At 74.7% G+C, this 55348-nt stretch carries 60 protein-coding genes, 1 tRNA gene, 1 pseudogene and 1 riboswitch (2 of these 63 running past the window's edge); of the genes and pseudogenes, 17 read left to right on the top strand and 45 right to left on the bottom strand.

Annotated features, from left to right (window positions below; all coding sequences use genetic code 11):
• The 3 genes from ppdK to dusB all read right to left on the bottom strand — a co-directional run.
• A protein-coding gene (gene ppdK / locus ACI79H_RS04995; RefSeq protein WP_456553272.1) for a pyruvate, phosphate dikinase crosses the window boundary here: on the bottom strand, nucleotides 1–1212 show its start. 1491 nt of this gene lie to the left of the window's left edge; the window shows 1212 of its 2703 coding nt (coding positions 1–1212); the start codon lies at nucleotides 1210–1212; its stop codon lies off the left edge, out of view.
• 77 nt (nucleotides 1213–1289) lie between these two features.
• Nucleotides 1290–1736 carry a hypothetical protein gene (locus ACI79H_RS04990; protein WP_456553271.1) on the bottom strand — a complete coding sequence of 149 codons (447 nt, stop codon included), beginning with the start codon at nucleotides 1734–1736 and terminating at the stop codon, nucleotides 1290–1292.
• Nucleotides 1733–2893 (bottom strand): tRNA dihydrouridine synthase DusB, encoded by a 1161-nt coding sequence (gene dusB, locus ACI79H_RS04985; RefSeq protein WP_456553270.1) that lies wholly within the window; start codon nucleotides 2891–2893, stop codon nucleotides 1733–1735. Before dusB ends, ACI79H_RS04990 begins: the two co-directional genes overlap by 4 nt.
• A 207-nt stretch (nucleotides 2894–3100) precedes the next feature.
• On the opposite strand from dusB, the pseudogene ACI79H_RS04980 reads away from it, so the two are divergent.
• The 3 genes and pseudogenes from ACI79H_RS04980 to ACI79H_RS04970 form a co-directional block, all read left to right on the top strand.
• Nucleotides 3101–3253 (top strand): annotated as a pseudogene (locus ACI79H_RS04980) (type IV toxin-antitoxin system AbiEi family antitoxin domain-containing protein); the annotation flags it as partial.
• Between the two features lie 33 nt (nucleotides 3254–3286).
• Entirely contained in the window at nucleotides 3287–4183 is an 897-nt protein-coding gene (locus ACI79H_RS04975) for a type IV toxin-antitoxin system AbiEi family antitoxin domain-containing protein (RefSeq protein WP_456553570.1), read from the top strand.
• A 109-nt stretch (nucleotides 4184–4292) separates the two neighbouring features.
• Entirely contained in the window at nucleotides 4293–4922 is a 630-nt protein-coding gene (locus tag ACI79H_RS04970) for a class I SAM-dependent methyltransferase (RefSeq protein WP_456553269.1), read from the top strand.
• Here the strand turns inward: ACI79H_RS04970 and ACI79H_RS04965 are convergent.
• The 8 genes from ACI79H_RS04965 to ACI79H_RS04930 form a co-directional block, all read right to left on the bottom strand.
• Nucleotides 4892–5461 carry an N-acetyltransferase family protein gene (locus tag ACI79H_RS04965; RefSeq protein WP_456553268.1) on the bottom strand — a complete coding sequence of 190 codons (570 nt, stop codon included), beginning with the start codon at nucleotides 5459–5461 and terminating at the stop codon, nucleotides 4892–4894. The genes ACI79H_RS04970 and ACI79H_RS04965 overlap by 31 nt on opposite strands.
• An 8-nt stretch (nucleotides 5462–5469) precedes the next feature.
• The gene (locus tag ACI79H_RS04960; protein ID WP_456553267.1) at nucleotides 5470–6888 is read right to left on the bottom strand and encodes a glycine--tRNA ligase; all 1419 of its coding nucleotides are present in this window, start codon (nucleotides 6886–6888) and stop codon (nucleotides 5470–5472) included.
• Nucleotides 6889–6978: 90 nt separating this feature from the next.
• Nucleotides 6979–7416: a hypothetical protein gene (locus ACI79H_RS04955; protein WP_456553266.1), complete on the bottom strand. Its 438-nt coding sequence runs from the start codon at nucleotides 7414–7416 to the stop codon at nucleotides 6979–6981.
• Between the two features lie 72 nt (nucleotides 7417–7488).
• Nucleotides 7489–7860: an HNH endonuclease gene (locus tag ACI79H_RS04950; RefSeq protein ID WP_456553265.1), complete on the bottom strand. Its 372-nt coding sequence runs from the start codon at nucleotides 7858–7860 to the stop codon at nucleotides 7489–7491.
• 49 nt (nucleotides 7861–7909) lie between these two features.
• A complete protein-coding gene (locus tag ACI79H_RS04945) occupies nucleotides 7910–8308 on the bottom strand; it encodes a rhodanese-like domain-containing protein (RefSeq protein ID WP_456553264.1) in 399 nt (132 codons plus the stop codon).
• Nucleotides 8305–8580, bottom strand: a complete 276-nt coding sequence (locus ACI79H_RS04940; RefSeq protein ID WP_456553263.1) for an antibiotic biosynthesis monooxygenase family protein — start codon at nucleotides 8578–8580, stop codon at nucleotides 8305–8307. The genes ACI79H_RS04945 and ACI79H_RS04940 overlap by 4 nt, the downstream gene beginning before the upstream one ends.
• Before the next feature lie 23 nt (nucleotides 8581–8603).
• Nucleotides 8604–9368 carry an SDR family NAD(P)-dependent oxidoreductase gene (locus tag ACI79H_RS04935; RefSeq protein ID WP_456553262.1) on the bottom strand — a complete coding sequence of 255 codons (765 nt, stop codon included), beginning with the start codon at nucleotides 9366–9368 and terminating at the stop codon, nucleotides 8604–8606.
• Nucleotides 9369–9371: 3 nt separating this feature from the next.
• Nucleotides 9372–10535, bottom strand: a complete 1164-nt coding sequence (locus ACI79H_RS04930; RefSeq protein ID WP_456553261.1) for an acyl-CoA dehydrogenase family protein — start codon at nucleotides 10533–10535, stop codon at nucleotides 9372–9374.
• 25 nt (nucleotides 10536–10560) lie between these two features.
• Here ACI79H_RS04930 and ACI79H_RS04925 point away from each other — a divergent pair, with 25 nt between their 5' ends.
• Nucleotides 10561–11775, top strand: coding sequence for a CaiB/BaiF CoA transferase family protein (locus ACI79H_RS04925; protein WP_456553260.1), 1215 nt, complete (start codon nucleotides 10561–10563; stop codon nucleotides 11773–11775).
• Here the strand turns inward: ACI79H_RS04925 and ACI79H_RS04920 are convergent.
• The 9 genes from ACI79H_RS04920 to ACI79H_RS04880 all read right to left on the bottom strand — a co-directional run bounded on the left by ACI79H_RS04920 (nucleotide 11767) and on the right by ACI79H_RS04880 (nucleotide 18894).
• Nucleotides 11767–12531, bottom strand: coding sequence for an isoprenyl transferase (locus ACI79H_RS04920; protein ID WP_456553259.1), 765 nt, complete (start codon nucleotides 12529–12531; stop codon nucleotides 11767–11769). The two genes, ACI79H_RS04925 and ACI79H_RS04920, sit on opposite strands and share 9 nt — an antisense overlap.
• Nucleotides 12528–13331, bottom strand: coding sequence for a DNA repair protein RecO (gene recO / locus ACI79H_RS04915; protein WP_456553258.1), 804 nt, complete (start codon nucleotides 13329–13331; stop codon nucleotides 12528–12530). Before recO ends, ACI79H_RS04920 begins: the two co-directional genes overlap by 4 nt.
• Nucleotides 13328–14230 carry a GTPase Era gene (gene era, locus ACI79H_RS04910; protein ID WP_456553257.1) on the bottom strand — a complete coding sequence of 301 codons (903 nt, stop codon included), beginning with the start codon at nucleotides 14228–14230 and terminating at the stop codon, nucleotides 13328–13330. The genes recO and era overlap by 4 nt, the downstream gene beginning before the upstream one ends.
• A 28-nt stretch (nucleotides 14231–14258) precedes the next feature.
• Nucleotides 14259–14591 (bottom strand): cytidine deaminase, encoded by a 333-nt coding sequence (locus ACI79H_RS04905; protein WP_456553256.1) that lies wholly within the window; start codon nucleotides 14589–14591, stop codon nucleotides 14259–14261.
• 6 nt (nucleotides 14592–14597) lie between these two features.
• Nucleotides 14598–15953: a hemolysin family protein gene (locus ACI79H_RS04900; protein ID WP_456553255.1), complete on the bottom strand. Its 1356-nt coding sequence runs from the start codon at nucleotides 15951–15953 to the stop codon at nucleotides 14598–14600.
• On the bottom strand, nucleotides 15950–16447 hold the full coding sequence (gene ybeY / locus ACI79H_RS04895) for an rRNA maturation RNase YbeY (RefSeq protein WP_456553254.1): 498 nt from the start codon (nucleotides 16445–16447) through the stop codon (nucleotides 15950–15952). The genes ACI79H_RS04900 and ybeY overlap by 4 nt, the downstream gene beginning before the upstream one ends.
• A 5-nt stretch (nucleotides 16448–16452) precedes the next feature.
• Nucleotides 16453–17595: a PhoH family protein gene (locus tag ACI79H_RS04890; protein WP_456553253.1), complete on the bottom strand. Its 1143-nt coding sequence runs from the start codon at nucleotides 17593–17595 to the stop codon at nucleotides 16453–16455.
• A gap of 89 nt (nucleotides 17596–17684) precedes the next feature.
• Nucleotides 17685–18509 carry an enoyl-CoA hydratase/isomerase family protein gene (locus ACI79H_RS04885; RefSeq protein ID WP_456553252.1) on the bottom strand — a complete coding sequence of 275 codons (825 nt, stop codon included), beginning with the start codon at nucleotides 18507–18509 and terminating at the stop codon, nucleotides 17685–17687.
• Between the two features lie 25 nt (nucleotides 18510–18534).
• Nucleotides 18535–18894 (bottom strand): histidine triad nucleotide-binding protein, encoded by a 360-nt coding sequence (locus ACI79H_RS04880; RefSeq protein WP_456553251.1) that lies wholly within the window; start codon nucleotides 18892–18894, stop codon nucleotides 18535–18537.
• A 124-nt stretch (nucleotides 18895–19018) separates the two neighbouring features.
• On the opposite strand from ACI79H_RS04880, the gene ACI79H_RS04875 reads away from it, so the two are divergent.
• Both ACI79H_RS04875 and ACI79H_RS04870 read left to right on the top strand, forming a co-directional pair.
• A complete protein-coding gene (locus tag ACI79H_RS04875; RefSeq protein ID WP_456553250.1) occupies nucleotides 19019–21238 on the top strand; it encodes a carbon starvation CstA family protein in 2220 nt (739 codons plus the stop codon).
• Complete coding sequence (locus ACI79H_RS04870) at nucleotides 21235–21423, top strand: YbdD/YjiX family protein (RefSeq protein ID WP_456553249.1); 189 nt, start codon at nucleotides 21235–21237, stop codon at nucleotides 21421–21423. Before ACI79H_RS04875 ends, ACI79H_RS04870 begins: the two co-directional genes overlap by 4 nt.
• Here the strand turns inward: ACI79H_RS04870 and ACI79H_RS04865 are convergent, their stop codons facing one another.
• From ACI79H_RS04865 to hrcA, 3 genes are read right to left on the bottom strand one after another with little or no spacing between them, the layout of a single operon-like run.
• Nucleotides 21424–22182, bottom strand: a complete 759-nt coding sequence (locus ACI79H_RS04865; protein ID WP_456553248.1) for a 16S rRNA (uracil(1498)-N(3))-methyltransferase — start codon at nucleotides 22180–22182, stop codon at nucleotides 21424–21426.
• 7 nt (nucleotides 22183–22189) lie between these two features.
• Entirely contained in the window at nucleotides 22190–23323 is a 1134-nt protein-coding gene (dnaJ, locus tag ACI79H_RS04860) for a molecular chaperone DnaJ (RefSeq protein ID WP_456553247.1), read from the bottom strand.
• Between the two features lie 14 nt (nucleotides 23324–23337).
• Entirely contained in the window at nucleotides 23338–24360 is a 1023-nt protein-coding gene (gene hrcA / locus ACI79H_RS04855) for a heat-inducible transcriptional repressor HrcA (RefSeq protein ID WP_456553246.1), read from the bottom strand.
• Between hrcA and ACI79H_RS04850 the strand changes: the two genes are divergently transcribed.
• Nucleotides 24259–24945, top strand: a complete 687-nt coding sequence (locus ACI79H_RS04850) for a type II toxin-antitoxin system VapB family antitoxin (RefSeq protein ID WP_456553245.1) — start codon at nucleotides 24259–24261, stop codon at nucleotides 24943–24945. The two genes, hrcA and ACI79H_RS04850, sit on opposite strands and share 102 nt — an antisense overlap.
• A gap of 16 nt (nucleotides 24946–24961) precedes the next feature.
• On the opposite strand, the gene ACI79H_RS04845 is transcribed toward ACI79H_RS04850, so the two are convergent.
• The 3 genes from ACI79H_RS04845 to hemW all read right to left on the bottom strand — a co-directional run bounded on the left by ACI79H_RS04845 (nucleotide 24962) and on the right by hemW (nucleotide 26877).
• Nucleotides 24962–25288, bottom strand: a complete 327-nt coding sequence (locus ACI79H_RS04845; protein ID WP_456553244.1) for a TraR/DksA family transcriptional regulator — start codon at nucleotides 25286–25288, stop codon at nucleotides 24962–24964.
• Nucleotides 25289–25370: 82 nt separating this feature from the next.
• A complete protein-coding gene (locus tag ACI79H_RS04840) occupies nucleotides 25371–25550 on the bottom strand; it encodes a hypothetical protein (protein WP_456553243.1) in 180 nt (59 codons plus the stop codon).
• A gap of 106 nt (nucleotides 25551–25656) precedes the next feature.
• Nucleotides 25657–26877: a radical SAM family heme chaperone HemW gene (gene hemW, locus ACI79H_RS04835; protein WP_456553242.1), complete on the bottom strand. Its 1221-nt coding sequence runs from the start codon at nucleotides 26875–26877 to the stop codon at nucleotides 25657–25659.
• Nucleotides 26878–26925: 48 nt separating this feature from the next.
• Between hemW and ACI79H_RS04830 the strand changes: the two genes are divergently transcribed.
• Entirely contained in the window at nucleotides 26926–27696 is a 771-nt protein-coding gene (locus tag ACI79H_RS04830) for an enoyl-CoA hydratase-related protein (protein ID WP_456553241.1), read from the top strand.
• Here ACI79H_RS04830 and ACI79H_RS04825 read toward each other — a convergent pair.
• A complete protein-coding gene (locus tag ACI79H_RS04825; RefSeq protein ID WP_456553240.1) occupies nucleotides 27693–28349 on the bottom strand; it encodes a maleylpyruvate isomerase family mycothiol-dependent enzyme in 657 nt (218 codons plus the stop codon). The two genes, ACI79H_RS04830 and ACI79H_RS04825, sit on opposite strands and share 4 nt — an antisense overlap.
• Before the next feature lie 78 nt (nucleotides 28350–28427).
• Here ACI79H_RS04825 and ACI79H_RS04820 point away from each other — a divergent pair, with 78 nt between their 5' ends.
• Nucleotides 28428–28880, top strand: coding sequence for a MarR family winged helix-turn-helix transcriptional regulator (locus tag ACI79H_RS04820; RefSeq protein WP_456553239.1), 453 nt, complete (start codon nucleotides 28428–28430; stop codon nucleotides 28878–28880).
• A 7-nt stretch (nucleotides 28881–28887) separates the two neighbouring features.
• Here ACI79H_RS04820 and selB read toward each other — a convergent pair whose 3' ends face one another.
• The 3 genes from selB to ACI79H_RS04805 form a co-directional block, all read right to left on the bottom strand.
• Nucleotides 28888–30633 carry a selenocysteine-specific translation elongation factor gene (gene selB / locus ACI79H_RS04815; protein ID WP_456553238.1) on the bottom strand — a complete coding sequence of 582 codons (1746 nt, stop codon included), beginning with the start codon at nucleotides 30631–30633 and terminating at the stop codon, nucleotides 28888–28890.
• Nucleotides 30624–31955: an L-seryl-tRNA(Sec) selenium transferase gene (selA, locus tag ACI79H_RS04810; protein ID WP_456553237.1), complete on the bottom strand. Its 1332-nt coding sequence runs from the start codon at nucleotides 31953–31955 to the stop codon at nucleotides 30624–30626. Before selA ends, selB begins: the two co-directional genes overlap by 10 nt.
• Nucleotides 31956–31983: 28 nt before the next feature.
• Nucleotides 31984–32079: transfer RNA gene (locus ACI79H_RS04805), tRNA-OTHER, on the bottom strand.
• 62 nt (nucleotides 32080–32141) lie between these two features.
• On the opposite strand from ACI79H_RS04805, the gene ACI79H_RS04800 reads away from it, so the two are divergent.
• Complete coding sequence (locus ACI79H_RS04800; RefSeq protein WP_456553236.1) at nucleotides 32142–32480, top strand: hypothetical protein; 339 nt, start codon at nucleotides 32142–32144, stop codon at nucleotides 32478–32480.
• Here ACI79H_RS04800 and ACI79H_RS04795 read toward each other — a convergent pair.
• Entirely contained in the window at nucleotides 32477–33835 is a 1359-nt protein-coding gene (locus ACI79H_RS04795) for a flavin monoamine oxidase family protein (protein WP_456553235.1), read from the bottom strand. The two genes, ACI79H_RS04800 and ACI79H_RS04795, sit on opposite strands and share 4 nt — an antisense overlap.
• Before the next feature lie 112 nt (nucleotides 33836–33947).
• Between ACI79H_RS04795 and selD the strand changes: the two genes are divergently transcribed.
• Entirely contained in the window at nucleotides 33948–34955 is a 1008-nt protein-coding gene (gene selD / locus ACI79H_RS04790; protein WP_456553234.1) for a selenide, water dikinase SelD, read from the top strand.
• Between the two features lie 3 nt (nucleotides 34956–34958).
• Here selD and ACI79H_RS04785 read toward each other — a convergent pair whose 3' ends face one another.
• Entirely contained in the window at nucleotides 34959–35807 is an 849-nt protein-coding gene (locus ACI79H_RS04785; RefSeq protein ID WP_456553233.1) for a patatin-like phospholipase family protein, read from the bottom strand.
• Nucleotides 35808–35908: 101 nt separating this feature from the next.
• On the opposite strand from ACI79H_RS04785, the gene ACI79H_RS04780 reads away from it, so the two are divergent.
• Nucleotides 35909–36877 (top strand): zinc-binding dehydrogenase, encoded by a 969-nt coding sequence (locus ACI79H_RS04780; RefSeq protein WP_456553232.1) that lies wholly within the window; start codon nucleotides 35909–35911, stop codon nucleotides 36875–36877.
• A 10-nt stretch (nucleotides 36878–36887) separates the two neighbouring features.
• Here the strand turns inward: ACI79H_RS04780 and ACI79H_RS04775 are convergent, their stop codons facing one another.
• From ACI79H_RS04775 to lepA, 3 genes are all read right to left on the bottom strand, one after another.
• Nucleotides 36888–37202 (bottom strand): DMT family transporter, encoded by a 315-nt coding sequence (locus tag ACI79H_RS04775; protein ID WP_456553231.1) that lies wholly within the window; start codon nucleotides 37200–37202, stop codon nucleotides 36888–36890.
• Nucleotides 37203–37214: 12 nt separating this feature from the next.
• Nucleotides 37215–37281: riboswitch (guanidine-III (ykkC-III) riboswitch) on the bottom strand.
• Nucleotides 37282–37350: 69 nt separating this feature from the next.
• Nucleotides 37351–38007, bottom strand: a complete 657-nt coding sequence (locus ACI79H_RS04770) for an MOSC domain-containing protein (RefSeq protein WP_456553230.1) — start codon at nucleotides 38005–38007, stop codon at nucleotides 37351–37353.
• Nucleotides 38004–39833, bottom strand: coding sequence for a translation elongation factor 4 (lepA, locus tag ACI79H_RS04765; RefSeq protein ID WP_456553229.1), 1830 nt, complete (start codon nucleotides 39831–39833; stop codon nucleotides 38004–38006). The genes ACI79H_RS04770 and lepA overlap by 4 nt, the downstream gene beginning before the upstream one ends.
• Before the next feature lie 76 nt (nucleotides 39834–39909).
• Here lepA and ACI79H_RS04760 point away from each other — a divergent pair, with 76 nt between their 5' ends.
• Both ACI79H_RS04760 and rpsT read left to right on the top strand, forming a co-directional pair.
• On the top strand, nucleotides 39910–40875 hold the full coding sequence (locus ACI79H_RS04760) for a phosphotransferase family protein (RefSeq protein WP_456553228.1): 966 nt from the start codon (nucleotides 39910–39912) through the stop codon (nucleotides 40873–40875).
• A gap of 118 nt (nucleotides 40876–40993) precedes the next feature.
• A complete protein-coding gene (rpsT, locus tag ACI79H_RS04755) occupies nucleotides 40994–41254 on the top strand; it encodes a 30S ribosomal protein S20 (protein WP_456553227.1) in 261 nt (86 codons plus the stop codon).
• A gap of 90 nt (nucleotides 41255–41344) precedes the next feature.
• Here the strand turns inward: rpsT and holA are convergent, their stop codons facing one another.
• The 10 genes from holA to ACI79H_RS04705 all read right to left on the bottom strand — a co-directional run bounded on the left by holA (nucleotide 41345) and on the right by ACI79H_RS04705 (nucleotide 52570).
• On the bottom strand, nucleotides 41345–42346 hold the full coding sequence (gene holA / locus ACI79H_RS04750; protein WP_456553226.1) for a DNA polymerase III subunit delta: 1002 nt from the start codon (nucleotides 42344–42346) through the stop codon (nucleotides 41345–41347).
• Nucleotides 42347–42399: 53 nt separating this feature from the next.
• On the bottom strand, nucleotides 42400–44748 hold the full coding sequence (locus ACI79H_RS04745) for a ComEC/Rec2 family competence protein (RefSeq protein ID WP_456553225.1): 2349 nt from the start codon (nucleotides 44746–44748) through the stop codon (nucleotides 42400–42402).
• Nucleotides 44745–45584, bottom strand: coding sequence for a helix-hairpin-helix domain-containing protein (locus ACI79H_RS04740; protein ID WP_456553224.1), 840 nt, complete (start codon nucleotides 45582–45584; stop codon nucleotides 44745–44747). Before ACI79H_RS04740 ends, ACI79H_RS04745 begins: the two co-directional genes overlap by 4 nt.
• 162 nt (nucleotides 45585–45746) lie before the next feature.
• Nucleotides 45747–46649: a DegV family protein gene (locus tag ACI79H_RS04735; RefSeq protein ID WP_456553223.1), complete on the bottom strand. Its 903-nt coding sequence runs from the start codon at nucleotides 46647–46649 to the stop codon at nucleotides 45747–45749.
• Between the two features lie 89 nt (nucleotides 46650–46738).
• Entirely contained in the window at nucleotides 46739–47491 is a 753-nt protein-coding gene (locus ACI79H_RS04730) for a histidine phosphatase family protein (protein WP_456553222.1), read from the bottom strand.
• Nucleotides 47488–47958, bottom strand: coding sequence for a ribosome silencing factor (gene rsfS, locus ACI79H_RS04725; protein ID WP_456553221.1), 471 nt, complete (start codon nucleotides 47956–47958; stop codon nucleotides 47488–47490). The genes ACI79H_RS04730 and rsfS overlap by 4 nt, the downstream gene beginning before the upstream one ends.
• Nucleotides 47955–48650, bottom strand: coding sequence for a nicotinate-nucleotide adenylyltransferase (nadD, locus tag ACI79H_RS04720; protein ID WP_456553220.1), 696 nt, complete (start codon nucleotides 48648–48650; stop codon nucleotides 47955–47957). Before nadD ends, rsfS begins: the two co-directional genes overlap by 4 nt.
• A 272-nt stretch (nucleotides 48651–48922) precedes the next feature.
• Complete coding sequence (locus ACI79H_RS04715) at nucleotides 48923–50359, bottom strand: vWA domain-containing protein (RefSeq protein ID WP_456553219.1); 1437 nt, start codon at nucleotides 50357–50359, stop codon at nucleotides 48923–48925.
• Nucleotides 50359–51246, bottom strand: a complete 888-nt coding sequence (locus ACI79H_RS04710; protein ID WP_456553218.1) for an AAA family ATPase — start codon at nucleotides 51244–51246, stop codon at nucleotides 50359–50361. Before ACI79H_RS04710 ends, ACI79H_RS04715 begins: the two co-directional genes overlap by 1 nt.
• Before the next feature lie 58 nt (nucleotides 51247–51304).
• Nucleotides 51305–52570: a glutamate-5-semialdehyde dehydrogenase gene (locus tag ACI79H_RS04705; protein WP_456553217.1), complete on the bottom strand. Its 1266-nt coding sequence runs from the start codon at nucleotides 52568–52570 to the stop codon at nucleotides 51305–51307.
• A gap of 64 nt (nucleotides 52571–52634) precedes the next feature.
• On the opposite strand from ACI79H_RS04705, the gene ACI79H_RS04700 reads away from it, so the two are divergent.
• The 3 genes in view from ACI79H_RS04700 to ACI79H_RS04690 are tightly spaced (at most 1 nt apart) and all read left to right on the top strand, a layout consistent with a single transcriptional unit that may run on beyond the window.
• Complete coding sequence (locus ACI79H_RS04700; protein WP_456553216.1) at nucleotides 52635–53621, top strand: metal ABC transporter substrate-binding protein; 987 nt, start codon at nucleotides 52635–52637, stop codon at nucleotides 53619–53621.
• On the top strand, nucleotides 53618–54436 hold the full coding sequence (locus tag ACI79H_RS04695; RefSeq protein ID WP_456553215.1) for a metal ABC transporter ATP-binding protein: 819 nt from the start codon (nucleotides 53618–53620) through the stop codon (nucleotides 54434–54436). Before ACI79H_RS04700 ends, ACI79H_RS04695 begins: the two co-directional genes overlap by 4 nt.
• A 1-nt stretch (nucleotide 54437) precedes the next feature.
• Nucleotides 54438–55348, top strand: the 5' portion of a protein-coding gene (locus ACI79H_RS04690; RefSeq protein ID WP_456553214.1) for a metal ABC transporter permease. Its footprint extends 115 nt past the window's final position; only the first 911 of its 1026 coding nucleotides appear in the window; its start codon is at nucleotides 54438–54440; its stop codon lies beyond the right edge, outside the window.

Here is a 55348-nt window from a genome sequence, read left to right as displayed (position 1 = left end):
GCCGACGGCGGCGCCCGGTGAGGCGTTCATGCCCTGGGTGAGCTGCCGGGCGTCCCCGCCCGCGACGAACCGCGGGAACATCAGCTGCGCCAGCTGGTCACCGGTGACCCGGCGGACGGCCTCGTCCATGTCGATGAGGTCCTCGTCGACCAGCTGGGCGGCGATGACGAAGGCCGCGGCCGCGGTGCGCTTGCCGACGCGGGTTTGCAGCATCCACAGCTTCTCGCGCTCGACGGTGAACTCGATGTCGCACAGGTCGCGGTAGTGCGCCTCGAGGCGGCTCATGATCGCCATGAGCTCGCCGTAGGCGCCCGCGTCGATGTCCTGCAGCTGCGCCAGCGGCACGGTGTTGCGGATGCCGGCGACGACGTCCTCCCCCTGCGCGTTCTGCAGGTAGTCGCCGTACACGCCCTGCGCGCCGCTGCCCGGGTCCCGGGTGAAGGCGACGCCGGTGCCGGAATCCATGCCGAGGTTGCCGAAGACCATCGCGCACACGTTCACCGCGGTGCCGGCGTCGCCGGGGATCCGCTCCCGCCGCCGGTAGATGACCGCTCGGTCGGAGTTCCACGAGTCGAAGACGGCGGTGATCGCCAGGTCCATCTGCTCCCGCGGGTCCTGCGGGAAGTCCCGGCCGGTGTGCTCGCGCACGATGCCCTTGAACCGCGCCACGACGTCCTGCAGGTGTGCGGCGTCCAGGTCGAGGTCGCTCTCGGTGCCCTGCTCGGCCTTGACCGCGTCCAGGGCGTCGTCGAACAGCTCGCCGTCGATGCCGAGCACCGTCCTGCCGAACATCTGGATCAGCCGGCGGTAGGAGTCCCATGCGAAGCGCTCGCTGCCCGACTGCTGGGCCAGGCCGTGCACCGAGGCGTCGTTGAGCCCGACGTTGAGGACCGTCTCCATCATCCCGGGCATGGACGCGGCGGCCCCGGACCGCACCGAGACCAGCAGCGGGTCGGCCGGGTCGCCGAGGGTCTTGCCCATCGCCTCCTCCAGCGCCCGCAGGTGCTCGCTGACCTGGCCGGCCAGCTCCGCCGGCGTCCCCCCGTGCTCGAGGTAGTGGCGGCAGGCGTCGGTGGTGATGGTGAAGCCCGGCGGGACCGGCAGCCCCAGGTTGGTCATCTCGGCGAGGTTCGCGCCCTTCCCGCCGAGCAGGTCCTTCTGGTCCTTGCTGCCCTGGCTGAAGTCGTAGACCCACGTGGCCCCGCTGGTCATCGCCCCGCACCTCCGCGTCCGCCCACCCGTTCCGGCCTGGAGGGTGATCGTGCCGTACCGGAGCGCGCCCGGCCGGATCAGCCGATGCCGCAGATGCGCGGGCCGTCCTCGCCGATGACCGTGAACTGCGTGGTGCCGCCGTCCTCCCAGCGGACGCCGACCAGCTGCTCGCGGGCGCCCTCGACCGGGTGGTCGCGCACCTCGACGACCTCGCCGCGGCCCGCTCCCCCGTACTCGGAGGCGACCTCGCCGGGCGCCAGCCGCGCCCGCTCCTCCTCGCAGAGCAGCCCGTGCGTGGTCTCGGTGTCGCCCGCATCCAGGGCGGCCAGGAAGACGCCGGTGACCTGGGTGGCCTGCTCGTCGCCCGAGCCCTTGAACACGAAGATGCCGCCGAGCATCAGCACCGCGAGCGCGAGCACGCCGAGCATCCCGAGGACCAGCCAGACCCGCGCGGCGCGCGGCGTGCCGGTGTGCAGCGGGGCCGGCCCGTCGTCGTAGAGGAAGGGACCCTGGGGCGCTGTCATCCGCCGCTCGTCTCCAGTTCGGCGCCCACCGGCGGCCGCGGGTCGTCCCGGTCGGCCAGCCAGCCCTCGGGCAGCGCCACCGGACGGGGCGGGGTGGTGCGCCCGCGCGGCGCCCCGAGGACCGCGGTCGGGTAGGGCTGGTCGGGGATGCGCGCGAGCAGCTCGGCCAGCTCGTCGAGGCTGCTGACCATCGCCAGCGCGCGCCGGACGTCCGACCCGACCGAGAAGCCCTTGAGGTACCAGGCGACGTGCTTGCGGAAGTCGCTGCAGCCGTGCCGCTCGCCGTGGTCGACGGCCAGCAGCGTGGCGTGCCGGTGCATGACCGCAGCGACCTCGCGCATGGTGGGCAGCGCCCGGCGGGACCCCCCCGCGAACGCCGCGGCGAGGTCGCCGAACAGCCACGGGCGGCCCAGGCAGCCGCGGCCGATGACCACCCCCGCGCAGCCGGTCTCTGCGACCATGCGCAGGGCGTCGTCGGCCTCCCAGACGTCGCCGTTGCCGAGCACCGGGATGTCGACGGCCTCGACCAGGCGAGCGATGGGCGCCCAGTCGGCGGTGCCGCTGTAGAGCTGGTCGGCGGTGCGGCCGTGCAGCGTGATCGCCGCGGCGCCCTCGTCCTGGGCGATCCGGCCGGCGTCGAGGTAGGTGACGTGGTCGGGGTCGATGCCGATGCGGGTCTTGATGGTGACCGGGACGTCGCCCGCGGCGCGCACGGCCGAGCGCACGATGTCGCGCAGCAGGACGCGGCGCCACGGCAGCGCGGAGCCGCCACCCTTGCGGGTCACCTTGGGCACCGGGCAGCCGAAGTTGAGGTCGATGTGCGCCGGGCGGGTGCCGGCGACGCCCTCGTCGACCAGCATCTCCACGGCCCGGCCGACCGTCGCCGGGTCCACGCCGTAGAGCTGGACGGAGAACGCGTCCTTCTCGTCGGCGGTCGCGCGGATCATCCGCAGCGTCTTGTCGTTCCGCTCGACCAGCGCCCGCGTGGTGATCATCTCGCAGACGTAGAGGCCGGCCCCGAACTCGCGGCACAGCGTGCGGAACGCCGGGTTGGTGATGCCGGCCATCGGCGCGAGCACCACCGCGGGGTCCACGGTGAGCGCCCCGAGCCGCAGCGGCGGGAGCGCCGTCGTCGTCGGCTCGAGCGTGGCGGTCACGGCACCCAGGGTAGGCGGCGCGGTGCGACCCCCTCGTCCCTCACCCAGCTCGACGCGTCCAGCCGCCCGTGCGGACGTCCAGCCGCAGTGCGGCGCGGCTGGACGTCGACCGGACTGGCGGTACGCCGTCGTCCCCAGCCGGATGCCGCATCCACAACCTTGCTCCGGCCACCTCCCGCCGTGGCCCGTAGGGGACACCGTCGCTCGATGAGCAACGTCCCTGCCGCGCCCCTGGCCGTCACCGAACCCGCCCGACGGCGGCTCGGGATCTTCACCACCTCCGAACTCACCGCCCGAGGAGTGAGCCAGCGGGAGGTGGCCACCGCAGTGCGAGCCGGTGCGTGGGTGCGGCTGCGACCGGGTGTCTTCGTCAGCGCCACCGACCTCGCCGAGGTGGAGCGCACCGGCCGCCGCCCCGGGCTGGATGCCTTGGCGGTCACTGCGAGCCTGGACCGCACCTCGGCCGTCTTCAGCGGCGCCACCGCGGCCTGGGTCTGGGGTCTCCCCCGACCCCGGGCCGAACCCCACCTCGTGCAGCTGACGGACGCACAGCGCTGGCGTCGGGGTCGGGGCTGGTCCATGACCCACGCGGGCCTGCCCGACGACGAGGTGACCGTTCGCGGCGCCTACCGCGTGACGACCGCTGCCCGCACCGTGGTCGACCTGGCACGCGCCTGGCGCGAGGTCGATGCCGTCGCCGCCGTCGACGCGGCCCTGCTGCGCGGGCTGACCACCCGCAATGAGCTCGATCGGGTGCTGGGGCGGCAGGCGAGCGTGCCGGGGATCCCGCGCTCTGTGCGCGCGGTGGCACTCGCCGACGGCCGGGCGGAGTCGTGGCTGGAGACCTGCGGCCGGCTGACGTTCGGCGCGCTCGGTCTGCCTCCCTTCCAGCCCCAGGTCGAGCTCTGGGTCGAGGGACGGCTCGTGAAGGTCGCCGACGGCTGGTACGACGAGGCCGCTCTGGCCGTGGAGTTCGACGGGCGCGTCAATTACCGCCGGCCGGGCTTCGGCCGAACCCCGGAGCAGGAGCTCTGGCGGGAGAAACGGACCGAGGACCTCCTCCGGTCCCTGGGTGTCCGTTTCGTCAGGGTCGCCGGGGACGACCTGTCGCCGTCCGGCCGCGTCCGGCTGGAGCGGTTGCTGAGACGTCAGCTGGCGACGCCGGGGCCGGCAGCCCGGGGGTTCGCGGTGGTGCCCAGGGACACGGGCCGGTGGCAAGGGGGCGATGCCGGGGACGACGGCTGGCTGCGTCGCACCGACGACCGGGTGGGCGCAGACGACCGACGTTGAGCCGGACGGCACGACGTCCGGCCGCGTCGCACCGCGGCTGGACGTCCCACGCTGCGGCGGGACCGGCGCGGATACCCGTCCCGTCCCCCGGCTCTGGCAGCCTCGCCGCATGATCACGGACTGGGACCACAACAGCTGGTACCACCGGCTGCTCCTGCGCCAGGTGCCCGAGGGGGCCGAGCGCGTGCTGGACGTCGGCTGCGGCGCCGGCACCCTGGCCCGCCGCCTCGCGGCCACCGTCCCGCACGTCGAGGGCATCGACCGCTCGCCGGTGATGATCGACGCCGCCCGCCGGTCGGCCCCGCCGAACCTCTCGCTGCGGGTCGCCGACGCGATGGACACCGACATCCCGGACGACGCCTACGACGCCGTCCTCAGCGTGGCGGTCCTCCACCACCTGCCGCTGGCCGAGGCCCTGCCCCGGATGGCCGGGTGGCTGCGACCCGGCGGCGTCCTGGCGGCCGTGGCCCTGCCCCGGGTGGAGCTGCCCCGCGACCTGCCGGTCCAGCTCGCCTCCGCCGTCGGGCACCACGGTCTGGGCCTGGTGTTCGCCGCCGTGCGGCCGGTCACCGGCGCCCAGCTGTGGCGGCACGAGGACACCCACGACGTCATGCCCGTGCAGGACGGCGCGCTGACCACCCGCGAGGTGAGGGCGCAGGCCGGGGCGGTGCTGCCCGGCGTCCAGGTGCGGCAGCTGCTGTTCTGGCGCTACCTGCTCGTGTGGCAGAAGCCGGCCTGATCCGCTCCCGTGAGGGACCGCTCGTACAGGAGCAGCTCCGGGTGCGGCGGGAAGGTGCTCCAGGTGCGCTCGCCCGTCGGCCGCCAGCCGTGCCGCTCGTAGAAGCGCCGAGCGCGGGCGTTGCCCGCGAACACCTTGAGCCAGGTCCGCTCGACTCCCCGGCGGCGCAGGAGGCCGAGCACCGCGTCGTGCGCGGCGTCCGACACCTCCGTGCCCCAGTGCTCGACGGCGATGCCGAGGTGCAGGAGCTCGTCCCCGCGCACCGCGGCGAAGCCCACGACGTCCTCGCGCAGCAGGACCACGGCGCAGTCGATCCCCGGGTCGGGGATCTCCTCCGACCAGCGGCTCGCCACGTCCTCCCGTGGGAACGGGTGCTCGTCCTGGGGGAAGACCGCCGCCAGCGCGCGGATCGCGCCCGGCTCCTGCACGGCGAGGACCGCGGGGACGTCGCCGCTCGTCATCGACCGCAGCCGGACCGTGGCCGAAGCGTGTGCGCCCGGGCCCGGTTCCGCGTGCCGGAACCGGGCCCCGGCGCACACCGTCGGGCTCAGCAGCCGACGAGGCGTGCGGCCAGGTAGGACTCGACCTGGTCCAGGCCGACCCGCTCCTGGCTCATCGAGTCCCGCTCGCGGATGGTCACGGCCTGGTCCTCGAGGGTGTCGAAGTCGACCGTGATGCAGAACGGCGTCCCGACCTCGTCCTGGCGGCGGTACCGCCGGCCGATGGCACCGGCGTCGTCGAAGTCGACGTTCCAGTTCCGCCGCAGCGCGGTGGCCAGGTCCTTCGCCTTCGGGGAGAGGTCGGCGTTGCGCGACAGCGGCAGGACGGCGGCCTTCACCGGCGCCAGCCGGGGGTCGAGGGTGAGCACCGTGCGGGTGTCGACGCCGCCCTTGGCGTTGGGCGCCTCGTCCTCGGTGTAGGCCTCGATGAGGAAGGCCATCAGCGAGCGGGTCAGGCCGGCCGCCGGCTCGATGACGTACGGCGTCCAGCGGGTGTTGGTCGCCTGGTCGAAGTAGGACAGGTCGGTGCCCGAGTGCTCGGTGTGGGTCTTCAGGTCGAAGTCGGTGCGGTTGGCGATGCCCTCGAGCTCACCCCACTCCGAACCCTGGAAGCCGAAGCGGTACTCGATGTCGACGGTGCGCTTCGAGTAGTGCGACAGCTTCTCCTTCGCGTGCTCGTAGTGCCGCAGGTTGTCCGGGTCGATGCCGAGGTCGGTGTACCAGGCCGTCCGCTGGTCGATCCAGTACTGGTGCCACTGCTCGTCGGTGCCCGGCTCGACGAAGAACTCCATCTCCATCTGCTCGAACTCGCGGGTGCGGAAGATGAAGTTGCCGGGGGTGATCTCGTTGCGGAACGACTTGCCGATCTGGCCGATACCGAACGGCGGCTTCTTGCGCGCGGCGCCCATGACGTTGGCGAAGTTGACGAAGATGCCCTGCGCGGTCTCGGGGCGCAGGTAGTGCAGCCCGGACTCGTCCTCGACGGGGCCCAAGTAGGTCTTGAGCATCATGTTGAAGTCGCGCGGCTCGGTCCACGCGCCCTTGGTGCCGCAGTTCGGGCAGGTGATGTCGGCCAGGCCGTTCTCCGGCGCCCGCCCCTTGCGCGCCTCGAAGTCCTCCTCGAGGTGGTCGGCCCGGAAGCGCTTGTGGCAGCTCTGGCACTCGGTCAGCGGGTCGGTGAAGACGCCGACGTGGCCCGAGGCCACCCAGGTCTGGCGGGGCAGGATCACCGAGGAGTCCAGGCCGACGATGTCGTCCCGGCTCTGGACGACGGTGCGCCACCACTGCTTCTTGATGTTCTCCTTGAGCTCGACGCCCAGCGGACCGTAGTCCCAGGCGGAGCGGGTGCCGCCGTAGATCTCCCCGGACGGGAAGACGAAGCCCCGTCGCTTGCAGAGGTTGACGACCTTGTCCAGGCGCTGCGGGTCGCGCTTGCGGTCGGTCGTTTCGGGAGTGCTGGTTGCCACGAGGGGATGCTCCATCCGGCTGGCGGTCGGCGGTTGACCCCTAGACGTTAGTCGGCGCGCCGGGCCCTCCCGACCGCGGTCGGCGCGACCTCACGCGCCCCGGAGCAGCAGCAGCCAGGCCACCGCCGACCCGAGGATCACCAGGAGGGGCACGAGGGCCAGCAGCACCCACGGCCAGCGGCGCGGGGTGGCGCCCACCCGCACCGGCTCGATGGGGCGGTGCCGCATCTCCGGCGCGCTGAAGGCCAGCGTCCGCTCCCGCACCGGCCCGGGTGACCGCACGATCTCGTCGGTGCGGCGCCCCGCGGCGCGGCGTACCTCGGCGGCTGCGGGGTCGGGGGCCTCCGGAGCAGGCCGGACCGGTGGTGCGAGGGGGCCCGGGACCGCGGTGGTCGGCGCGTCCACGGCTCCGCGGAGCCCGGCCCACGCCTCGGGCAGCGCCGGCGGTGGCCGGTCGGGCAGCGGCGGGAGGGTGATGTCGCGCGTCGGCCCGTCGGCCACCCGGGGGTCGTCGGTCCGATCGGTCATGCCGGCGCCTCCGCGGTGCCTCGGCCCGCCGACGGCGGGGCTCCTGTGTCCGGTGCCCGCCGCTCCCCCGACCTACGCCTCGGCGTGCACGACCTCGTCGCAGAAGTGCTCGGCCAGCAGCATCCGCACCTCGGCGTGCCGGACCAGGAACGCCCGCTCGTCCAGCCGCTTGCGGCGCATCCAGCCGGTGACCTCGTCGTTGCACTTGCTCGCGTTGCACGAGCCGCAGGCCGGCGCGATGTTGTCCAGCGTGTAGCGCCCGCCCCGCGAGATCGGCAGCACGCAGTCACGCTGCATCGGGACGCCGGTGGCACCGCAGTACGCGCAGCCGCCCCACAGCTCCTGCAGCGCCGTCCACTGCTCGCGGGTCAGGTCGTGCTCGACGGCGTCCATGCGGCGCTTGCGGCGGCGGGCGTACCGGGCGGTGCGGGTGCGGCTGGCCACCGGCCGACCGTAGGCGCTCAGCAGCCCCGGTCGTGGGACCTCCGCGACGTCACTCCCGCACGTCGGCCGGGCCCTCGTCCACCGGCAGCCCGGCGGCGAGCCACGCCTCGACGCCGCCGTCGAGGTCGGTGGCCCGGTGCAGCCCCACCGCGCGCAGCGAGGCGGCGGCGAGGCTGGAGCTGAAGCCCTGCCGGCACACGACGACGACCTCGAGGTCGTAGCCGGTCGCCTCGGGGATCCGGGCGTCCGACGCCGGGTCCAGCCGCCACTCCAGCACGGTCCGGTCGATGACCACCGCCCCCGGCAGCTCGCCCTGGCGCCGGCGCTGGACCTCCGTGCGGGTGTCCACGACCAGCGCGCCGCGCGCCTGCGCCTCGACCACCTCGCGCGGAGCGAGCCGGCGGACCCCCGCCCGGCTCGCCGCCAGCACGGCGTCGACCCCCGTCACGCCGGGTCGTCGGGCACGTAGACGCCCGGCTCGTCGAGCGCGTGCACCCACACCGGCGCCCCGGCGATCTTCACCGCGGCCGCCGAGAGCCCCCGCCGGTAGGCGCCGACGCCGTCCCAGCGGGTGACCAGCGCCCACAGGTCGGGGTCGTCGGCGGCGCGGCCGAAGTCGCCACCGCGGAATCCGGGCATCGCGCCGAGCGCCTCCAGCAGCGGACCGACCGCCGCCAGCAGGGCCGCCTGGTCCTCGCCCGTCGCCCGGAGGCGGGTCACCGCGAACACCGGTCCGCCCCCGCTCAGCGCGGCGCCATGCGGATGGCGCCGTCGAGGCGGATGGTCTCGCCGTTCAGGTAGCCGTTCTCCAGGATCTGCGCGGCCAGCAGCCCGAACTCCGCGGTGTTCCCCAGCCGCGGCGGGTTCGGCACCGAGGCCTCCAGGGACGCGCGCACGTCCTCGCGCAGCCGCGCCAGCAGCGGCGTGTCCATGATCCCCGGCGCGATCGTGCAGACCCGGATCGCCTTCGAGGCGAGGTCGCGGGCGGCGTTGAGGGTCATGCCGACGATGGCGGCCTTGGAGGCGGTGTACGGCAGCTGGCCGATCTGGCCCTCGTAGGCGGCGACCGACGCCGTCAGCACGATCGCGCCGCGCTCGCCGTCGACCGGCTCGGTGCGCGCCATGCGCGCGGCGCCCAAACGCAGGGCGTTGAAGGAGCCGGTGACGTTGAGCTTGACCACCCACTCGAAGTCCTCGAGCGACCCGGGCTCGCCGTCCTTGTCCAGGACCCGCAGCCGCCGGCCGGCGCCGGCGCAGTGCACCAGGCCGCGCAGCGGGCCGTCCTCGCCGGCGGCGTCCAGGGCGGCGGCGAACTGCTCGCTGTCGGTGACGTCGGCCGGGGCGAACCGGGCGGCGTCCCCCAGGTCGGAGGCCACCTGCTCGCCGGCCGAGCTGGGCAGGTCGATGATCGTCACCCGGCCGCCGGCGGCGACCAGCCGCTGGGCGGTGGCCAGGCCGAGGCCGGAGGCGCCGCCGGTGACGGCGGTGGTCAGTCCGTTGAGCTGCATGGGTCAGATTCCCTCTCGGTTGCGGTCCCGGGCGACGAGCTGGGCGGCGATGACGTTGCGCTGCACCTCGTTGGTGCCCTCGCCGAGGATCATCAGCGGGGCGTCGCGGAAGTACCGCTCGACGTCGTACTCGCGGGAGTAGCCGTAGCCGCCGTGCACCCGCATCGCGTCCAGCGCGACCTGCATGGCCGTCTCGGAGGCGAACAGCTTCGCCATCCCGGCCTCGAGATCGGCGCGCTGCCCGCCGTCGAGCACCGCCGCGGCGTCCAGGGTCATGAGCCGGGCGGCGCGGGTCCTCGTCGCCATGTCGGCGAGCAGGTTGCCGACCGACTGGTGCTGCCAGATCGGCTTGCCGAAGGTTTCGCGGTCCTGGGCGTAGGTCAGCGCCGCCCGGAGCGCGGCCTGCGCCACCCCGACCGCCCGCGCCGCGACCTGGATCCGGCCGACCTCCAGCCCGCGCATCATGTGCCGCCAGCCGTGCCCGGGCTCCCCGCCGAGGACGGCGGAGGCCGGCACCCGCATCGCGTCGAAGGAGAGCTCGCACGCCTCGACGCCGCGGTAGCCCAGCTTGGGGATCTTGCCCGAGACCGTCAGGCCCTCGCCGGGCTCCACCAGGACGACGCTCATGCCCGCGTGCGCCGGGACGGCGGTGCGGTCGGTCTTGCACAGCAGCCCGATGAGGCCGGAGTGCTGGGCGTTGGAGATCCAGGTCTTGGACCCGGTGATGACCAGGTCCTCGCCGTCGGCCTGCGCGTGGGTGCGCATGCCCTGCAGGTCGCTGCCCCCGGACGGCTCGGTCAGCGCCATGGTGGCGCGCACCCGGCCCTCGGCCATCGCCGGGAGGTAGCGCTGCTGCTGCTCCGGCGTCCCGAAGCCGGCGATCAGGTAGCTGATCACCGAGTGGCCGCCGATGGCGCCGGCCAGGCTCATCCAGCCGCGGGCCAGCTCCTCGGTGACGCGGGCGAAGCAGGCCGCGCTGACTCCCGCCCCGCCGTGCTCGGTGGGCACCAGGAGACCGAAGAAGCCGAGCTCCTTCATCTCCTCGATGAACGGCTCGGGGTACTCGTCGACCGACTCGAACTCCCGCACCCGGGGCGCGACGCGCTCGTCGACGAAGCGCGCGACCAGCGCGACCATCTCCTGCTCGTCGGCTGTCAGGGCGCTCATGGGCCGGACACTATGTTGTGCCCCCATGACCGCCGTCACACCCCTCCCCCTGCCGCTGACCGGGATCACGGTGGTGGCACTGGAGCAGGCGGTGGCCGCTCCGCTGGCCACCCGGCACCTGGCCGACCTGGGCGCCCGCGTGGTCAAGATCGAGCGGGTGGGTGAGGGCGACTTCGCCCGGCACTACGACGGCGCCGTGCACGGGCTGGCCTCGCACTTCGTCTGGCTGAACCGGGGCAAGGAATCGATCGCGCTCGACCTGAAGTCCGACGACGGCCGGGCGGTGGTCCGGTCCCTCGTCGCCGGCGCCGACGTCTTCCTGCAGAACCTCGCGCCCGGGGCGGCCGAGCGGCTCGGGCTGGGTGCCGAGGCACTGCGGGCGGACCGGCCGCAGCTCGTCGTCGTCAACATGTCCGGCTACGGCACCGCCGGTCCGCGGCGGGACCGCAAGGCCTACGACATGCTCATCCAGGCCGAGACCGGCCTGGTCTCGGTCACCGGCACGCCGGAGACGGCGACCAAGACCGGGGTGCCCGCCTCCGACATCGCCGCGGGCCTGTACGCCAGCCAGTCGGTGCTCGCCGCGCTGTTCCGCCGGGAGCGCACGGGCGAGGGGGCGACGGTCGAGGTGTCGATGTTCGACGCCACCGCCGAGTGGCTGGGCCACCAGATGTACATGGCGATGTACGCCGGCCGGCAGGTGCCCCGCATGGGCCTGAGCCACGCCGCGATCGCGCCGTACGACGCCTACCCGACCACGGACGGCCAGGTGCTCATCGGGGTGCAGAACGACCGCGGGTGGCAGGACCTGGTGATCAAGGTGTTCGACCGCCCGGAGCTGGCCGAGCACCCGCGCCTGCGCACCAACGTGCTGCGCGTGACCAACCGGGAGGAGTGCGACGCGGTGGTCGCCGCGGAGACCCGCGGCTGGACGACGGCCGACCTCGATGCGCGGCTGGCCGAGGCGGGGGTGCCGGCGGCGCAGATCAACGACCTGCAGGGGCTGATCGATCACCCGCAGCTCAGCGAGCGGGACCGGTGGCGCGAGGTCGGCACCCCGGCCGGCCCGGTGCGGGCCATCCTGCCGCCGATGACGTTCACCGACGTCGAGCTGGCCATGGGCGACGTCCCGGACCTGGGCGAGCACTCGACCGCGCTGCTGGCCGAGTTCGGCTACGACGACGCGGAGATCGAGCGGCTGGTCGCGGCCGGCGTGGTGGGCCGGCCCACCTCAGGCTGAGCCGAACCGCCGCTGGCGGGAGGCGTACTCCTCGCACGCCGCCCAGAGGTGCCGGCGGTCGAAGTCGGGCCACAGCGTGTCCAGGAAGACGAACTCGGCGTAGGCCGACTGCCACAGCAGGAAGTTGCTGGTGCGGTTCTCCCCCGAGCTGCGCACGAACAGGTCGACGTCGGGCATGTCCGGTTCGTCGAGGAACCGCGCGATGGTCCTCTCGTCGATCTTGTCCGGGTTCAGCCGGCCGGCGGCGACCTCGCGGCCGATGGCCGCGGCGGCGTCGGCGATCTCGGCCCGGCCGCCGTAGTTCACGCACATGGTGAGCGTGAGGACGTCGTTGTCGCGGGTGAGCTCCTCGGCGATCTCCAGCTCCTTGATCACCGAGCGCCACAACCGTGGCCGGCGGCCCGCCCAGCGCACCCGCACACCCAGTTCGTGCATCTCGTCGCGGCGCCGGCGGATCACCTCGCGGTTGAAGCCCATGAGGAAGCGGACCTCGTCCGGGCTGCGCCGCCAGTTCTCCGTGGAGAAGGCGTAGGCGCTGATGCCCTTGATGCCGAGCTCGATGGCGCCCTCGACGCAATCGAAGAGGGAGGACTCCCCCGCCTCGTGCCCGGCGGTGCGCGGCAGCCCGCGCTCCTTGGCCCAGCGGCCGTTGCCGTCCATGACGATCGCGACGTGCCCGGGCACCTTGTCCTGCGGCAGCTCCGGCGGGCGGGCGCCCGACGGGTGCGGGTTCGGCGCCTTGACCTCGCGTCTCACGCGCCGCTCCCCACGACCAGCGGCGCGGCCGGCTGCACGACCGCGGGGCGGGCGTCGGAGCGGTCGACCAGCGGCAGCGACCGCAGCCCGCGCTCGAGGTGCCACTGCAGCATCGCGGCCACCAGCCCGCTGCTCTCCCGGCGGTTGGTGCCCTGGCTGGCATCGGCCCGCGCCCAGTCGCCGGTCAGCAGTGCCTCCATCAGCTCGAGGGTGACCGGGCTGGGCATCGCCGAGCCGGTGGGCCGGCACGGCGGGCACACCGTGCCGCCGGCCGGGACGGAGAAGTGGCGGTGCGGCCCGGCCTCGCCGCAGCGGGCGCAGTCACCGAGCGCGGGCTCCCAGCCGGCCACCGACATCGCCCGCAGCAGGAAGGCGTCGAGCACCAGGCCGGGCTGGTGGGTCCGCTCGCCCAGGGTGCGCAGCGCCCCGACGACCAGCAGGAACATCCGCAGCGAGGGCTCCTTCTCCTCGGCGGTGAGCCGGTCGGCGGTCTCCAGCACGGCGGTGCCGGCGGTGTAGGCCGGGTAGTCCGCGACGATCTCCTGGCCGTAGGAGCGGATCGACTCGACCTGGCTGACGATGTCGAGGTTGCGCCCGGTGTAGAGCTGCAGGTCGACGTGGGTGAACGGCTCGAGACGGGCGCCGAACTTGCTCTTCGTGCGGCGCACCCCCTTGGCGACCGCGCGCACCTTGCCCGTGCGGCGGGTGAGCACGGTGACGATCCGGTCGGCCTCACCCAGCTTCTGGGTGCGCAGCACGATGCCCTCGTCGCGGTAGAGGGCCTTCGGGGTGGTGCTCAATAGCCCAGCCTGTTCAGCTTCTTCGGGTCGTCCTGCCACTCCCCGAGCACCGTGACGTGCAGGTCGAGGTGGACGCGGGCGCCCAGCAGCGTCTCCATGCCCACGCGGGCCTCGCTGCCGATGGCCTTGATGATCGAGCCGCCCTTGCCCAGCAGCATCGGCTTCTGGCTGTTGCGCTCGACGTGCAGCAGCGCGTGCACCTCGACCAGGTCGCGGTCGGGCCGGCGGTTGATCTCTTCGATGGTGACCGCCAGCGAGTGCGGCACCTCCTGGAACACCTTCTCCAGCGCCGCCTCGCGGACCAGCTCGGCCAGCTGACGCTCCACGTCCTCGTCGGTGGTCTGCTCCTCCGGGTAGAGCGGCGGGCCCTCCGGGAGCAGGCCGATGAGCAGGTCCTCCAGCAGCTCCACCTGGTCGCCGGCCACCGCGCTCACCGGCACGATCTCCGCGGCCTCGACCAGCTGGCTGGCGGCCACGAGCTGCTCGGCGACGACCTTCTTCGACGCCGCGTCGGTCTTGGTCACGACCAGCACGACCGGCGCCTTGACCTCGCGCAGCTGCCGGGCGATGAACTTGTCACCGGTGCCCACGGGCTGGTCGGCGGGGACGCAGAAGACGATCACGTCGACGTCGGAGAGCGTGTCCCGGACGACGTCGTTGAGCCGCTTGCCCAGCAGGCTCTTCGGCTTGTGCAGGCCGGGGGTGTCGACCAGCACGATCTGGCCCTGCGGCTTGTGCACCACCCCGCGGATGGCGTGCCGGGTGGTCTGCGGCCGGTTGCTGACGATGCCGACCTTCTCGCCGACCAGCGCGTTGGTCAGCGTCGTCTTGCCGGCGTTCGGGCGGCCCACCAGGGCGACGAAGCCGCTGCGGTGCGGCGTCTGCTCAGGTGTGCTCACGGGGACAGTCTCCCACCGACCACCGACGTCAGAGCGACAGGCGCAGGGTCCCGTCGGGGCCGGCGAGGTGCACGGGGGCCGACGGCGTCAGGTCGCGGACGGCAGCCAGGCCCTCCTGCTCCACCGCGTCGGCCTCGGACACGATGACCGCGGCCTCGAGCCCCTCCACCCCGCTGGAGACGGCGGCGGCGACCGCGGCCTGCAGCGCCGACAGCTTCAGCGACGGCAGCCCCACGCTCGCGGCGACGTAGGTGCGCCCGTCGGTGTCGCGGACGGCCGCCCCCTCGGCGGCACCGGTGCGGGCGCGGGCGGAGCGGGCGAGGGTGACGAGCTTGGCGTCCTCGGGCTGGAGTTCAGGCACGGTGACCTAGCTTTCCACCGCGGCCGGCTCCTCGTACCGGGTGGCCCCCTTCGCCGTCGGCGCGCCCGTCTCGTCGGCGTCCTCGTCCGCCTGCTCCTCGACCCGGCAGACGAGCATCGTGTCGACCCGGTTGCGCCGTCCGCCGGTGCTCTCGGCGACCAGCCGGAGCCCGCCGATCTCGGCCGACGAGCCCTCGATGGGCACCAGGCCGAGCTCGCGGGCGAGCAGCCCGCCGACGGTCTCGACGTCGTCGTCCTCGGGCAGCTCGACGCCGAACAACTGGGCGAGGTCCTCCACGGGCAGCCGGGCGGTGACCCGCATCGAGCCGTCGGGCAGCTCCTCGACCGGCGGCCGCTGGATGGCGTCGTGCTCGTCGGCGATCTCGCCCACGATCTCCTCGAGGATGTCCTCGATGGTGACCAGGCCCGCGAAGCCGCCGTACTCGTCGACGACGATCGCGATGTGGATGCGCTGGGCCTGCATGTCACGCAGCAGCTCGTCGACCGGCTTGGACTCCGGCACGAACGACGCCGTGCGCATCAGCTCCTCGACGCGCGGGCCGCGGTTGTCCGCCGAGTTCTGCGACCGGCGGACGAGGTCCTTGAGGTACACCACCCCGACGACGTCGTCGACGTTCTCGCCGATCACCGGGATGCGGCTGAAGCCGCTGCGCAGCGCCAGGGCCAGCGCCTGCCGCACGGTCTTGGTGCGCTCGATGTAGACGACGTCGGTGCGCGGCACCATGACCTCGCGGGCGATGGTGTCGCCGAGCTCGAACACCGAGTGGATCATGTTCCGCTCGCCGGACTCGACGACGCCGCGCTCCTCGGCCATGTCGACCAGCTCGCGCAGCTCGACCTCGGAGGAGAACGGGCCGTCGCGGAAGCCGCGGCCCGGCGTGATCATGTTGCCGACGAGGATGAGCAGCGTGGCGACGGGGCCGAGCACCCGGCCGAGCATCTTCACCACGCCGGCGGTCGCCAGCGCCACCGAGTAGGCGTGCTGCCGGCCCAGGGTGCGGGGGCCGACGCCCACCAGCACGTAGCTGACGACGGTGAGCACGCCAGCGGCGGTGAGGAAGGTGCGCCAGCCGCCGCCCCACGCGTCGTAGAGCAGGACGGTGGCGAGCACCGCGGCGATCATCTCGCAGGCGATGCGCAGCAGGAGCAGCAGCGCCACGTGCCGCGCTCGGTCGACCACGACCGCCTCGAGTGCGGCCGCGCGCTTGGCGCCCTCGCGCCGGAGCTCCTCGACGCGGGCCTTGGACACCCGCTGCAGCGCGGCGTCCATGGCCCCGAAGAGCCCCGCGAGGGGCACGAGCAGGCAGGCGATCACCAGCAGGACGATCGCGCTGGAGCTCATCGCGGGTCCTGCTCCTGCGCCGCGCCGGTCACCGGTTGTCGCGGAGCCGAGCGCCAGCCCTCGATGAGCTGCGACTGGAGACCGAACATCTCCTTCTCCTCGTCGGGCTCCATGTGGTCGTAGCCGAGCAGGTGCAGCACCCCGTGGGTGGCCAGCAGCACCAGCTCGTCGTCCATGGAGTGCCCGGCGGCGCGCGCCTGGCGGACGGCGACCGCGGGGCAGAGGACGACGTCACCGAGCAGCGCCGGACCCGGGTCGGGGTCGTCGGGGCGGGCGGTGTCCAGCTCGTCCATGGGGAAGGCCAGGACGTCGGTCGGCCCCTTCTCCCCCATCCAGCGCTCGTGCAGGCTGCTCATGTACTCGACGTCCACGCAGAGCACCGACAGCTCGGCCATGGGGTTGACCTTCATCTCGCCGAGCACGAAGCGGCAGATGCCGGCCAGCTCCGCCTCGTCGACGGCGATCTCGGACTCGTTGGAGACCTCGACGGGCACGGCGGTCAGCTCCCCTGCCGGCGCGGCCGGGCCGGTCGGGCCGGCGCGGGCGCGCCCGGCCGCGTCGTGGTGGGCTGCCGGGAGGCGTCGTAGCGCTCGTAGGCGTCGACGATGTCGCCGACCAGCCGGTGCCGGACGACGTCGGTGCTGGTCAGGTTGGCGAAGTGCACGTCCTCGACCCCGTCGAGGATCTCCCGCACGATCTTGAGCCCGCTCTGGGCGCCGCCGGGCAGGTCGACCTGGGTGACGTCGCCGGTCACGACGATCTTCGAGCCGAACCCGAGCCGGGTCAGGAACATCTTCATCTGCTCGGCGGTGGTGTTCTGCGCCTCGTCGAGGATCACGAACGCGTCGTTCAGGGTCCGGCCGCGCATGTAGGCCAGCGGGGCCACCTCGATCGTGCCGGAGGCCATGAGCCGCGGGATCGACTCCGGGTCGACCATGTCGTGCAGCGCGTCGTACAGCGGCCGCAGGTAGGGGTCGATCTTCTCGCTGAGCGTGCCGGGCAGGTAGCCCAGCCGCTCGCCGGCCTCGACCGCCGGGCGGGTGAGGATGATCCGGTTGACCTGCTTGGTCTGGAGCGCCTGCACCGCCTTGGCCATGGCCAGGTAGGTCTTGCCGGTACCGGCCGGGCCGATGCCGAAGACGATGGTGTGCTGGTCGATCGCGTCGACGTAGCGCTTCTGGTTGAGCGTCTTGGGCCGGATCGTGCGGCCGCGGCGGCTGATGATGTCGAGGCTCAGCACGTCGGCGGGCCGCTCGGACCCACCGCCCTTGAGCATCGCGATCACCCGGCGCACGGAGTCCGGCCGCAGCTGCTGGCCGGTGCCGATCAGCGCGATGAGCTCGTCGAAGACGCGGACGGCGAAGGCGTTGTCGGCCGGCTGCCCGGTCACGGTGATCTCGTTGCCGCGCACGTGCACGTCGGCCTCGACGTCGGCCTCGACCAGGCGCAGCAGCTCGTCGGCGGAGCCGAGCAGCGCGACCATGGGGACCGAGTCGGGGACCGCGATGGTGGCGCGGACGGCGGCCGGCCGGCTCGAGGCGTCGGTGTCGGACGCGGTGCCGTCCACGGCGGCGGCCTGAGCCGAGGCCTCACGGGACGTGGGGGCGCCCTCGACGGGGACGTTCGGGGAGGTGTCGGGCAAGAACCCTCGACCCTGCCTTCCTGGCTGGGAGTTCGGACCGCTCGATGCTACCCGTGCTCGGCACCCCGAACCCCGGTCCGAGTGCGAGGTCACCGCCCCGAGTAGGTCGCCTTCCCCGGACCGTCGGCGAGGAAGGACCGCACGGCGCCCCGCAGGTCCTCGCTGGCGAACAGCGCGCCGGAGACCTCGGGCACCAGCGCGTCCGCGGCCCGGGCGCCCTCCCGCACCGACGTGGCGACCAGCCGCTTGGTCGCGGCGTGCGCGAGGGTGGGCCCGGCGGCGACCTGCCGGGCGTAGCCGCGGGCGGCCTCGGAGAACCCCTCGTCGGGCAGGACCCGGTTGACGACGTTCCACCGCTCCAGCACCGCGGCCGGGTAGCGCTCGCCGGTGTAGACCAGCTCGCGGGCGCGCGCCGCGCCGGCCCGCTCGGCCAGCCGCTGCGGCCCACCCATCGACGGCGTCAGCCCGACGACGATCTCCACCAGCCCGAACGAGGCCTTCTCGGCGGCCAGCAGGATGTCGCAGGCCAGGGAGAGCTCGAAGGCTGCGGTCAGGGTGAGCCCGTGCGCGGCGAAGACCGTGGGCACGGGCAGGTCCTCGACCGTCTGCGCGACCCGCAGCAGCTGCGCCCACAGCTCGCCGCCGCGGGCCACCGGCTCGGGGCCCTCGGCGATGTCGCGGAAGAAGGTGACGTCGACCCCACCCGAGACGACCTTGCCGCGGGCCTCGAACAGCACCGCCCGGGCACGGTCGGGCCGCTGCGGGTCGGTGAGCCCGACGAGCTGGCCGACCGCGGCGTCCAGCGCCTGGAAGACCGCGGGCGTGAACAGGTTCAGCGGCGGGTTGTCGAGGACGACGACGGCGACGTCGCCGTCCCGCTCGATGCGGACGGGCGCGGGGGTCTGCTCGGTCACCGACCGATCCTCGCAGGCGGAGGGATCAGCCGGGTGGCCAGCTCAAGCCGCGGCCGCCGAGGACGTGCAGGTGCACGTGCTGCACGGTCTGCCCCGCCTGCGGGCCGGTGTTGGCCACCAGCCGGTAGCCGGGCTCCGCGCCGTCGCCGGCGACCAGGCCCTCCTGGCGCGCGACCGCGTGCGCGCCGGCGACGACGTCGCCGAGCAGCGCCGGGTCGGCCTCGGCGAGGCCGCCGACGGTGGCGTGGTGCTCCTTGGGGATGACGAGCACGTGGGTGGGCGCCTGGGGGTTGATGTCGCGGAAGGCCAGCACCCGGTCGGTCTGGTGGACGACGTCGGCGGGGATCTCCCCGGCGACCATGCGGCAGAACAGGCAGTCGGACACGGTGCGCACCCTATGGGCGGGGCGGGCACACCTTCCAGCGCGCCGGAACCCTCCCGGCTCCCTAGGCTCGAGGGCGTAACCGACGGGGGCCGGCGACGGAGCCGGTGTCGGGACGGAGGACGCCATGTCCGGGACCCTCACCGCGGGTAGCTCGCCGAGCGGCCGCTCCCCCGCGCCACCGGCCGGCCGCCGGATGTCGCCCGCCCAGATCGGGATCTGGGCGCTGGTCGCCGCCGTCGGCGCGGTGTGCTGGGCGGTGCTGGCGCTGGCGCGCGGCGAGAGCATCTCGGCGCTGTGGATCCTCTTCGCCGCGCTGTGCTCCTACGCCATCGCCTACCGCTTCTACGCGAAGTTCATCGTGCGCCGCGTGCTCGAGGCGGACGACACCCGCGCGACGCCGGCCGAACGGCTGGAGAACGGCGTCGACTTCGACGTCACCGACCGCCGGGTGCTGTTCGGCCACCACTTCGCCGCGATCGCCGGCGCCGGGCCGCTGGTCGGGCCGGTGCTGGCCGCCCAGATGGGCTACCTGCCCGGCACGATCTGGATCATCGTCGGCGTCATCTTCGCCGGGGCCGTCCAGGACCTGACGGTGCTGTTCTTCTCCATGCGCCGCAACGGCAAGAGCCTGGGCCAGATGGTGCGCGAGGAGATCGGCCTGGTCGGCGGGATCGCCGCCCTGATCGCCGTCTTCGCGATCATGATCATCATCCTGGCGGTGCTGGCGCTGATCGTGGTCAACGCGCTGGCCGAGTCGCCGTGGGGCGTCTTCTCCATCGCGCTGACCATCCCGATCGCGCTGTTCATGGGCGTCTACCTGCGCGTGCTGCGGCCCGGGCGGGTGCTCGAGGCCACCGGCATCGGCGTCGTCCTGCTGCTGCTGGCGATCATCGGCGGCGGCTGGATCGACGACACCGGGCTGGGCGAGGCGCTCACGCTGTCCCGCGAGTGGCTGGTCCTCGCGCTGGTGGTCTACGGCTTCGTCGCCTCGGTGCTGCCGGTCTGGCTGCTGCTCACCCCGCGCGACTACCTGTCGACCTTCATGAAGATCGGCGTCATCGTCCTGCTCGCCGTCGGGCTGCTGATCGCCCGCCCGGTCCTGCAGGCCGACGCGGTCACCGAGTTCGCCCGCGAGGGCACCGGGCCCGTGTTCGCCGGCTCGCTGTTCCCCTTCGTCTTCATCACCATCGCCTGCGGCGCGCTGTCGGGCTTCCACGCGCTGATCTCCTCGGGGACGACGCCGAAGATGGTCGCCAAGGAGAACCAGGTCCGCCTCATCGGCTACGGCGGCATGCTGATGGAGTCCTTCGTCGCGATCAGCGCGCTGATCGCCGCCTGCGTCATCGACCAAGGGCTGTACTTCGCGATGAACGCCCCGGCCGGCGTGACCGGCGGTGACCCGGGCTCGGCGGCAGCCTTCGTCGGCGGACTGGGCTTCCCGACGTCGGCCGAGGACCTGGCCGCGGCGTCGGCGGCGGTGCAGGAGCCCAGCCTGATCTCGCGCACCGGTGGCGCGCCGACCCTCGCCGTCGGCATCTCGCAGGTGTTCAGCGACGCGTTCGGCGGCAACCTGCAGGCGTTCTGGTACCACTTCGCGATCATGTTCGAGGCGCTGTTCATCCTCACGGCCGTCGACGCCGGCACCCGCGTCGGGCGGTTCATGCTGCAGGACACGATCGGCAACGTCTGGAAGAAGTTCGGGGACCTCTCCTGGCGGCCGGGCAACGTCATCGCCAGCGCCGTCGTCGTCGGGCTGTGGGGCTACGTGCTCTACGTCGGCGTCACCGACCCGCTGGGCGGGGTCAACCAGCTCTTCCCGCTGTTCGGCATCGCCAACCAGCTGCTGGCGGCGATCGCGCTGACGTTGGTCACGGTGCTGCTCATCAAGCACGGGAAGCTGCGCTACGCCTGGGTGACGGCGGTGCCGCTGGTGTGGGACCTGGTGGTCACCATGACCGCGAGCTGGCAGAAGGTCTTCTCCGGCGATCCCGCGGTCGGGTACTTCGCGCAGCGCCGGCGCTACGCCGACGCCCGGGCCGCCGGGGAGCTGCTCGCGCCTGCGACCGACCGCGGGCAGATGGACCAGGTCGTCTTCAACTCCACGCTCAACGGCATCCTGCAGGCGGCCTTCGCGGTGCTCGTGGTCGTGGTGGTCGTGAACGCGGTGGTGGTGATCGCCCGCGCGATCCGCACCCGCGGTGCGCTGCCGACGACCGAGGAGCCGCACACGGCCTCGCGGCTGGTCGAGCCCGCCGGCTTCTTCCCGACGGCGGAGGAGAAGCGGGCCCGGGACGGGCGGCTGGTGGGCGCCGGGGCCGGCCGCACCGAGGCGGAGGAGCAGTGAGCGCCGCGGTGGTCCGGGCGTGGCGGAGCCTCCGCTGGTACCTGCGCGAGTTCACCGGCGAGGCGCGCTGGGACCGCTACCTCGAGCACTGCGCCGCGCACGGGCACGAGCCGATGACCCGACGGGAGTTCGAGCGCCGCCGGTCCGACGCGTTGGAGGCGAACCCGGTGAGCCGCTGCTGCTGATCAGCTCCAGCGGGTGCGGGCGCTCAGCGCGGCCAGCGCCGCGGCGCCGGCGGTGGAGGTGCGCAGCACCTCCGGGCCCAGGCGGACCGGCTCGGCGCCGGCGGCGCGGAAGGCCACCACCTCGCCGTCGGTGAGCCCGCCCTCGGGGCCGACGACGACGGCGACGACGCCGCTGTCCGGCACGGTCAGCCCGGCCATCGGGCGGCGCGCCTGCTCGTGCAGCACCACGGCGAGGTCGGCGTCGGCGAGCAGGCCGCAGACCTCCCGGGTGGACATCGGCTCGGTCACCTCGGGGACCCGCGGCCGGCGGGACTGCTTGCTCGCCGCCCGCGCGGCAGCGCGCCACTTCGCCACACCCTTGGCCACCCGGTCGTCCCGCCAGCGGGTCACGCAGCGCGCCGCCGCCCACGGGACGATGCGGTCCACGCCGAGCTCGGTGGCGAGGTCCACGGCCAGCGGGCCGCGGTCACCCTTGGGCAGGGCCTGCACCAGGACGAACTCCGGCTGCGGCGCCGGCACCTCGAACCGGGCGCTGATGGCGACCCGCAGCCCCCGTGGCCCGGCCGCGACGACCGAGCCCTCGGCCACCGCGCCGCGCCCGTCGCCGACGCGCACCGTCTCCCCCGGCTCCAGGCGCAGCACGTCCACGGCGTGCCGGCCCTCGGCGCCGTCGACGAGGAGTTCGTCCCCGGCCGGGAGGGCGTCGAGCAGGAAGAGGGGTGCCCCGTCGAGGTCGGGGACGCCGGCGTCGGTCGTCACGGCCGGATCAGCGCCCGTGGAAGGCGTCGCGGACGCGGGAGAACAGCCCGCCCTGCGCCTCGCGGTTGGACTCCGGCCGGTCCTCCCCGCGCAGCGCGGCCAGCTCCCGCATCAGCTTCTCCTGCTCGGCGTCGAGCTTGGTGGGCGTGACCACGTCGACGTGCACGACGAGGTTGCCCCGGCCGGTGGCCCGCAGCCGGGGGGCGCCGTGCGCGCGCAGGGTGAGCACGCTGCCGGACTGGGTGCCGGCGGCGATGTCGAGCTCCTCCTCGCCGTCGAGGGTCTTGAGGTTGAGCGTGGTGCCCAGCGCCGCGGAGGTCATCGGCAGCGTGACGCGGCAGTGCAGGTCCTCGCCGTCGCGGGTGAACACGTCGTGCGGCCGCTCGTGCACCTCGACGTAGAGGTCGCCGGCCGGGCCGCCGCCGGGGCCGACCTCGCCCTGGCCGGTGAGCCGGATGCGCATGCCGTCCTCGACGCCCGCGGGCACCTTGACCGAGATGGTGCGGCGGGAGCGGACGCGGCCGTCGCCGGCGCACTTGGAGCACGGCTCGGGGATGACCTGCCCGGTGCCCGAGCAGGTGGGGCAGGGGCGGCTGGTCATGACCTGGCCGAGGAAGCTGCGCTGGACGCTCTGCACCTCACCGCGGCCCGAGCAGGTGGTGCACGTGGTCACGTGGGTGCCGGGCGCGGTGCCGGCCCCGGAGCACAGGTCGCAGAGCACCGCGGTGTCGACGGTCAGCTCCTTGACGGTGCCGAACACCGACTCGTCGAGCTCGAGCTCGATCGGGATGAGCGCGTCCCGGCCGGCCCGGGTGCGGCCGCGCGGCCCGCGGGTGGTCGCCCCGCCGAAGAACGCGTCCATGATGTCGCCCAGGCCGCCGCCGAAGCCGGCGCCGCCGAACCCGTTGCCGCCTCCACCGCCGGTGTCGAACGGGTCGCCGCCGAGGTCGACGATGCGGCGCTTCTCGGGGTCGGTCAGCGCCTCGTAGGCACGGGTGACCTCCTGGAAGCGCTCCTTGGCCTCGGGGTCGGGGTTGACGTCCGGGTGCAGGTCCCGGGCCAGCCGCCGGTAGGCGCGCTTGATGTCGGAGTCGCTGGCCTCGCGGGACAGGCCCAGGACGCCGAAGTAGTCGGTTGCCATCGAGAAGTTCGTCCTCAGCTCTCGGCCAGGATCTGGCCGACGTAGCGGGCCACGGCGCGGACCGCGGCCATGTTCGTGGGGTAGTCCATGCGGGTCGGGCCGACGACGCCGAGCCCGCCCAGCGCCCGGTCGTGGGAGCCGTAGCCGACGGTGACCAGCGAGGCGCCGGTCAGCGCCTCGTGGGCGTTCTCCTCGCCGATGCGGACCAGCACGGTGCCGGCGTCGACCTCGCTGATCAGCCGGAGCACCACGACCTGCTCCTCCAGCGCCTCCAGCAGCGGGCTGACGGTGCCGTGGAAGTCCAGCGCGTTGCCGCGGGCGAGGTTCGCCGTGCCCCCGATGACCAGGCGGTCCTCCCCGGGCTCGACGAGGGTCTCCAGCAGGGTCGCGCTCACCGTGGCGACCAGCCCGCGCAGGTGCGGCGGCGCCGTCTCCAGCAGGTCGGGCACCTTGTCGCCGGCCTCGGTGAGCTTCACGCCGGTGAAGGCGGAGTTGAGCAGGGTGCGGAGCTCGGCGACGGCCCCGGCGTCGGTGTCGACCGGGCAGTCGACGACCCGCTGCTCCACCCGTCCGGTGTCGGTGATCAGCACCAGCATCAGGCGGGCCGCCGCCACCTGCACCACCTCGAGGTGGCGCACGGCGCTGCGGGACAGCGTCGGGTACTGCACGACGGCCACCTGACGGGTCAGCTGGGCGAGCAGCCGGACGGTGCGGCCGAGGACGTCGTGCAGGTCGACGGCACCGTCGAGGAACCGCTCGATCGCCCGCCGCTCCGCCACCGACAGCGGCTTGACCGCCGACAGCCGGTCGACGAAGAGCCGGTAGCCCTTGTCGGTGGGCACCCGGCCGGCGCTGGTGTGCGGCTGGGTGATGTAGCCCTGCTCCTCCAGGACCGCCATGTCGTTGCGGATGGTGGCCGGGGAGACGCCCAGGTCGTGCCGGTCGGCCAGCGCCTTGCTGCCCACCGGGTCGTTGGTCGAGACGTAGTCCTGGACGATCGCGCGAAGAACCTCCAGGCGGCGTTCGTCGTGCGCCACGAGACACCTCCCCGTACCGGTCGACCCGCCGCGCGGTACCCGGCCGGGCACCGCCCCGGCTGGCACTCGCACGGCCGGAGTGCCAACCCAGCATACGACCGGCGGCGGCCTCCGTCGCGTGGCTCGCGGCACGCGGCCCCGCCTACGCCCCGGCCGATAGGGTGGGGTCCGTCGGCGCCCGGGCGGACACGGAGCGGAGGTCGTCCCCTGATCTTCAAGGCTGTGCGAGACGGGCGCCCCTACCCCGACCACGGGCTGTCGACCCGGGACTGGGCGATGATCCCGCCGCGTCAGGTGCGCATGGACACCCTGACGACGACGAAGCGGCAGCTGGCGCTGGACACCCTGCTCGCCGATGACTCGACCTTCTACGGGGACCTCTTCCCGCACGCGGTGCAGTGGCGCGGCGAGCTCTACCTGGAGGACGGCCTGCACCGGGCGCTGCGCGCGGCGCTCCAGCAGCGCAACGTCATCCACGTGCGGGTGCTGGACCTGGATGCGCTCAGCCCCGTCCAGCCGGCCGTCGGCCCGTCCACGGCCGCCATCCCGGCGCAGCCCCCGGTGCCCGGCCCCCGTCGGGACTGAGCACCGGGAGCGTGCCTCAGCGCCGGTCGGTGCAGGCGACGCAGGTGCTGGTGCGCGGGCGCAGCTCGAGCCGCTCCTCGGGGATGCTCGCGGAGCAGTGCGCGCAGGTGCCGTAGGTACCGGCCGCGATCCGCTCCAGGGCGGCGTCGATCTCGCTGATCGCGTCGGAGAGGGAGGCGCTGCGCCGCAGCGCGACGGGGTCGGGCACGGACTGGGCGCACTCGGCGAGGGCGTCCTCGCGCTGGCGCACGCAGTCGGCGCGCTGCTCCTCGAGCAGCGTGCGGAAGGCCTCCCAGCGGGAGTCGCCGGCCGGCAGGTCGCGGGTGTCGAGCGTGGTGGTCATGGGATGTCCTCGGGGTATGCGGGAGGACGCGGTCACCCGTCGGGTGCGCGTCAGGAAGGGGGTTCGGCGACTCGGGAGCGAGTCAGTCGGCCTGCGGCGGGGCCCTGTCCTGGCTGCGGCGGAGGACGTCGAGTCCTCGCAGCCCTCGGGCCCGGCGGTTCATCGCCAGGGCCAGCAGCATGCCGCCGGACAGCGCCGGGGTGGCGTGCGCCGGGAGGCCCGGCGGGGAGCTCGCGGCCGTGCGGGACGTGCACGCGTCCACCGTCGACCACCCCCTCGCCCGCCCGGCTCCGTTGCCGGCGGTGCTGCCCGGAAGTGGGCCACCCTAGCCCAGCGGCCCCCGTCCCGGACCCGTTTTTCCCGCGGGCTCAGTCGGTCAGGTCGCGGACCAGGGCGTCGGCGAGCAACCGGCCCGGGTCGGTGAGGACGGCGCGTCCGGCCGCGTGCGCGGCGCCGTCGAGCAGTCCCCGGTCGACGGCGTCGGCGGCCCGGCGGCGGCCGAGGTCGGACAGCAGCTCCAGCGGCAGACCCTCGCGGAGCCGCAGCCCCAGCATGACCGTCTCCAGCGCCCGGTCGTCGTCGTCGAGCAGCTCGGCGTCGGCGTGCGGGCTCTCGCCGCGGGTCAGCCGGTCGGCGTAGGCCGCCGGGTGCTTGACGTTCCACCAGCGCATCCCGCCCACGTGGCTGTGCGCGCCGGGGCCGATCCCCCACCAGTTGGCGTTGGCCCAGTACAGCTCGTTGTGCCGGCACCGGGCGGCGTCCGAGGTCGCCCAGTTGGAGACCTCGTACCAGTCGAAGCCGGCGCGGCGCAGCGTGCTGTCGGCCTGCTCGTAGCGGTCGGCCAGCACGTCGTCGTCCGGCACGGGCAGCTCGCCGCGGCTGATCCGCCGGGCCAGCCGGGTGCCGTCCTCGACGATCAGGGCGTAGGCGCTGACGTGGTCGACCGGCGAGGCGAGGACGGCGCCGAGCGAGGCGGCCCAGTCGGCGTCGCTCTCGCCCGGCGTGCCGTAGATGAGGTCCAGGTTGACGTGCTCGAAGCCGGCCGCACGGGCGTCGTGCGCCGCCTGCACCGCCCGGCCGGGGGTGTGCCGGCGGTCCAGGACGGCGAGGACGTGCTCGGCCGCGGACTGCATGCCCAGGCTCACCCGGGTGAAGCCGGCCTCGCGCAGCGAGGTGAGGTAGCCGCGATCCACGGTCTCGGGGTTGGCCTCGGTGGTGACCTCCACGTCGGCGGCCACGGGGAAGAGCCGGTGCACCTCGGCGAGGACGGCGGCCAGGTCGGCGGCCGGCAGCAGCGTCGGGGTGCCGCCGCCGACGAACACCGTCGAGACCGTCGGCAGGTCCGGCCCCAGGGTCCGGGCGGCGCGGCGCAGCTCGTCGATCGCCGTCCCGGCGTACTCGGCGCGGTTCGCGCCGGGCCCGAGCTCATCGGAGGTGTAGGTGTTGAAGTCGCAGTAGCCGCAGCGGGTCGCGCAGAACGGCACGTGCACGTAGAGGCCGAACGGCGTGCTCGCCAGCCCCTCGCGCGCGGACTCCGGCAGCTCGAGCGGCGGGACGGCGCGCTCGACCACGGGCAGGACGGTGTTCATCTGCTCCCAGTGTGCCGCGCCGGCGGCCGGCCGCGGCAGGATGCGGCTGTGACCCACGACCGAGTGATGCAGGTGACCGTGTCCGCGGGCGTCGCGACGCTGACCCTCGACTCCCCGGCGAACCGCAACGCGCTGTCCGCCGCGATGCGGGCGCAGCTGCGGACGGCGCTCACCGCGGCACTGGCCGACGACGCGGTGCGGGTGATCGTGCTCGACCACACCGGCCGGGTGTTCTGCTCCGGCATGGACCTGGCCGAGGCGGCCGGTGGCGCGGCCGGCGACCAGGGCGTCCTCGAGTTCCCCGAGCTGCTGCAGCTCCTCTGGTCCTCGAGCAAGCCGGTCGTCGCGGCCGTCCGCGGGCCGGCGCGCGCCGGCGGGGTGGGCCTGGCCGCGGCGTGCGACGTCGTCGTCGCGGCGTCGTCGGCGACGTTCGCCTTCTCCGAGGTGCGGCTGGGCCTGGTGCCGGCGGTGATCTCGGCCGTCGTGCTGCCGCGGATGACCCCGCACGTGGCGCACCGCCTCATGCTCACCGGCGAGGTGTTCGACGCCGGGACCGCCGCCGGCGGTGGCCTGGTCGACCTCGTGGCGGCCGACGACGAGCTCGACGCCGTGCTCGCCGGGCAGCTGGCCGCGCTCGCCGCGGGGGCGCCGACCGCGCTGGCCGAGACCAAGCGGCTGCTGCGCTCCCGGCAGCCGGACCTGGACTTCGCCGACCTGCTGCAGCTGTCCGCCCGGTTCTTCGCCGGCGAGGAGGGCCAGGAGGGCATCGCGGCGTTCCGGGGGAAGCGCCCCGCGCGGTGGGTGCCGGCGGAGGGCTAGCGGAGAGCGGCGGCTCCGGGGCCGGTCAGCCGTCCCGCGACCGCGGGGATCCGGCCGGTGAGCAGCAGCAGGAGCGCCTCGATCGGCCCTTCGACGAGGTCACCCGCGCCGGCGGTCCAGTCGACGTCGGTCGCGACCAGCCGCCGCCCGGCCAGCCTCTTCCGGGGGGAGAACGTCGTGGACATCGGCCACGGCATGGTCCACACCCGGGTGGCCGCGGTGGCCGCCGCCCCGACCGGCATGGTGCGCGGCCGGCCGAGCGGCACGGCGACGTCCTGCCCGTGCACGAGCACGTCGAGCAGCGGCTCGAGCGGGCGCACGCCCGGAGCGGTGCGCCGGGACCCCGCCATGCCGCGGATCTGCGCGACGAGCTGCCCGGTCGGCAGTGCGGCGTGCCGGACGGCGCTGTCGTGGATCATCCTCTGCAGCCGACCGCCCGCGCGGATCAGGTCGACGGCGGCCCGCCCGGCCCGGGTCTGGGCGAGCGCGAGGTGCGCTGCCACGTCGCGCACCCGCCACCCCGCGCAGAGCGAGGGCTGCTCCCACTCGCCGGCGGTGAGGTCGTCCAGCAGGTCGGCGAGGGCGAGCCGCTCGCTGTCGATCGTCGCCCACACGGCGTCGAGATCCATCGTCGGCATCGGCGTCGGTCCCATGGGGACCTCCTCGGCAACTAGTACGATGATCGGACCAGATTAGTTCGGTCGTCTGACCATCGTCAAGGAGTCCTCCGCGTGGCAGAACCTCTCCGCGAAGCGGACGAGCTCAACATCGGCGTCCTGCTGTTCGTGGCGCACCGGGCGATGGAGAACCGCATCTTCGCGGCCCTGGCCGAGGCCGGCTTCGACGACTTCACGCTCGCCCAGGCGCGGGTGATGCAGCGGATCGGGCCCGAGGGCACCCGGCTCACCGAGCTCGCCGAGGCCGCGCAGGTGACCAAGCAGACCGCCAGCCACCTCGTCGACCAGCTCGAGCGCACCGGCTACGTGCGCCGGACCCCCGATCCGAGCGACGCGCGCGCCCGCCTGGTCCGGCTGGCCGAGCGCGGCACCGCCGCCCAGCCGGTGGCCGCGGCGGTCGTCGCCGAGGTGGAGGCCGAGTGGCGGGCCCACCTCGGCGAGCGCCGCTGGCGGCAGCTGCGCGAGGCGCTCGCCGCCCTGCGGGAGATCACCGACCCCTACCGCTGATCGGCGCTCAGCGGAGCCGGCGGGTGTTGTCCGGCAGCCGGGTGGTGACGCCCCGCGTGTCCAGCCACTCCATGAGCGGGACGGCGACCCGGCGGGTGGTCCCCCAGGCCTGGCGGGCCTGGCTCACGGTGAACGGCTCGGGCAGGCCGGCGAGCCGTGCACGCGCGACCTCGGCGATGCCGGGCGCCAGGTAGACGCCGTCGGCGATGCGGACCAGCTGCCCGCTGCGCACGGCCGCGGCGAGCTCCCGCGGGCCGAGGGCGGCAGCCGCCAGCTCGGGCACCTCGGGCGCGGCGAACGGGTCCGCGACCAGCCGGGCACGCACCGCGTCGACGGCGCGCTGCACGGCGGGCGGTAGCTCGGCGGCGTCGTCGACCACCCGGCCGTCGCGCAGGGCCAGCGGCGCGCGCACCAGCGCGGGGACCAGCTCGACCCCCGGCAGTTCCAGCGCCCGGCGCACGACCTCGACCGGCGGTCCGGGCTCCAGCGGGCGCAGCGCCCGGTAGCGCGCGACGACGTCGGGCAGGCGGGCGGCGAGGGCGTCGGCCAGCCCGGGCGCGAGCAGCCACGGCCCGCGCTCCTCGGCGTCGCCGGGCACGGTCCAGCCCATCGCGGTGAAGTCCGCCGTGCGCACGATGCGTCGCCGGGCGAGCTCGGCGGCCGCGTCCGCCGCACCGGCCGGCCGCGCGCTCAGCTCCGCGGCGCGCCGGCGGGCGGCACCGCGCCGGCGCAGCTCCGGTGGGTCGACGTCCCGGACGTCGGCGCCCAGCACCAGCCGGGTGCCGGGGTCGCGCAGCAGCAGCCGGTCGCCTACCCGCAGCGGCAGCGCGGCGTCCAGCCGCAGCCGCACGGCACTGCCGTCCAGCGGGCGCAGCCGCGCCCCGACCGTCGCCGAGCCCACGTGCACGACCGGCTCGGCCGGCAGCCGGCCCTCGGGGACGCCGGACAGCGTCACGTCCACCTCCGCGGTGCTCCGGAAGGCACCCGGGGTGAGCAGGGCGTCCCCGCGGGAGATCTCCTCGACCCCGACGCCGCGCAGGTTGAGGGCGACCCGTGCGGTGGCGAACGCCCGGTCCACGGGGCGGCCGAGGGACTGCACACCCCGGACGACGACGTCCCGGTCCCCCAGCCGCAGCCGGTCCTCCGGCGCCACCGTGCCCGCGGCCAGCGTGCCGGTGACCACGGTCCCGGCGCCCTTGATGGTGAAGGCGCGGTCGATCCAGAGGCGGACGGGCGCATCGGCGTCGGGCGCGGGGAGGCCGCCCAGCAGCCGCTCCAGCGCGGTGCCGAGCTCCGGCATCCCGGCACCGGTGAGGGCACTGACCGCGACCGCGGGGACGCCACCCATCGAGGTGCCGGCCAGCCGCTCCGTGGCGTCGGCGAGCACCGGGCCGGGATCGGCGAGGTCGGACTTGGTGACGGCGAGCAGCGCGTGCCGCACGCCCAGGGCGTCGAGGACCGCGACGTGCTCGGCGGTCTGCGCCGACCAGCCGTCGTCGGCGGCCACCACGAGCAGCGCAGCCGGCACCGAGCCGATCCCGGCGAGCATGTTGCCGACGAACCGCTCGTGCCCGGGGACGTCGACGACCGCGACCGTGCGGCCCGTGGGCAGCTCGGTCCAGGCGAAGCCGAGGTCGATGGTCAGCCCGCGGCGGCGCTCCTCGGCCCAACGGTCGGGCTCCATCCCGGTGAGCGCCCGCACCAGGGCGGACTTGCCGTGGTCGACGTGCCCCGCCGTGGCGATCACGTCCACCGCCGGGCCACCTCCAGCACCGAGTCGGCCAGGGCGTCGTCGTCGACCGGGAGCAGGCTCCGCAGGTTGAGCAGCGTCCGGCCGTCCTCGAGGTAGCCGACCACCGGCACGGCACCCAGGCGCAGCGGCTCGGCGAAGGCACCGGGTAGCGAGACGGCGACGCCGGGCAGCGGGTGCTCCGGCGCCCCACCCCCGCCGACGCGGGCGGGTGCGTCCACGACCTGCGCGTCGATCCCCGCCGCGGCCAGCCTCCGGGTGACGGCGTCGGCTCGCGAGCGGAGGTCGGCGGGGGTGGCCGCGAGCAGCTGCTGGACCGGCGGCAGCGGCCCGCGCAGGGTCGCCTCCAGGGCGGCCAGGGTCGTCTTGTCCACCCGCAGGGCCCGGTAGAGGGGGTGGCGGCGCAGCCGCTGCACCAGCTGGGCCCGACCGAGCACCAGCCCGGCCTGCGGACCGCCGAGCAGCTTGTCGCCGCTGGCCAGCACCAGGTCGGCACCGGCGGCCAGGGTGGACTGCAGGTCCGGCTCGTCGGGCAGCAGGGGGTGCGGGCGGAGCAGCCCCGAGCCGACGTCGGCGACCAGCGGGACACCGGTGCCAGCGAGCGCCCCGGCCAGCTCGTCGACCCCCACGGCTCGGGTGAACCCGCGGACGACGAAGTTCGAGGGGTGCACCTTGAGCACCGCGCCGGTGTCGGGCGAGAGCGCGGCGGTGTAGTCCTCGACGGTGACGCGGTTCGTCGTCCCCACCTCGCGCAGCCGGGCGCCGGTGGACTGCAGCAGCTCGGGGATGCGGAAGCCGTCGCCGATCTCGACCAGCTCGCCGCGGGCCAGGACGAGCTCGCGGCCCTGGCCCAGCGCGGTGGCGACCAGCGCCAGCGCGGCGGCGCAGTTGCCGACCACGAGCGCGGCCTCGGCGGCGGGGACGGCGTCGAGCAGGGCGCCGAGCGCCGCCTCCCCGCGCGGACCGCGGCGACCGGTGCGCAGGTCCAGCTCGACGTCGGTGGTGCCGGCCGCGGCCGCGATCGCCTCCACCGCGGCGGGCGACAGCGGCGCCCGGCCCAGGTTGGTGTGCACGACCACCCCGGTGGCGTTCAGCACCGGCCGGAGGCTGCCCGCCGTCGGCGGCAGGGCGGCGAGGACGGCGGCGACCGCGTCCGCGGGGGCGACCTCCCCCGCCCGGATCCGCCCTTGCACCTGCTGGACGGCGTCCTTGACCAGCGCCCGGCCCAGCCGCTGCACGGCGGCGAGCACCGGCGGCGCGGCCAGCAGCGCGTCGGTGCGGGGCACCGCGCGCCGCGGGTCGTCGGTGCGGGCGTCGTGGGACATCGCCCGCAGCGTAGGGGGGCGGAGGTGGTGGCGGAGGCGGACGGGAATCGAACCCGCCTGACCGAGCTGCTCGGTCACGTCGGCTTTAGAGGCCGCGGGGGCCACCAGACACCCTGACGCCTCCGCCGCGCAGCCTACGTGCCGGTCCGCCGAGAAGTGTCGGAGGTCGCTGCCAGCATCCGCGACGTGAAGCTCATCGGGTCCCGCACCACCGCGCTCCTGCCGCCCGTCACCCTCTCCCCCGAGGAGGCGGCGGCCGTCGCCGTGGCGCTGGCCGCCCAGCCGCCCGGCCCGTTCGCCGATGCCGGGCGGGCCGCGCTGGAGAAGGTGCTGCTGGCGCTGGAGCCCGATCCGCGCCGGCGGGCGGAACTGCAGGAGGCCGGCCGACGGACCAGCGCCCAGGCCGGCCGGTCCGCCGCCGAGCCGGGGTCGCGGTCGCGGCACCCCGCGGGGCGCGCCCTCCGTGCGGCGCCCGAGGCACCGCAGCCGCCCCGGCTGCGGCTGCTGCCCGGCGGCCGTGCCTAGTCCCGCGGGAGCTGGGTCAGGACCTCGCGTGCCGCCCGGTGCCCCGACTCGACCGCCCCGTCGACGTACCCCATCCAGCGGGTGGCCGTCTCCGTGCCGGCCCAGTGGATGCGGCCCACCGGCTGTCGCAGCTCGGGGCCCAGCTGCGTCCAGGCGCCGGGCGGGAAGTGCGCGCCGTAGCAGCCGCGCGTCCACGGCTCCGCCGACCAGTCCCGGTCGGCGTAGGCCCGTGGGTTGCCGGCCTCGGGCCCGAACGCGCGGAGCAGCACCTCGGTGATGCGGTCGCACCGCTCCTGCTGGGTCTGCCGCCCGAATGCGATGCCGTCGGGGCCCTCGACGAAGCCGGTCAGCACCCCGGGTCCACCTCCCGGCGTCGTCGCGTCGTAGGTGACCGACACCGGGCCCTCCAGGCAGAAGACCGTTCCGCTCAGTCCCCGCTCGCGCCACCACGGCCGCTCGTAGACGACGTGGAACTTGACGACGGATCCGCCGGGCAGCCGCTGGGTGAGCTGGTCGCGCGCCGCGGGGAGGGCGGGCTCGTACGCCAGCCGGCCGGCCAGGGTCGGCGGGACGGCGACGACTGCCCGCCGGGCACGGACCGCTCCGCCGTCGAACTCCGCCTGCACGCCCGTCGCGTCCTGGGACAGCCGGTGGACAGGGGTCCGCAGCCGGAGGACGTCGGTCAGCCCTGCGGCGAGCCGGAGCGCGACCTCCTGGAGACCGCCCACGACGCGGTCCTGCTGGGCGCCGCCCTCGGTGCTCACCAGCGGCGTCCACCCACCGGCGGAGGCGACGTAGAACAGCGTGTGCAGCAGCGAGAGGTTCGCCGGGTCCGTCGCGAACACCGCCCGCACCGTGACGCGCAGCGCCGTCCGGGCGTCCGCGGACGCCATGTGGGCCTGCATCCAGCTGTCCAGCGTGGCGGAGTCCAGCGCCTCGGCATCCGGGGTCCGCCACGGGGCGTCGACGTCCACGGTGCCCGCGAGGGCGTCCAGGGCAGCCATGGCCTCCGCCAGCTCCCGAGCGGCCGCACCGTCGAGCACCTCCACCAGCCCCGCCGTCGTCCGCACCGGCGAGCCGTCCGACCGGATCACCACCTCGTCGCCCGCCGCCGGCTGCGGATACGTCTCGACGCCGAGACCGCTCGCCAGCCTCGCCAGCTCGTGCTGCCCTGGGCCGGCCCACTGGCCGCCGGCCTCCAGTTCCGCGCCGGCCACCCGGACCGTCTCGGTGCGGCCGCCGACCCGGTCGCGGGCTTCGAGCACCCTCACGCTCCGCCCGGCGGCCCGCACGTCCGTGGCGGCCACGAGGCCGGCGAACCCGGCTCCCACGACGAGCACGTCGACCTCGTCCATGACATCTCCTCGAAGCAGTGGTCAGCGGGCTTCCAGCATGGCCCCGACGACCGCGGACCGGCGCCCGCGCTCACGCGGTGCCGGGCGACCCTGCGCCACTACATTCGGGGGCGTGACGACCGCACCTGCGACGATCCGCCTCACCCAGTTCGCGCACGGCGGTGGCTGCGCGTGCAAGATCCCGCCCGGCGAGCTGGAGAGCGTGGTGGCCGGGCTCACCGCGGGCGGCCCGGCCGACCCCGCCGCGGAGCTGGTCATCGGCCTGGACGACGGCGACGACGCCGCGGTCGTGCGGATCGCGGGCGGTCAGGGCCTGGTGCTGACCACCGACTTCTTCACGCCGGTCGTCGACGACGCCTTCACGTTCGGCCGGATCGCCGCGGCCAACGCGCTCTCCGACGTCTACGCGATGGGCGGCACCCCGGTGGTCGCGGTGAACCTGCTGGGCTGGCCGCGCGACGTGCTGCCCGCCGAGCTCGCCGCGGAGGTGCTGCGGGGCGGCCTGGCGGTGGCGCACGAGGCCGGCTGCCACGTGGGCGGCGGGCACTCCATCGACGACCCCGAGCCGAAGTACGGCATGGCCGTGACCGGCGTCGTCGACGTGGACCGGATCATCACCAACTCCGCCGCGGTCGCCGGCACCGCGCTCAGCCTGACCAAGCCGCTGGGTGTCGGCGTGCTGAACAACCGGATGAAGGCCAGCGGGGAGCTGTCGGAGGAGGCGGTCGCCTCCATGACCGCCCTCAACCGCGACGCCGGGCAGGCCGCGGTCGCCGCCGGCATCCGGGCCGGCACCGACGTCACCGGCTTCGGGCTGCTCGGCCACCTCTACAAGATGGCCCGCGCCAGCGGCGTGACGGCCGTGGTCGACGCCGCCGCCGTGCCCTACCTGACCGGGGCCCGCGAGGCGCTGGCCGCCGGCTTCGTCTCCGGCGGGACGCGGCGCAACCTCGACTGGGTGCGCCCGCACACCGACCTGCAGGCGGTGTCCGAGGACGAGGCGCTGCTGCTCGCCGACGCGCAGACCTCCGGCGGGCTGCTGCTGGGCGGCGAGGTGCCCGGCGCCCCGGTCATCGGCGAGTTCGTGCCCCGCGGGGAGCACGTCGTCGTCGTCCGCTGACGTCTAGCCCCAGAAGGCGCGGGCGGCCTCGAGGGTCGCGGCGGCCTGGGCCCGGCCGGCGCGGGCCGAGGGCTCGCGGGTCGCCGGGTCGAGCACGTTGCTGCCGAAGGCCGCGAGGGACGCCTCGTCCGCGGTGACCACGTGCACCTCGGCCTTCCCCTCCTCCTGCAGGATCTCGAGCTCGCGGTCCAGGCCGGGGCCGAGGAGCCCGCCGGGCATCCCGCGCGTCGGGGTGACCACGAGGACCTTCTCGCAACCCGCCGCCAGGTCGGCGTTGGTCACCGAGCGCATGCCGCCGTCCATGAGCCGGCGGTCGCCCACCGTGACCGGCGGCCAGACGCCCGGGACGGCGCAGCTGGCGGTCACGGCGTCGAGCAGCCGCACCCCGGAGGACGCGTCGAAGGGCAGGAACTCGCCGTCCGCGGTGTCGACGGCGGTGATGACGAGCCGGGCGGTGGGCCACTCCGGGTCGCCGATGCGGCCCTCGATGATGGCGCGCCGCTGGGCCTCGGGCACCGAGTCCACGGTGAGCGCGAGCGCACCCAGGCGGGCCCGGGCGTCCTGCTCGCCGGTGTTGCCCTTCATCGCCTCGGCGAACGCGGCCATGGTGGAGACGCCGTCGAACTCCACCTTCAGCTCACCTTTGGGCGGGAGGAGCTGGCGCTCGTACAGCGACTGGATCTCCTCGCCGAGGCGCAGCTGCGCGCCCACGACCGAGCCGGCCGACGTGCCCACGACCAGATCGGCGGCGCGGACGTCGACGCCCTCGGCGGCCCAGCCGCTGAGCAGGCCCAGCTCCCAGGCGATACCGGCGACGCCGCCGCCACCGAGAACGAGTGCACGTGTCGCCATGGCAGACCTCTTGACGCCGATCGGGTGAGTCAGGCCACAGGCTAGGGGCGGGGTCAACCACCCGCGTCGCTGCCCCGGCGCGGCTCGGTTAGCGTCCCGGCATGCTCGCTGCCTTCGTCTCGACGCCTGCCCCGAAGGACCCGCTCTCCGTCCTCGAGGTGGGTGAGCGCCCCGAGCCCGAGGTCCCCGACGGCTGGACGACGGTCCAGGTCAGGGCGGTCAGCCTCAACCACCACGACCTGTTCAGCCTGCAGGGCATCGGCCTGCCGCAGGAGCGGATGCCGATGATCCTGGGTACCGACGCCGCGGGCCTGGACGAGGACGGCAACGAGGTCGTCGTGCACGGCGTCATCGCCAGTCCGGGCTGGATGGGCGACGAGACGCTGGACCCGAAGCGCTCGCTGCTGTCGGAGGTCCACCAGGGGTCGATGGCCGAGCGGGTCGCCGTCCCGAGGCGGAACCTGCTGCCCAAGCCCGCCGACCTGTCCTTCGCCGAGGCCGCCTGCTTGCCCACCGCCTGGCTCACCGCCTACCGGATGCTGTTCGTCCGGTCCGGCCTGCGGCCGGGGCAGACGGTGCTCGTGCAGGGCGCCAGCGGTGGCGTCGCGACGGCGCTGGTCGTGCTCGGCCGCGCCGCGGGCTACCGGATCTGGGTGACCGGCCGCAGCGAGGAGAAGCGCGCCTCCGCCCTGGCCCTGGGTGCCGAGCAGGCGTTCGAGAGCGGCGCCCGGCTGCCCGAGAAGGTGGACGGCGTCATGGAGACCGTCGGCAAGGCGACCTGGAGCCACAGCGTCAAGTCGCTCAAGCCCGGCGGCGTCATCGTCACCTCGGGCGCGACCACCGGCTATGACCCCGGCGCCGAGCTCAACCGGGTCTTCTTCACCCAGCTCTCGGTGATCGGCTCGACCATGGGCACCAAGGACGAGCTCGAGGCGCTGATCCGGATGTGCGCCGTCACCGGCATCCGCCCGCAGATCGACGTCGAGCTGCCGCTCACCGAGGCGCCCGAGGGCTTCGCACGCATGGCCGAGGGCCGCACCAACGGGAAGATCGTCTTCACGCTGCAGTAGGCGTCCCGGCTCAGTGGACGAGCTTGAGCCCGACCACGCAGCCGACCAGCCCGAGGATGAGCAGCACCTTCGCCAGCGACACCGGCTCGGTGCCGGTCACCATCCCGTAGACGACCGTGAGCGAGGCACCGATGCCGACCCACACCGCGTACGCGGTGCCCACGGGCAGGTCGCGCATGGCGTGGGCCAGCCCGGCCATGCTCAGCACGATGGCGATGGCGAAGACGATCGACGGGGTGAGCCGGGTGAAGCCGGCCGACCGGCTCAGCGCGGTCGCCCACACCGCCTCGAGCACTCCGGACACGACGAGCACGAGCCAGGCCATGGCAGATCTCCTCCGGCGCCGTCTTGTCGCACTCCGGGTACGGCACCCCTCGTCCGGGAGCCGGAGGAATCGGCTCCCCTCCACCTTCTCAGGCGGCGGCGGTGCCGGCTGCCCCCGCAGGTGGTCAGATCGGTCACGCGGCGGCCGGTCAGGATGCGGCGGGACTCCGGGCGGCGATCTTGGCGGCGATCTTCGGCTGGTCCTTGAGCGGCAAGTGGCGCAGGGCGGGCGCCAGCTCCGGCAGCCGCGACCGCTGGGTCATGACGATCCGGAACGCCGTCTCGACGGTGATCCCGTGGTCGGGCCGGGCGGTGATCTCGACGTCGTCGCCGGCCCCGACGTCCCCGGTCTCGAGCACCCGCAGGTAGGCGCCGGTCGCACCGTGCGCGGCGAACCGCTTGACCAGGTCGGGGACGCCCCAGAACCGGGCGAAGTTGGCGCACGGGGTGCGCCAGGCGGTCACCTCGAAGCGCGCCGTCCCGATCCGCCACTGCTCGCCGAGGACCGCGCCGCGCAGGTCCAGCCCGGAGGTCCGCAGGTTCTCCCCGAACCGGCCGGGCGGCAGCTCGCGGCCGAGCTCGGCGATCCAGAACTCGGCGTCCTCCTGGGCGTAGGCGTAGACCGCCTGGCCCTCCCCGCCGTGGTGCTTCTTGTTGACCTGGACGTCGCCGTCCAGGCCCAGCCGGTGGACGGCGACCCGGCCCGCAACCGGCTTCTTGTCGATCCCGCTGCGGTTGGGCCGCTTGTCCGGCAGCGGCAGGAGGTCCGCCCCGGAGACGCAGACGGCCTCGACGCGTCCGCTCACTTCTTGGAGGCGGTGGACTCGTTCGTGGAGAGCGCGGCCACGAACGCCTCCTGGGGGACCTCGACGCGGCCGACCATCTTCATCCGCTTCTTGCCCTCCTTCTGCTTCTCCAGCAGCTTGCGCTTGCGGGTGATGTCACCGCCGTAGCACTTGGCGAGGACGTCCTTGCGGATCGCGCGGACGGTCTCGCGGGCGATGACCCGGGAGCCGACGGCGGCCTGGATGGGCACCTCGAACTGCTGCCGCGGGATCAGCTCGCGCAGCTTGCCGGCCATCATCACGCCGTAGCTGTAGGCCTTGTCCTTGTGCACGATCGCGCTGAACGCGTCGACGGCCTCGCCCTGCAGCAGGATGTCCACTTTGACCAGCGAGGACTCCTGCTCGCCGGCCTCCTGGTAGTCCAGGCTGGCGTAGCCGCGGGTCTTGGACTTCAGGGCGTCGAAGAAGTCGAAGATGATCTCGCCGAGGGGCAGCGTGTAGCGCAGCTCGACCCGGGACTCGCTCAGGTAGTCCATGCCGCCGAGCTGCCCGCGCCGGCCCTGGCAGAGCTCCATGATCGCGCCGGTGTAGTCGCTGGGCGCGATGATCGTGGCGTTGACGATCGGCTCGTGGACGCTCTCGATCTTGCCCTCGGGCCAGTCGCTCGGATTGGTCACGACGATCTCCGAGCGGTCCTCCATGGTCACCCGGTAGACGACGTTGGGTGCGGTGGAGATGAGGCTGATGCCGGCCTCGCGCTCGAGCCGCTCGCGCACGATCTCCAGGTGCAGCAGCCCCAGGAAGCCGACGCGGAAGCCGAAGCCCAGGGCCGCGGAGGTCTCCGGCTCGTAGGTCAGCGCGGCGTCGTTGAGCAGCAGCTTGTCCAGCGCCTCGCGCAGCAGCGGGTAGTCGCTGCCGTCGATCGGGTACAGGCCGGAGTAGACCATCGGCTTGGGGTCGCTGTAGCCGCCGATGGGCTCCGCGGCCGGCTTGTGCTGGTGGGTCACCGTGTCGCCGACGCGGGACTGGCGGACGTCCTTCACGCCGGTGATGAAGTAGCCGACCTCGCCGACGCCGAGGCTCTCGACCGGCTTGGGCTCCGGGGAGATGACGCCGATCTCGAGCAGCTCGTGGGTCGCGCCGGTCGACATCATCTTGATCCGGTCGCGGGCGGAGATCCGGCCGTCGACGACGCGGACGTAGGTGATGACGCCGCGGTAGATGTCGTAGACCGAGTCGAAGATCATCGCCCGGGCCGGCGACTGCGCCTCGCCGACGGGCGCGGGGATCTGGGCGACGATCGCGTCCAGCAGGGCCGGCACGCCCTCACCGGTCTTGCCGCTGACCCGCAGGACGTCCTCGGGCTCGCAGCCGATGATGTGCGCGATCTCCGCGGCGTACTTCTCCGGCTGGGCGGCCGGCAGGTCGATCTTGTTGAGCACCGGGATGATCGTGAGGTCGTTCTCCATGGCCAGGTAGAGGTTGGCCAGGGTCTGCGCCTCGATGCCCTGCGCGGCGTCGACCAGCAGGACCGCGCCCTCGCAGGCGGCCAGCGACCGGGACACCTCGTAGGTGAAGTCCACGTGCCCCGGGGTGTCGATCATGTCCAGGACGTACTCGGTGTCGCCGACCTTCCACGGGAGGCGCACGTTCTGCGCCTTGATGGTGATGCCGCGCTCGCGCTCGATGTCCATGCGGTCGAGGTACTGGGCGCGCATCTGCCGGGCCTCGATGATCCCGGTGACTTCCAGCATCCGGTCGGCCAGCGTCGACTTGCCGTGGTCGATGTGGGCGATGATGCAGAAGTTCCGGATGAGGGCCGGGTCGGTGGTAGCGGGAGTCGTCACAGTGCGGCCATCGTCCCACGCCGGGACGACGGATAAGCGATTGCCCGAGGACGACCTCGTCGCGCACCGTGGCGCGGTGTCCCTGCCCGGCAGCCCGCGCCTCCCCTACGACCGGCTCCCGGCGGGCCTGCGCGCGGAGATCGATGCCGCGCTGGGCTCGCCGGTCGTGTCGGTGTCGCCCCGGACCGGGGGCTTCTCCCCCGGCCCGGCCGTCGTCGTGACGTGCGCCGACGGCAGCTGCGCCTTCGTCAAGGCCGTCGGGACGCCGCTGAACCCGGACACCCCGCGGCTGCTGCGGGCCGAGGCGGCCGTGACGGCGGGCCTGCCCTCGTCGCTCCCGGCCCCGGCGCTGCGGGCGCACGTGGAGTGGGCCGACGGCCCGGACGAGTGGGTGGCCCTGGTCCTGGAGGTGCTCGACGGGCAGGCCGCCCCGCTGCCGTGGACCCCGGACGCGGCCGGCCGCGTGGTGGAGGCGCTGGCCGGCCTGGCGCGGGCGGCGACCCCCTGCCCCGTCCCCGGCCTCCCGACGGTGGCCGAGCGGCTGGCGGGGGACCTCGGCGCGTGGGCCGAGCTGGCGGCGGACCCACCCGCCGACCTGCACCCCTGGGAGGCCGAGCGGCTGGACTGGCTGGCCGGGGTGCCCGAGCGGCTCGCGGCCGCGGGCTGGCTGGCCGGGGACACCCTCGTGCACGGCGACGTGCGCGCCGACAACCTGCTCCTCGCGCCCGACGGGTCGGTGGCCTTCATCGACTGGGCCTGGGCGTCCCGGGGCGCCGAGTGGGTGGACCCGGTGCTGTTCGCCCTCGACGCGACCACGCAGGGCGGCGTCGACCCCGAGGCCCTGATCGGGCGCTCGGACCTCGTCGCCCGCGCCGACCCGCGGGAGGTGACCGACCTGGTGCTGGCGATGACCGGGATGTTCGCCCGCTCGATGCGGCGCCCGGCGCCGGCCGGGCTGCCGACGCTCCGGTCGTTCCAACGGCACTTCCACGACGCGGGCCTGGCCTGGGGCGTGCGCCGCGTCGCCGCCGGATGCGGGTGACCGCCGCGGGTTGGGTGGACGGTGGCGGACTGGTATCTTGTGAGGCCGGTCCGCTGGGCGCTTCGTCGTGCCCCGGACGCACTGTCGACTCACCCCCTTAGATTTCCGAGGCTCACGCGTGGCGAACATCAAGTCCCAGATCAAGCGGATCAAGACCAACGAGAAGGCGCGTCAGCGCAACGTCGCGGTCAAGTCCGCCCTGAAGACGGCCGTCCGGCGCGTCCGCACGGCTGCCGAGTCCGGGGACGCCGCCGCCGCGGCCGCCGCTCTGACGAACGCCAACAAGGCGCTCGACAAGGCCGCCAGCAAGGGCGTCATCCACAAGAACCAGGCCGCCAACCGCAAGTCGGGTCTGGCGAAGCTCACCGCCGGCCTCTGATCCGGCGTCCCGCGTCCTCGTGACGCGGACGCGCACGAGCCCTCCTCCCCTCGCCGGGCGGGGGGCTCGTCCGCGTTCCGGGGGCGGACGTCAGCGGCCGGCGGGGGCGCGCCCCCGGCCGGTGGTGGTGCGGATGTCGACGATGCGGCGCACCGCCCGCTCCAGCGCGTAATCGGCGCTGGCGGCCGCGCCCTTGACGTCCGCGTTGAGCTCGGCGGTGACGGCGATGGCCTGCTGCAGCCCGTCGATGCTCCAGCCGCGGGACTGGGCCTGCGCCTTCTTCACCTTCCACGGCGGCATCTTGAGCGTGCGGGCCAGCTCGCCGGGGTTGCTCGAGCTCAGCGAGGCGACCCGGGCCGCGGTGCGCACCCCGTCGGCGAGCGCATCGGCGATGAGCACGTGCGCGACCCCGCGCTGCAGCGCCCAGCGCAGCATCTCCAGCGATCCCTGCCGGTCACCGACGAGCACACGTTCGGCGACGGTGAAGCCGGTGACCTCGGCCTGCCCGCGGTGGAAGCGCGCGACGGCGTCGCCGTCGATGGTCCCGCCGAAGTCCGACACCAGCTGGCTCGCCGCCGCCGAGAGCGCCCGCAGGTCGTTGCCGACGGCGTCGACCAGGGCGGTGAGCGCGTCGGCGGTGATCCGCCCCCCGAACGTGCGCACCTCGTTGCGGACGAACGCCGCCCGGTCGCCGGCCGAGCTGATCTTCGGGCACTCGTCCACCGCGGCGCCGGCGGCGACGAAGGCCTTGACCAGCGCCTCGTTCCGCTTGCCCCCCGAGTGGACGACGACGAGCGTGATGTCCGGGTCCGGATCTCTGGCGTAGGAGGTCAGCGCGTCGGCCAGCGCCCCGGCGGCCTCGTGCACCCCGGTGACGACGACCAGCCGGTGACCGCCGAACAGCGAGGGCGCCAGGACGTCGGCCAACTGACCGGTGGGCAGGCCCAGCGCCGCCAGCTCGTGCAGCTCGGCCTCGGGGTGCTGCTGGACCACCGCGGTGCGCACGGCCGACACCGCGCGGGACCGCAGGAGCTCCTCCTCGCCGGTCACCACCCGCAGCCGCGACGTCGGTGGCACGGGAGCGGCAGGCACGCCTGCATGGTGCCACGCGGGGCCGACACCGCCGGCCGCCCCGCGGGCACCGATCACGGGCCGCGCCCGCGGGCGGCGACACCCCAGGCGCCGGCCGCACCGGCGACGGCCACGTCACCGTCCTGGTCCGTGCGGTGGACGGACATCCCCGCCCGGCCCAGCGTCTCGAGCAGGGTGCGCGCAGGGTGCCCGTAGGTGTTGTCCGCCCCCACGGAGATGAGCGCGACCCGGGCGCCGGTCGCGGCCAGGAACCCGGCGTCGGCGTCCCCGCTCCCGTGGTGGGGCACCTTGAGCACGTCGGCCCGCAGGTCGGTGCCGCTGCGGTGCAGCCGCGCCTCCGCGTCAGCGCCGAGGTCTCCGGTGAGGAGCACCCGGACGCCGCGGACGGTGGCGCGGACGACGAGGGACAGGTCGTTCGCCTCGGCGGTGGCCGTCGCCCGCTCCGGCGCAGGAGCGAGGACCTCGAGGACCACGTCCCCCTGCTCCCACCGCTCCCCCGGCACCAGCTCCACGTGCTCGGCGCCGGCCCGGCGGACCTGCGCCTCCACGGCGGACCGCCGGTCGTCGGCCGGAGACAGCGTCCCGGTCGCCACGCGATCGACCGCGCGGCCGTCGAGCGCACCGGCGAGCCCGCCGACGTGGTCGGCGTCGAGGTGGGAGAGGAGCACCAGCGGGAGCCGCTCGACGCCCAGGTCCGCGAGGCAGCGGTCGACCGCCGGGACGTCCGGGCCCGCGTCGACGAGCACCGCCGTCCCCCGGCCGACGGGGAGGACGAGCGCGTCGCCCTGGCCGACGTCGCAGGCGACGACGACCGTGTCCGGTGGCGGCCAGCCGCGCACCGTCTGCCGCACCGGCCAGCCCACCAGTACGATCCCGACGAGGACGGCCACCGCCAGCGGGCGCAGCCGCCGGTACCGCCACAGCGACCAGCACGCGGTGAGCAGCAGGGCGCCCAGCAGCGCGGCGCCCAGCAGGCCGGCCGGCCACCCGGGCGCGGCGTCGGGCAGTGCGGCGGCGCGCTGGGCGACCAGCACCAGCCAGCTCGTGGGCAGACCGGCCGCCCGGACCAGGAGGTCCCCCACCGGCTGGACCAGGGCGCCGAGGAGCGCGGCCAGGAGCCCGAGCACCGTCGCCGGTGGCACCGCCGGGGCGGCCAGCAGGTTCGCCGGCAGGGACACCAGGCTGACCGTTCCCGACAGCGCCGCGACCAGGGGCGCCGTGGCCAGCCCGGCGGCGGCGCTCACCGCGAGGGCGTCGGCGACGAGCGCGGGCCAACCGCGTCCGCGGAGCGCGCGCGACCAGCCCGGCGCGAGCAGCACGATCGCCGCGGTGGCGACGACCGACAGCGCGAACCCGGGGTCCCGGGCCAGCCCCGGGTCGAGCAGGAGCAGGACGCAGACCGCCGCGGCGAGGGCGGGCACCGCGACCCGCACCCGGCCCGAGGCCAGCGCCAGCAGCGTGACCGCGCCCATGGCGGCCGCCCGCACGACGCTGGGCTCCGGGCGGGCCAGGACGACGAAGCAGACCAGCGCCGCGCCACCGACGAGTGCCTGGACCCGGCGGTCCACCGCCCGCCGGCGCAGCGGCCAGAGGACGGCGGTGATCGTGATCGCCACGTTGGCCCCGGACACCGCGGTCAGGTGCGCCAGCCCGGCAAGCCGGAAGTCCTCCTCCAGCACGGGGTCCAGCTGCCGGGTGTCGCCGACGACGAGCCCCGGCAGCAGGCCGGCCGGATGCGGGGACAGCACCCGCGTGGCGGAGCCCGCCAGTCCGTCGCGCAGGCCGCCGGCGAGCTCCTGCCAGCCGTCCGCTTCCCCGACGGACGTGGGCGGGCCCCGGGCCGACAGCACCGCCACGACGTCGTCCCCGGCCTCCGGCGGCGCGGTGCCCACCTGCGCGCGCACCGGCTGGCCGGGCAGCAGCTCCCGCCACCCCTCCTCGGGCGCGAAGAGCAGCACGGGCACGTCGAGCCGGTGCAGCTGCGTGCCCTCGTGCACCGCGGTCACGGTCGCGTCGGCGACGAGACGCGGCCGGCCGCTACCCGTGAGCAGGTGCGGGTCGGCGTCCAGCTCGAGCTCCACGGCGAGGGTCCGCCGCTGCTCGGCCCACGTGGTGAGCGGCGAGGTGTCCCGCGCGGCGACGCGCACCGCCGACGTCCCGCAGGTGACCGCCACCGCGGCGAGGACGGCCAGCAGCAGCGTGGCCTGGGCGGTGCCGCGGCGGCGCACGCACCAGCCCGCCAGCGCAGCGACCGCCGAGACGGTGCCGAGCACCCAGGGGCCGGGGAAGGGCGCCGCCAGGCTGACCGCCCACACGGCGCCGGCCGCCGGGACCAGCCTCAGGTCGGTCCACCGCCACCGCCCGTTGGCGGGGGCGAGCACCTGGCGCGGAGGTGCGATCACACGGTCACCAGCTCGGCCAGCTCCGCCGCGATCGCCGGGCCGATGCCCGGTACGTCGTCCAGCTGGTCGACGCTGCGGAAGGGCCCGGACTCGTCCCGGTGGGCGACGATCCGCTGGGCGAGGACCGGCCCGATGCCGGGTAGCGCGTCGAGCTCCTCGGCCGTCGCGGAGTTGAGGTCGACCAGCCCGGCGGCTGGCGCTCCGGCCGCCGGCGCAGAGCCGCCACCGCCGGCAGCGGGCACGCCGACCGCGATCTGCTGGCCGTCGGTGACCACGGCCGCCAGGTTGACCGCGGCCGGATCGGTGCCCGGCAGGAGGCCGCCGGCCGCCTCGATCGCGTCGGCGACGCGGGAGCCAACGGGGACGGTCACCAGGCCGGGCCGCCCGACGAGCCCGACGACGGCGACCACCGCGGTGCTCGCGGTCTCCGCCGCCTGGCCCACCCGCGGGCTGGGCGGCGACGACGGCGAGGCGGCGCTCCCGCTCGGGGCGGGCGGGACGGGCTCCACCCGCGGACGGTCCAGCCACGTCCAGCCGACGACGGCCAGCGCGGCGAGGAGCCCGGCCAGCCAGAGCGACCGCGCGCCGTACCGGCCGGGATCCCAGCGGACCGCCTGCCCCGGCGCGCGGTGCCGACCCACTCCCGGCGGCCGCGCGTCGTCGGCGTCGCCGGTGCCGCTCCCGTCGAGCGCATCGCTCGCTTCCCCGGCGTCGGTGGCGAGCACCCGGGCGTCCTCGTCGTCGGGCACCCACCCGCGACGGGTGCCGTCGTCGAGCAGCGCTCGCAGCCGCGCCCGGATGACGTCGGCGTCGTCGGTTCGGCGTGGGATCTGCACCCGGCGGACGCTAGGGAGCCGACAGGCGCGCACGGCAGCCCCGGCGCGCATCTGTGGACGGGCAGAGCCCCTGTGGACGGGTCGCGGCGACGTGTCCCCGGTGGCCGCCAGGGTGCGGTCATGCCCCTCAGCCGCACCGCCCCGCCGTTCGCGGGGGGACCCTCAGCCCGCCGTGGGGGGCGCCCCGTCGTCGTCCTGCTCCGCCTGCTCCCCGTCGTCCGGCGCCGGAGCCACGACCACGCCCACGGCCCCCGGTCCGACGTGGGCGCCGATGGCGGCCCCCAGCTCGCTGACGTGCAGCTCCACGAGGGTCGGCACGCGCTCGCGCAGCTCGGCGGCCAGCCGCTCGGCCTTCTCCGGGGCGGCGAGGTGGTGCACGGCCAACGACACGGGCGCGTCCGCGGCGGCCTCGACGACGAGCTGCACGAGGCGGTGCAGGGCGCGGGCCGCGGTCCGGACCTTCTCCAGCGGCACCACGCGGCCGTCGACCACGTGCAGGACCGGTTTCACCGCGAGCGCGGAGCCGAGGAGCGCGGCTGCCGGGCCGATGCGCCCGCCGCGGCGGAGGTGCTCGAGGGTGTCGACGACGAAGAACGTCCGGGTGGCCGCCGCCGTGCGGCGGGCGGCCTCGGCGACCGCGGCGGCGTCCGCGCCGGCGGCGGCGGCGCGGGCGGCCGCGAGCACGGCGAAGCCGCTGCCCATCGCCGCCGACCGGGAGTCGACCACCGTGACGATGTGCTCGCCGACCTGCGAGGCGGCCAGCCGGGCAGCGTCCCAGGTCCCGGAGAGCTCGGCCGAGAGGTGGATGGACACCAGGCGGTCGGCGCCGGCGTCCAGGAGGCGGCGGTAGGCCGCGACGAAGTCCCCCGGCGTAGGCCGCGACGTGGAGACCCGGCCCCCGCGGGTGCCGAGCACGCGGGCCACGTCGTCGGAGTCGACCGACTCCCCCTCCGTCCCCGACCGCCCGGCCAGCACCACGTACAACGGCACGACGTCGATGCCGTAGCGCTCCAGCACCTCCGGCGGCAGGTAGGCCGTCGAGTCGGTCACGACGGCAACGGGCACCCAGCGAGGCTAGCGGCCCGCCTCAGCGCTCCGGGACGGACGGCCCGCCACCGCCCGTGCGGGGAGGGTCGGGCGACGGGGACCGCCGGTCAGACGACCGCGTCGGCGTCCGCGATGGGGCCCGTGCCGCCCTCCTCGGGGCTGCCACCGGCAGGTGCCACCACGTCCGGGCGCGCGTGCCCGGCGCCCTCGGGAGCGGCCGCGTTCCCCGGCACGGAGACGTTGTGCCGGATGAGCCGCCAGGCGCCGGACTGCTCCTGCAGCTCGCTCCAGGCGCAGTTGCCCAGCGGGCCGAACAGCCGCCGTTGCTCGGGGTGCAGCCCGAGCAGCCGCTCGATGAGTCGACCGCTCGTCCCGCCGTGCGTCACCACGACCGCGACCGGCGCCGGGGGCAGGTCGGCCACGGCGGCGAGCGCCCGGTCGGCGACCTCCCCGGGTTCCTCCCCGCCGCGCCCGAGCACCGGGCGCCCGGCCAGCCAGTCCGCGTACTGGTCCGGGTACCGGTCGGCCACCTCGCCGCGGTCGAGCCCCTCCCAGCTGCCCATGCCGTGCTCCTGCAGCCGGGCATCCAGCCGCAGCTCCACGCCGAGCAGCCGGGTGAGGGCCCCGGCGGTGTCCGCGGCGCGCTCCAGGTCGCTGGACACCACGACGGTGTCCCCGTCCAGCGCACCGGACGCCACCAGGTGCGGCGCCGCCGCGACGGCCTGCCGCCGGCCGACCTCGTCGAGCGGCGGGTCCATCCGCCCCTGGAAGCGGCCGGCGGCGTTCCACTCCGTCCGTCCGTGCCGCCAGAGGATCAGCCGCCGGACGGGGAGGGCGAGGGCCGCCGCGGGAGCGGTCACCGGTCGGAGAGGTCCTGAGCCGGCACCACGTCGTCCGCTTCGGCGACCTCGGCCGGCTCGGCGGCAGCGGCCGGTCCCTGAGGCTCGGCCGCCGCCTGCGCGGGGAGGGCGCTGTCGACGAACGGGATGGTCGGGCAGTCCTTCCAGAGCCGCTCGAGCGCGTAGTAGGCCCGCTCCTCGGCGTGCTGGACGTGGACGACGACGTCGACGAAGTCGAGCAGCACCCAGCGGGCCTCGGCCACGCCCTCGCGGCGCACGGGCTTGATGCCGTGCTCGCGCAGGCGCTCCTCGACCGCGTCGACGATGGCCTGCACCTGGCGCTCGTTGGGCGCGGAGGCGAGGACGAAGGCGTCGGTGATGGCGAGCCGCTCGCTGACGTCCACGATCGAGACGTCGGTGGCGAGCTTGTCGGCGGCCGCCTGAGCGGCGAGCTGCGCGGTGTCCCGCGCCTCGGCCGAGGCGGTCATCGGGGTACCTCCTGGAGATCGGTGGGGATGTCGGGTGCAGGGGCGGGACCGGTCGGGGCGGGGTGCTCGCCCCCGCTCACCGCCGCGGGCGCGCGCCGGCGCAGGCCTTCCCGGTAGAGGCCGCGCTTCTCGATGTACTGGACGACGCCGTCGGGGACGAGGTACCAGACCGGCATGCCGCGGGCCACGCGGTCGCGGCAGTCGCTGGAGCTGATCGCCAGCGCGGGGATCTCGACCAGGCTGACCCGGCCGGCGGGCAGGTCCGAGTCGGCCAGCGTGTAGCCGGGGCGGGTCACCCCGATGAAGTGCGCGAGGTCGAAGCACCGGTCGCCGTCGCGCCAGGTCATGATCTGCGCCAGCGCGTCGGCGCCGGTGATGAAGAACAGCTCGGCGTCCGGGCGCTGGGCGCGCAGGTCGACGAGGGTGTCGATCGTGTACGTCGGCCCGCCGCGGTCGATGTCGACCCGGCTGACCGAGAACCGCGGGTTGGAGGCCGTCGCGATGACGGTCATCAGGTAGCGGTCCTCGGCGGGGCTCACCTGCCGGTCGCTCTTCTGCCATGGCTGGCCGGTCGGCACGAAGACCACCTCGTCGAGCCCGAAGAGCCCGGCGACCTCGCTCGCGGCCACGAGGTGCCCGTGGTGGATGGGGTCGAACGTTCCACCCATCACACCGATCCGCCCGCCTGTCACCGACCGAGCGTATCCGTGCCCGCCGGAACCGGCCCCGCCCGGACCGACCGAGACCGGCACCCGCGCGACGCGGCATCCAGCGCCCAGCCCCGCGGGGACGTCCGTCCCGCGACGACCGGCTCCCCCGTGCAGCCGGTCGCGGGCGTCGCTGCCCTGCCGCGGTCGGACGGCGCCGCGCCCGGGGCACGCCACCGCGCTGACCAACGGCCGCGCGCGCTAAGGGTTACGGGCGGTACCGGATTTCCCCGTGCCACCCACCACGCGGCCGGCCCTCAGAGCGTGGTGATGAAGTCGGCCAGCTGCGCGGCGTTCCGGCACTCCACCATGTCGATGACGTCGCGGTACCGGTCGGCAGCGGAGTCCCCGGTCCCCCACTGGCGCTCCGGCTCCGGGTTGAGCCAGTGCGCCGAGCGCGACCGGCGCACCATGCTGGCCAGCAGCGGCACTGCCGCGGGCCGGTAGTTCGTCCGGGCATCCCCCAGCACGAGCAGCGAGGTCTTCGGCCCGATCGCCGAGGCGTACTTGTCGGCGAAGACCTCGAACGCGGTGCCGTAGTCGCTGTGGCCGTCGAAGGCCACCACCTGCGCCTCGCGCCCGATGCGGGTCACCGCGTCGGCGACGTCGGCACCCGGGCGGAAGAACCGGGTGACCTCGTCGGTCGAGTCGACGAAGGCGAACGCCCGCACACCGGTGAAGTGCTCACGCAGCGCCTGGGTCAGCATCAGCGTGAAGTGGCTGAACCCGGCCACCGAGCCGCTGACGTCGCAGAGCACGACGAGCTCCGGCTTGTGCACCTTCCGCGGCCGGTGGTGGGTGACCACGGGCACGCCGCCGGTGCCCAGCGAGGCGCGCACCGTCTTGCGGAAGTCCAGCCGGCCCTGGCGGCCGATCTTGCGCCGCGCGGACAACCGCACCGCCAGCCGCCGGGCCAGCGGCGCCACCGTGCGGCGCAGCTCGGCGAGGTCGGTCGACTGGGCGCGCAGGAAGTCGATCTGGTCGGCCAGCGGCCGCACGGCGTTCTTGGCGACCCGCTCCCGGCCCTTCTCGTCGGCCGTCCGCCGCCGCACCTCGGTCTCGACGGCGTTCTTGAACTGGTCGACCCGGTCGCGCACCGTCTGGCGGGCCACCTGCTCGTTGAGCCCGCCACGGTCACCCTCGGCGAGCAGCCCGGCCAGCAGCTGGGCGACCAGCGTGTCCGGAGAGAGGGCCCGCATGACCCGGTAGCTGAAGTACGACTGCCCGGTGGGGCTCGGCTGCCCGCTGCCCAGCCGTTCCACGGCCCGGCGGGCGAACCGGCGGATCTCGTCCTCGTCGCCCTCCAGCAGGAGCCGGAACAGCTCGTCGCGCATGGCCTTCGCCAGCGCCGCGTCGTCCGGTCGCGGACCGCCCTGCTGGGGCGTGCCGTCCTCGCCGCCGTCCTCGGGCTCCTCGGCGTCCTCGGCCGGCGCCGGCCGGTCGCTCAGCGGCCACCACAGGTCGAACAGGACGTCGTAGGCAGGCCGCTGCGCCGCGCGCTGCAGCAGCACGGCAGCCAGGCCGTGCCGCAGCTGCTCGCGCTCGAGCAGGTCCACGACGGTGAGGATCTCGGCGGCGTTCACGGCCTGGCTGATGCCGACCGGGATGCCCGCCGCCCGCACCGCGCGCACGAAGCCGTCCAGGTGCCCGGCCAGCCCCCCGAGCTCCTCGGAGCGGCTCAGCGGCGCGGTCATCAGTTGAGCCGGAGCTCGGCGGCGGCACGCTCCTGGTCGCTGGCGTGCTTGAGCACCACCCCGAGGGTCGAGCCCATGGCGCCCTCGTCCAGGGTGTCCAGGCCCAGCTCGAGCAGCGTCTGCGCCCAGTCCAGCGTCTCGGAGATCGACGGCGACTTCTTCAGCTCCATCGCCCGCAGCGCGCGCACGGTCTTCACCAGCTGCTCGGCCAGCGCCGGCGCCAGGTCGGGCACCTTGGACAGCACGATCTCCCGCTCGCGCTCGGCGGAGGGGTAGTCCAGGGCCAGGTACAGGCACCGGCGCTTGAGGGCCTCGGAGAGCTCGCGGGTGGCGTTGGAGGTGAGCACCACCATCGGCCGGCGGGTGGCGGAGATGGTGCCGAGCTCCGGGATGGTCACCTGGAAGTCCGACAGCACCTCCAGCAGCAGGCCCTCGACCTCGACGTCGGCCTTGTCGGTCTCGTCGATGAGCAGCACGGTCGGGTCGGTGCGCCGGATGGCGGTGAGCAGCGGGCGGGAGAGCAGGAACTCGTCGCCGAAGATGTCGTCGTGGACGGTGTCCCAGTCCGCGCCGTCGCCGGCCTGCGAGGCCTGGATGCGCAGCAGCTGCTTCTTGTAGTTCCACTCGTACAGCGCCCGGGCCTCGTCCAGGCCCTCGTAGCACTGCAGGCGGATGAGGTCCGAGCCGGTCGAGGTGGCGAGCGCCTTGGCCAGCTCGGTCTTGCCGGTGCCCGCGGGCCCCTCGACCAGCAGCGGCTTGCCCAGCCGGTCGGCGAGGAAGACCGTCGTCGCGATCTGGGCGTCGGGCAGGTAGCCCGCCTCGCTCAGCCGCTTGGAGACGTCGGTGACCGAGGAGAAGTGCGGGGACTGCGACGGCGGACGGGGCAAGACAGCTCCAGGGTGGTGGGGTGGGCCGGTGAGGGAGCGGGCGGGCCGGGAGGACCGCTCAGCGGACGTGGCCACGACCTGTGACGACGTAGGTGGTCGAGGTCAGCTCGGGGAGTCCGAGCGGGCCACGGGCGTGCAACTTCTGCGTCGAGATGCCGATCTCGGCGCCGAACCCGAACTCGCCCCCGTCGGTGAACCGGGTGGAGGCGTTGACCATGACCGCGGCGGCGTCGACGCCCGCGGTGAAGGCGGCGATGGCGGCCGCGGAGTCCGCGACGATGGCCTCGGTGTGCCCGGTGGTCCAGCGCGCGATGTGGTCCAGCGCCTGGGGCAGGTCGTCGACGACCCGCACGGCCATGTCCATCGACAGGTACTCCGCGCCCCAGTCCTCGTCGGTCGCCGGCAGGACCGCGGGTGCGCCGGCACCGGCGGCCGCGAGCACCGCCGGGTCGCCGTGGACGGTCACCCCCGCGTCGGCGAGCGCGCGCAGCAGCCGCGGCAGGAACGGGACGTCGCGGTGCACCAGCAGCGTCTCCGCCGAGTTGCACACGCTGACCCGGTGGGTCTTGGAGTTGAGGACGACCGCCTCGGCGATCGCGGGGTCGGCGGAGGCGTCGACGTACACGTGGCAGTTGCCCTCGCCGGTCTCGATCACCGGCACCTTCGACTCGCGGACCACCCGCTGGATCAGCGAGGCCCCGCCGCGCGGGATGACCACGTCGACCAGCCCGCGGGCACCGAGCAGCTCGCCCACCGACGAGCGGTCGGCCGGTAGCAGCTCGACGAAGCCGGAAGGCAGGCCGGCCTTCTCCCCCGCCTCGGTGAGGACCGCGATCAGCGCGGTGTTGGTGGCGAACGCCGAGGCCGATCCGCGCAGCAGCGCGGCGTTGCCGCTCTTCAGGCACAGCCCAGCGGCGTCGACGGTCACGTTGGGACGGGCCTCGTAGACGATGCCGACGACGCCCAGGGGCACGCGGACCTGGCGCAGCTCCAGCCCGTTGGGCAGCCGCGAGCCGCGGACGACGTCGCCGACCGGGTCGGGCAGCGCGACCAGCTCGCGCAGCGCCCGGGCCACGCCGGCGATCCGGTCGGCGTCCAGCCGCAGCCGGTCGATGATCGCCTCGGGCGTCCCGTCGGCGCGGGCGGCGGCGACGTCGGTCGCGTTGGCCGCGAGGATCTCGTCGCTCCGCTCCACGAGCGCCTCGGCCATCGCCGTCAGCGCGCCGTCCTTGGCGTCGGTGGGCAGGGTGCGCAGGATGCGGGCGGCCGAGCGGGCGCGCAGTGCGGCAGCGCCGATCAACGGCAGCGGCGAGATCTCCGACACCCCCTGAGCGTACCCGGCGGGTGGCCATTTCCAGAACGCCGTTCTGCTGTGGATAATGGTTCTCATGAACACGTTGCTCGCCCGCCGCTCCGTCGCCGCGGCGGCCACCGCGTCCCTGCTCCTGCTCGCCGGCTGCGGCAGCGACGACGGAGGCCCCGGCGGCGGTGGCGACGGCGACGGGCTGACCGTCGTCGCGGGCTTCTACCCGCTGGAGTGGGCCGCCTCCCGGATCGGCGGGGACCGCGTCGACGTCTCGTCCCTCACCGCACCCGGCGCCGAGCCGCATGACCTCGAGCTCACCCCACGGGACGTCGCCGGCGTGTCCGACGCCGATCTGCTCGTCTACCTGGGCGGCTTCCAGTCAGCGGTGGACGAGGTCGCCGAGCAGCAGGCCGGCGACCACTCCTGGGACGCTGCCGAGGCGGCGGACCTGTCGCTCACGTCGGACGGCCAGGACCACGAGCACGAGGACGGCGAGGAGCACGCCGAGGGGGAGCACGCCGAGGAGGAGCACGCCGAGGGCGAGGAGTCCGCGGACCCGCACTTCTGGCTCGACCCCACCCGGCTGGCCGACGTCGGCGACGCGCTCGCCGAGCAGCTGACCGAGCTCGACCCCGACGGAGCGGAGACCTACGAGCAGAACGCCGCCGCGCTGCGCGAGGACCTCGAGGCGCTGGACGCCGAGATGAGCGAGGGCCTGGGCCGCTGCGCGGTCGACACCCTGGTGACGAGCCACGACGCCTTCGGCTACCTCGCCGACCGGTACGGTCTCGAGGTGGTCGGCATCAGCGGGCTGAGCCCCAGCACGGAGCCGTCGGCCGACCAGCTCGCCGAGATCTCGTCCCTGGTCGCCGAGCGCGGCGTCACCACGGTCTACACCGAGACCCTGGTCGACCCCTCGATCGCCGAGACGGTGGCCTCCGAGGCCGGCGTGCGGACAGCGGTGCTCGACCCGCTCGAGGGTCTGACCGACGAGTCGGCCGGCGACGACTACCTCTCCGTCATGCGCGCGAACCTCGCGACCCTCCAGGAGGGCCAGTCCTGCTCGTGAGCGACACCCCGTCCACCGGCCCGACCGCGATCGAGCTGCAGCACGCCACCATCGGCTACGGCGACGTGGCCATCGTCCGCGACGTCGACCTGAGGATCGGCGCCGGTGAGGCCGTCGCCGTGCTCGGCTCCAACGGCTCGGGCAAGACCACCCTCGCCCGGGGGGTCCTCGGCCTGGCCGGGGTGCTCGGCGGGCACGTCTCCGTCCTCGGGGCACCGGTCGGCGGGCTGCGCGAGCCGGGCCGGGTGGGGTACGTACCGCAGCGGCACACGATCAGCGGCGCCGTCCCGGCGACGGTGCGCGAGGTGGTCGGCGTCGGCCGGCTGGCGCGGCTCGGGCTGCTGCGCCGTCCGGGGCGGGCCGATCGCGCCGCCGTCACCGAGGCGGTCGAGGCGGTCGGGCTCGCCGACCGGCTGGGTGACCCCGTCGCCTCGCTGTCCGGCGGGCAGCAACGCCGCGTGCTGGTCGCCCGGGCGCTGGCCGCGGAACCGGAGCTGCTGATCATGGACGAGCCCACGGCGGGGGTGGACGCCGCCAACCAGGAGGCGCTGGCCGCCGTCCTCACGCGCATCTCGGCCGGCGGTACGACGCTGGTCGTCGTGACCCACGAGACCGCTCCGCTGGCCGGCGTGCTGCGCCGGGCCGTGGTGGTCGACCACGGCCGCGTCGCCTACGACGGCCCGCTGGACCAGGCGTCGGCCCACGAGGAGCCCGGCGTCCACCACCACGCTCCCGACCCCCGGCCGGGCGGCTACCGCCAGGACCAGCCGACCGTGAGCACCCGGGCACGCCGCCCGGGCGACGAGGAGCACTGACGTGGACATCCTCGACTACGACTTCATGCAGCGGGCGCTGCTCGCCTCGCTCATGGTCGGGTTGGTCGCGCCCGCCGTGGGCGTCTTCCTCGTCCAGCGCCGGCTGTCGCTGCTGGGCGACGGGCTCGGGCACGTCGCGCTGACCGGCGTGGCCGTCGGCGTCCTCACCGCGACCAGCCCGGTGTGGACCGCGCTGGTCGCCGCCGTCCTGGGCGCCGTGCTCATCGAGCTGGTCCGCGCGCGCGGGCGGACCAGCGGCGACGTGGCGCTCGCCGTCCTCTTCTACGGCGGCATCGCCGGCGGTGTCGTGCTGCTCAGCCTCGCCCCGCGCGGGCAGGCCACCAACCTCGACTCGTACCTCTTCGGCGCCATCACCACCACGAGCCCGCAGGACGTCGCGGTCTTCGCCGGCATCTCCGTGGTCGTGCTGGCCTCCGTGGCGCTGCTCGGGCAGCGGCTGTACGCGGTGAGCGACGACGAGGAGTACGCCCGTGCGGTCGGCCTGCCCGTCCTGGGGCTGAACGTCGTCCTGGCGGCGCTGGTCGCCTCGACCGTCGTCCTGTCGATGCGGGTCGTCGGCCTGCTGCTGATCAGCGCGCTGATGATCGTGCCGAGCGCCGTCGCCCAGCTCCTGGCCCGCAGCTTCCGGCAGACCCTTCTGCTCGCCTGCGTGATCGGGCTGCTGGTCAGCGTCTCGGGCACCGCGACGTCGTTCTACGCGGGGACGCCCTCGGGCGGCACCATCGTGCTGCTGGCGATCGCGCTGTTCCTGCTGGTCTCGGCCTCCGTGGCCGTGCGGGACCGGACGGCGCGCCGGCGGCACCGGCGTAAGGTCGACGTCCACGACGCCCACCCGCACGAGCACGGCCAGGACTGCGGACACCCCCCGGTGCCGCACGGCGACCACGTGGA

Source organism: Blastococcus sp. SYSU D01042, assembly GCF_054050515.1.
Note: the sequence above shows the minus strand (reverse complement) of the source record. Positions and strands in the feature narration are given on the sequence as shown.

Bases quoted from the DNA above. Each gene is read 5' to 3' on its own strand.
- ACI79H_RS04990 (WP_456553271.1), bottom strand. From the start codon at position 1,736: ATGACAGCGCCCCAGGGTCCCTTCCTCTACGACGACGGGCCGGCCCCG.
- ACI79H_RS04970 (WP_456553269.1), top strand. From the start codon at position 4,293: ATGATCACGGACTGGGACCACAACAGCTGGTACCACCGGCTGCTCCTG.
- ACI79H_RS04955 (WP_456553266.1), bottom strand. From the start codon at position 7,416: ATGACCGATCGGACCGACGACCCCCGGGTGGCCGACGGGCCGACGCGC.
- ACI79H_RS04935 (WP_456553262.1), bottom strand. From the start codon at position 9,368: ATGCAGCTCAACGGACTGACCACCGCCGTCACCGGCGGCGCCTCCGGC.
- ACI79H_RS04930 (WP_456553261.1), bottom strand. From the start codon at position 10,535: ATGAGCGCCCTGACAGCCGACGAGCAGGAGATGGTCGCGCTGGTCGCG.
- ACI79H_RS04925 (WP_456553260.1), top strand. From the start codon at position 10,561: ATGACCGCCGTCACACCCCTCCCCCTGCCGCTGACCGGGATCACGGTG.
- ACI79H_RS04900 (WP_456553255.1), bottom strand. From the start codon at position 15,953: ATGAGCTCCAGCGCGATCGTCCTGCTGGTGATCGCCTGCCTGCTCGTG.
- ACI79H_RS04875 (WP_456553250.1), top strand. From the start codon at position 19,019: ATGTCCGGGACCCTCACCGCGGGTAGCTCGCCGAGCGGCCGCTCCCCC.
- dnaJ (WP_456553247.1), bottom strand. From the start codon at position 23,323: ATGGCAACCGACTACTTCGGCGTCCTGGGCCTGTCCCGCGAGGCCAGC.
- ACI79H_RS04845 (WP_456553244.1), bottom strand. From the start codon at position 25,288: ATGACCACCACGCTCGACACCCGCGACCTGCCGGCCGGCGACTCCCGC.
- hemW (WP_456553242.1), bottom strand. From the start codon at position 26,877: ATGAACACCGTCCTGCCCGTGGTCGAGCGCGCCGTCCCGCCGCTCGAG.
- ACI79H_RS04825 (WP_456553240.1), bottom strand. From the start codon at position 28,349: ATGGGACCGACGCCGATGCCGACGATGGATCTCGACGCCGTGTGGGCG.
- selA (WP_456553237.1), bottom strand. From the start codon at position 31,955: ATGTCCCACGACGCCCGCACCGACGACCCGCGGCGCGCGGTGCCCCGC.
- ACI79H_RS04795 (WP_456553235.1), bottom strand. From the start codon at position 33,835: ATGGACGAGGTCGACGTGCTCGTCGTGGGAGCCGGGTTCGCCGGCCTC.
- ACI79H_RS04785 (WP_456553233.1), bottom strand. From the start codon at position 35,807: ATGGCGACACGTGCACTCGTTCTCGGTGGCGGCGGCGTCGCCGGTATC.
- ACI79H_RS04780 (WP_456553232.1), top strand. From the start codon at position 35,909: ATGCTCGCTGCCTTCGTCTCGACGCCTGCCCCGAAGGACCCGCTCTCC.
- ACI79H_RS04775 (WP_456553231.1), bottom strand. From the start codon at position 37,202: ATGGCCTGGCTCGTGCTCGTCGTGTCCGGAGTGCTCGAGGCGGTGTGG.
- rsfS (WP_456553221.1), bottom strand. From the start codon at position 47,958: ATGACCGCCTCGGCCGAGGCGCGGGACACCGCGCAGCTCGCCGCTCAG.
- ACI79H_RS04715 (WP_456553219.1), bottom strand. From the start codon at position 50,359: ATGACCGCGCCGCTGAGCCGCTCCGAGGAGCTCGGGGGGCTGGCCGGG.
- ACI79H_RS04700 (WP_456553216.1), top strand. From the start codon at position 52,635: ATGAACACGTTGCTCGCCCGCCGCTCCGTCGCCGCGGCGGCCACCGCG.